Raw genomic sequence first — 56820 nt, forward strand, 5'->3', positions numbered from 1 at the left:
ATGCTGTACGCGTTTTTCAGCCTGTGTGCGTTGATCCTGGTATGGCGTATCCGGCCAAAAGCCGTGACCAACCTGCACCAGGTGGACGACGCACCCTTGCACCACGTGGCGATGCCCGACAGCATGTCCAGCTCGCCATTGGTGGCTGCCCTTGATCCGCGGGTGGATGAGCAAGTGGTGCAGGAGCAGATGCAGGTATCCGTACCTGAACCAGAGCCTGAAATCGAGCCCGAGTCTACCGCTGATGAGCCGGTGGTCGAGGCACCAGTCGATCCGCTCGACCCGGACGAGCATCCCCATGATTTGAGCAGGGCACGCCCCTGAAAACAAAAACGGGCAGATCCCATCAGGATCTGCCCGTTTTTTTATGACGCCAAGCTTTAAAAATCGTCATCTTTATCGAAGCGGCGTGCTTCGCGTTGCAACTGGTAGACGAAACGCTCGACCTGGCGCTGCACCAGGCCACTCATGTTGTGGAAGCGCACGCCGGCGAAGGTGGTGTTGATCTTCTCTTCGAAGTGCAGGTAACGCAGCTCGACCGAGGTGGTCATGCTGCCAAAGGGCAGGGCGGCGATGAAGCGGTCGTAGACCTGGCCCAGTTGCAGGCGCTCGGAAATATCGCCTTCAAAGCGCAGTTTGCAGCCGGTGGCGGAAATATCCAGCAATTTGCCACTGATCGGCGCCTTGAGTTTCTCGCCGCCCAGTTCGATGTTGACCAGTTGGGCCAGCTTCAAGGCGGCCCGGAAAGCATTGCGACGCTGATGGTAAACCACCTCGTCGGGCAAGCTGCCGGTGTAGATGCGGTGGCCGTCCTTTTCGCTGATGTTCATGGCGCCGTTGCTTTCCCACGCAACGCGCACGCCGTCGTGGAAGCCTTCGATGCGGAACGGCTCACCGTTTTCCAGGTGGCGTTCGCCGTCACGCGGGATCATTTCGTCCAGGGCCAGGGTGCCGCCCTCGCGGTCGACATCCACCAGGTAACTCTGGAAGCGTTGGCTGCGTTCGTGGAAGGTGATGATCAGCGGGTCATGGCTTTCTTGCAGCATCCGCAAGGTGCCGGCGATTTCCAGAGGCGTGGTGAGGACCTTGGGTGGCTGCGGGGCATCTTCCGCATTAAGGGCGTTGAACACGGTTCTTCCATCTCCAGACAAAATACGACTACACGCAAGAGCAGGCATTTTGCCAGTATGTGGCGCGACTTGGATAGGCCGCGCGGTAAACGGGCATCAGGCTTGGCTGCGGGTGCTTGGCTTGACCAGGCGCGAGGTGGATCCCTGGGCGTTGTAAAGCGCCGGAGGCTCACCGCCGTGAAGTATACGCAACTGGTTGGCGGTCGTAGCTTGCTGAAGCTGGATCGACTGACCGTTGAGCAGGTTGGCTTCCTGGCACTGGGCGAGCAATTGATTGAGTTCTTTGCTCTGGGCCAGCAATTGATCGCCGACCGAGGAGTGGCTGGCCAATTGTGCCAGGCCATCATGGTCTGCCGGCAGGCCAAGGCTGATGAGGATTTCGCTGCGTTTTTTGCCGTGCTGTTCCAGCAGGACAATCAGCGATTGTTTGCGCGCCAGAATTTCTTCCAGCAAGGGCATGTCCCGGCCGAAGAGTGCCAGGGATTCTTCTTTCAGCAGCTCGAGCAAGTGTTGCGTCGGCGCTAGATCATCAATGATCAGTTGAAGCAAATGTTCGTCGTGATGCATGGCTGGCCTTGGGGTTTAAGCGTCCAAAAGCCCGGCGCAGGCCTGTGCCTAGCGCTCGGCTTCGAAATTAAGCAGCTTGCTGGCTACACGGTTGCTGTCGACTTTATAGCTGCCATCGGCGATTGCCTGTTTCAATTCGGCCACACGGGCTTTATTGACTACCGGTTGATCGCGCAGCGAGTCAGTGACCTTCTGCAACTGTTGAGCCTCATTGCTCAGGTGTACGGATTCCCCGCTCTGGCTGGCGCTCGCCTGTTCTGCCTTCGCGGGCAGTGGCTGGGCCTTGGCTTCTACGCTGTCCTTGGTACCGCTGGTACGCGTAGGGCCTGACGTTGCCGGGGTGTTATTCAAACGACTGAAATCGATGACCATGATAAAAAACCTCTGGGTATTTGGACGCTTGCCATGTTTTCGGCCATACCCGGACAAACTTTAGGCGCAATTGACAATAAACTGCACAGGCCGGCACCCAACCCACAGTGTAGGAAAAGCCGGCGTCCGATACCAGCGGTCTATAAAGCCACCTCCACTTGGCCGGGTGCCGTCACCCGCGCCTTGATCACCCGGTTCGAGTTGAGGTTCTTCACCCGGATCTGCTCGCTCATGCCGCCATTGGACAGCGCCTCGCCTGGCATCTTTACCTGCAGCGCGCCGCTGCTGGCGGAAATCACCACCTGATCGCCCTTGCGGATCACCTCCGCCTGCTCCAGGTGCACCAGGGTAATGACCTGGTCGGTGACCACTGGTCGGGTCAATTTCTGTCCGACGGCCTGGTCGAGGGAGGTCAGGTAGCCTTGATTGATCATGCTGATGTCGCGTTCGCGCAGGACAACGTCCTCGAAACCGATGATGCCGGTGCGTTTCAGCGGGCGGGCCACCACCACCACATCGCGGAACAATTTGACCTGCGCCGGCACGAACACGGTCCAGGGCGAGGCGCCTTCGCAGCGAACTTTCACCGTCACGCGGCCGATGGGCTGGGCGGGACTTTCCAGGGTGGCTGTCAATTCCTTGTCGCACATTGGCATGCGCAGGCGCGGATCGAGCTGGCTGACCTGGATTTCATAACGCCCGGGTGTCTGGGTGGTCGCCAGATAATCTTCTACAGTGAACTCAAGAAAGCCCTGAGTGACGCCGATAAGTAGATCAGGCAAGGTGACGTTATCGGCGCGGGCCGTGGTTCCCAGGCTCAAGGCGAGCAATGCCATCGAGACGCAGAGCAATCTGCAGTACCGTGGGAAGCCGGGGCGTCGGGAAACTGTCGTTTTAATATCCATGATCTGTAAATTGCAAAGCCCGTGCCGTTTAGTGTTGGGTGCGCGTCTGCCCTTTAGGGAACAGGCCAAAGGTTTTAGCGTAGGAGTAAAGGCATGGCAGGAGTAATGGATTCAGTAAACCAGCGGACACAGCTGGTAGGGCAGAATCGCCTGGAGTTGTTGCTTTTTCGCCTGGATGGCAAACAGTTGTATGGCATCAACGTGTTCAAGGTGCGGGAAGTGTTGCAGTGCCCCAAACTGACGATCATGCCCAAGTCCAGTCCCGTGGTGTGCGGCGTCGCCAACATCCGCGGCGCGACCATCCCGATTCTCGACCTGGCGCTGGCCACCGGTTCGCCGGCCCTGCAGGATCGCGAGAATCCGTTCGTGATCATTACCGAGTACAACACCAAGACCCAGGGTTTCCTGGTGCGCTCGGTGGAGCGCATCGTCAATATGAACTGGGAAGAGATCCATCCGCCGCCCAAGGGCACCGGCCGCGATCACTACCTCACGGCGGTGACGCGGGTCGATAACCAGTTTGTGGAAATCATTGACGTGGAGAAGATCCTCGCCGAAGTGGCGCCGACCTCGGAATCGATTTCCGTGGGCGTGGTGGACGCCGAGACGGCACACAAGGCGATTTCCTTGCGTGTGCTGACGGTGGACGACTCCTCGGTGGCGCGCAAGCAGGTGACCCGTTGCCTGCAGACCGTCGGTGTGGAGGTGGTGGCGCTCAATGATGGTCGCCAGGCGCTGGATTACCTGCGCAAGCTGGTGGACGAAGGCAAGAAGCCGGAAGAAGAATTCTTGATGATGATCTCTGACATCGAGATGCCGGAAATGGACGGCTACACCCTCACGGCCGAGATACGCAATGACCCACGCATGCAAAAATTGCATATCATCCTGCATACTTCGTTGTCGGGTGTATTCAATCAGGCGATGGTCAAGAAGGTCGGTGCCGATGACTTCCTGGCCAAATTCCGCCCTGATGACCTGGCAGCCCGGGTAGTCGACCGGATCAAGGCAGCAGATCACGGCTAGGGGATGTCCCCTGGCGGTCACACGATTTAAGAGGCGGTATCATTGTCTACGGGTAATTTGGATTTCGAACAGTTCCGGGTCTTCCTGGAAAAAGCCTGTGGCATATTGCTCGGTGAGAACAAGCAGTACCTGGTATCCAGCCGTCTCAACAAACTGATGGAACAGCAGGGCATCAAGTCGCTGGGCGAGTTGGTCCAGCGCATCCAGGGCCAGCCGCGCAGCGGGCTCAAGGAAATGGTGGTCGATGCCATGACCACCAACGAAACCTTGTGGTTTCGCGACACCTATCCGTTTGAAGTGCTCAAGAGCAAGGTGCTGCCGGAAGCCATCAAGGCCAGCCCGGGCCAGCGCCTGCGCATCTGGTCGGCGGCCTGCTCCTCGGGGCAGGAACCGTACTCGATCTCGATGTCCATCGATGAGTTCGAGCGGACCAACATGGGCCAGCTCAAGGCCGGTGCGCAAATTGTCGCCACTGACCTGTCCGGCACCATGCTCACCAACTGCAAGACCGGCGAGTACGACAGCCTGGCCCTGGGCCGTGGTTTGTCCCAGGAGCGCCTGCAACGTTACTTCGACCCGAAAGGGGCCGGGCGTTGGGCGGTCAAGGCGCCGATCAAGAGCCGCGTGGAGTTTCGCTCGTTCAACCTGCTCGACAGCTACGCCAGCCTGGGCAAGTTCGACATGGTGTTCTGCCGCAACGTGCTGATCTACTTCTCGGCCGAAGTGAAGAAAGACATCCTGTTGCGCATCCACGGCACGCTCAAGCGCGGTGGCTATCTGTTCCTCGGCGCATCCGAAGCGCTGAACGGCCTGCCCGATCATTACCAGATGGTGCAGTGCAGTCCTGGGATCATCTACCAGGCCAAGTAAGATCAATGTGGGAGCCTGGCTTGTGTGGGAGCTGGCTTGCCTGCGATAGCAGCACCTCGTTGTGACTGAAAAAACCGAGGAGCCTGCATTGCGGGCAAGCCCTGCTCCCACACAAGCCCGCACCCACCATTGTTATGCGGCAAATCTCCTGAAAGCGGCAACCTCGATTGCCGCTTTACTGGCGCCACGCGGAAACCGCTTGCCGCTTTTCTGGCATTGCCGTCGGCAACCACCCTCCGAAACCCTTGATATACGGGCCTTGCCCGGATTGGCATGAGCCTTGCTATAACCCTGTTAACGAACAGCAGGTCAGCCTAAAGGTTTCCGCCATGAGCATCAGCTTCGATAAAGCGCTCGGTATCCACGAACAAGCCCTGGGCTTCCGCGCCCAGCGTGCCGAAGTCCTGGCCAACAACATTGCCAACGCCGACACCCCGAACTACAAGGCTCGGGACCTGGACTTCTCCGCCGTGCTCGCCGCACAGCAGGAGAAGACCAAGAACGGCACCTTCGCCTTGAACATGACCAACAGCCGTCATATCGAAGCGCAAGGCCTGGGCAATGGTGACGAGTCGCTGCTGTATCGCACGCCGATGCAGCCATCGATCGACCAGAACACCGTCGACGCCCAGCTGGAGCAATCGGCCTACGCCGAGAACTCGGTGAACTTCCAGGCCAGCTTCACCCTGCTCAACAGTAAATTCAAAGGGCTGATGTCAGCCCTGCGTGGAGAGTAAGCCATGTCCCTGTCCAGTGTTTTCAATATTGCCGGCAGTGGCATGAGCGCGCAGACCACGCGTTTGAACACCGTCGCCAGTAACATCGCCAACGCCGAGACCGTGTCGTCGAGCATTGACCAGACCTACCGCGCCCGTCACCCGGTGTTCGCCACCATGTTCCAGGGCGGCCAGAGCGGCGGCAGCGATTCGCTGTTCCAGGACCAGGGCGCTGCAGGTTCCGGCGTGCAGGTGCTCGGTGTGGTGGAAGACCAGAGCAACCTGGAGGCCCGCTACGAGCCGAATCACCCGGCGGCGAACGAAAAAGGCTACGTCTACTACCCGAACGTCAATGTGGTCGAGGAAATGGCAGACATGATCTCCGCCAGCCGCTCGTTCCAGACCAACGCGGAAATGATGAACACCGCCAAAACCATGATGCAGAAGGTCCTGACCCTGGGTCAGTGATAAGGGGCGCCACTAATGGCCATCGTTGATACGACAAACAACACGGCAGTCCAGGACCTTTTCAACTCCAAGGTCAAGACCGCCACAGATAACAGCAGCGTCGGTGACGCCTCCAAGGCGGCGACGGGCAACCAGTCGCTGGGCAAGGATGCATTCCTGCAACTGCTGGTGACCCAGCTGAAAAACCAGAACCCGCTGTCGCCCCAGGACAACGGCGCGTTCGTGGCCCAGTTGGCGCAGTTCAGCAGCCTGGAAGGCATCAACACCCTGAACGACTCGGTGAATGCGATCTCGAGCAACTTCAGCTCCTCGCAAGCGCTGCAGGCATCGTCGCTGGTCGGGCGCTCGATCATCACCCAGACCGACAAGGCCCTGGTGGACACAAGCAAGAGCATGACCGGTTCGGTCGCGGTGACCTCTGCGGTGGGTAACGTCTCCATCAAGATCACTGACAAAGATGGCAACGTGGTGCGCACCATCGACATGGGCGCCCAGAGCGCGGGTAACTCCGACTTCATCTGGGACGGCAAGAACGACAAAGGTGAAGTGGCCCCCGCAGGTACCTACACCTTCGCGGCCACCACCAAAAATGACAAGGGCGACTCGGTAGCCCTGGCGACCTCGCTGCCCGCGACGGTGACCAGCGTGACGTTGAGCAAGACCGGCGGCGAAATGCTGTTGAACCTTGCAGGTGGCATGGGCAGCGTCAAGCTGTCGCAAATTCAGACTATCGGTACATAGAGCCGGCTAAATACGGCAGAGGGAGAGAAACATGTCTTTTAATATCGGCCTTAGCGGCCTCTATGCGGCCAACAAACAACTGGACGTGACCGGCAACAACATCGCCAACGTCGCGACCACTGGCTTCAAGTCGTCCCGTGCGGAATTCGCGGACATCTACGCCGCCTCCAAACTGGGCACCGGCCAGAACAGCATCGGCAATGGTGTGAACCTGGCGGCTGTGTCGCAGCAGTTCACCCAGGGTGACGTCAACAACAGCGGCGGTATCCTGGACATGGCGATCCAGGGTGGCGGCTTCTTCGTGCAGAAGGGCAGCGACGGCTCGCTGGAATACACCCGCAGCGGTGCGTTCCGTGCCGACAAAGATGGCTACATCACTAACAACACCGGTACTTCGCGCCTGCAAGGCTACGCAGCGGACGCCGATGGCAAAATCGTCAAGGGTGGCCTGGTCGATCTGCAACTGAACCTGGCGAACCTGCCGCCGAAGGCGTCCACCAAAGTGGACTCCACCAGTAACCTGAATTCTTCGGACCTGCCGATCAATCAGACGGACCACCCGTTCGATCCGACCAAGACCGACAGCTTCAACACCCAGTACTCCACCACGCTCTACGATACCCAGGGCAACGCCCACTCGATGGTGCAGTACATGGTTAAAACCGATGGCAACGTCTGGCAGTCCTACACGCTGATTGACGGCCGTAACCCGGATGGCACGCCGATCAGCGGTACCGGTGCCGTTGCCCCAGTGCCGTCTACGCTGACCTTTGATACCTCTGGCAAGCTCGAAAAAATTGTCGGCGCCAACGTCAAGGACACTACCATGACCATTGACGACTGGAAGCCGGGCGGCCTGGTCGATGGCGTTTGGAAGGACAACGGTGCTGCTGCCAACACCGGCGGTATTGCCGTCAACATGGGTAACATCACCCAGTACAACTCCGCCAGCTACCGCAACCCGCCGGTCACCGATGGCTACGCCACCGGCCAGATCACCGGCCTGAAAATCGACGGCAGCGGTGTACTGTTCGCCACGTTCAGCAACCAGCAGAGCAAGGCTATCGGCCAGATCTCCCTGGCCAGCTTCAACAACGAACAGGGCCTGCAGCCCTCCGGCGGCACCACCTGGAGAGAGACCTTCGCCTCGGGCCAGCCGGGTTATGACAGCCCGCAAGCCGGGACCTTGGGTTCGATCGTGGCCAACTCGCTGGAGAACTCCAACGTCAACCTGACCAACGAGCTGGTGGACCTGATCAAGGCCCAGAGCAACTACCAGGCGAACGCCAAGACCATCTCCACCCAGAGCACCATCATGCAGACCATCATTCAGATGACCTGATGCAAAAGCGCTCGACAAGAAGCCCCTCGTAAGAGGGGCTTTTTTGTGGGCGTAGGAAAATAACCCATGACATTACAGGTTACGCGTTGAATTTCTGGGGAAGGAACACTCCATTTCTGTCTTGCCACTGATGGTCAAGAGCCTTGTCGGCTCACCAATCAGTGGGAGTGCCGAAGATGGGAAGTTCAGGAGTATCCGCCTCGGGGGCGCGGCGTACCGCCTCTGTGGCTGGGGTTGCGCGAGGTGATTCGCCGCCAGTTAAACCTGTGGACCACGCATCGACGGTCAAGTCGTTCCTCCAACAGTTGTTCGACGCCGAGAAAGACGGCAAAACCCAGTCGGTCCAGGACTTGCGCAACAAATTGAGTGAACTGCGTGAGAATTTGGGTGATGAAAAATTCAAGGAGATCCTCAAGAAGCTCATCCAAGAATCCGATAGCAAGTACCTTGAGCTTCTCAAGCGGCTGCTGAAGGAGTGGTTTCCCGATGCGGATGATGTCCCACCACCGAACACGCCACCGCCGGGAGGTGGCGGAGGGGGGGGTAGGGGCGGCGGTAGAGTGGACCCTGCGGGGTTTGGTCCTGCCGAGAAAATGGGCAATCGGCCTTACACAAAAGGGCAGAATTATTTCAACTACAAGCCTGATAACAGTAACCCCGGGCAAAAGCCGGGAACTGGAAAAGAACAGGGCAATATCTGGACGGGTTTCAAGCAAGGGCCTGACGGCAATTGTGTGACGGTTTCCGCAATCAAGGCCGCCATGATGCGGTATGGCAAGGAGCCTACAGATGTATTCAAGGAGGTAAAAGAGGCGGGCGATGGCTATGACGTGACGATGCGCGATGGATACAAGGTTCATCTTTCCAAGGAAGAATTCAAGCTGGCGGCAAAGGAGGCCCGATTCGAGGGCGATGATCCTTCGATGATAACGTCTGCCAACTTCATATTTGCCGCGAGCGCCAAGCGGGCCCAGATGGAAAACAACGACGGTAAGGGCGCGCGCAGTTTCGAGCAAGCCATCCAGACCCTCAACGATGGAGAGTATTCGCGAGAAGGTTTGGACCGCATAGGACTGAAGGGGCTTTACAGGCAGGCGACCGATGCCGACTTGAGAAACAGCAAGGTCGGGACGGTGGAGTACGGCGGCCATTCGATGGCAGTGATTAACGGCCGCATTGAGCTGTGGGGGCAGCGAGGCGGTGTGCCGGCAGTCGGTATCGCCACCGTATTGATCTAGTCTTGCACGAGGGTTTTACCGGGCAAAAGAAAGCCCCCGATACACGTTAAGTGTATCGGGGGCTTTTCAGCCTTGGGGGGTTAGCCCCAGGGCGGGCTCAGCTTATTGGCAAGCTTCGCAATCCGGCTCGTCAATCGCGCAGGCTTTTGGCACTGGCGCCGGGCCGGCCGGGGCGGCGAGCACCGAATCATCACCGTGGTTACCGCTGGACACAGCGTTCAGCTTGCCGGTGTTGATGGTCGACTTCTCGGTGCTGGTCGCGGCCAGGGCACGGAGGTAGTAAGTGGTTTTCAGGCCACGATACCAAGCCATGCGGTAGGTCACGTCGAGCTTCTTGCCCGATGCGCCGGCGATGTACAGGTTCAGCGACTGAGCCTGGTCGATCCACTTCTGGCGACGGCTGGCGGCATCCACGATCCACTTTGTGTCCACTTCGAAGGCGGTCGCGTAGAGCTCTTTGAGTTCTTGCGGGATGCGCTCGATCTGCTGCACCGAACCGTCGTAGTACTTCAGGTCGTTGATCATGACCGAGTCCCACAGGCCGCGGGCCTTGAGGTCGCGAACCAGGTACGGGTTGATCACGGTGAATTCGCCCGACAGGTTCGATTTCACATACAGGTTCTGGTAGGTCGGTTCGATCGACTGCGATACGCCGGTGATGTTGGCGATGGTCGCGGTCGGTGCGATGGCCATGATGTTGGAGTTACGAATGCCTTTCTGCACACGGGCACGTACCGGCGCCCAGTCCAGGGATTCGTTCAGGTCGACATCGATGTACTTCTGGCCACGGGCTTCGATCAGGATCTGTTGCGAGTCCAGCGGCAGGATGCCTTTGGACCACAGCGAACCCTGGAATGTCTCGTAGGCACCGCGCTCGTCGGCCAGGTCGCAGGAGGCCTGGATCGCGTAGTAGCTGACCGCTTCCATGGACTTGTCGGCGAACTCGACCGCAGCATCCGAACCGTAAGGAATGTGCTGCAGGTACAGCGCATCCTGGAAGCCCATGATGCCCAGGCCAACCGGACGGTGCTTGAAGTTGGAGTTCTGCGCCTGTGGCACCGAGTAGTAGTTGATGTCGATCACGTTATCGAGCATGCGTACAGCGGTGTTGACGGTGCGTTCCAGCTTGGCGGTGTCCAGCTTGCCGTTGACGATGTGGTTCGGCAGGTTGATCGAGCCCAGGTTGCAAACGGCGATCTCGTCCTTGTTGGTGTTCAAGGTGATCTCGGTGCACAGGTTCGAGCTGTGGACCACGCCGACGTGCTGCTGCGGGCTGCGCAGGTTGCACGGGTCTTTGAAGGTCAGCCATGGGTGGCCGGTTTCAAACAGCATGGAGAGCATTTTGCGCCACAGGTCTTTGGCCTGGATGGTCTTGAACAGCTTGACCTTGCCTGGGTACTCGGTGAGGGCTTCGTAGTACTCGTAGCGCTCTTCGAAGGCCTTGCCGGTCAGGTCGTGCAGGTCCGGGACTTCGGAGGGCGAGAACAGGGTCCACTTGCCGTCATCGAAGACGCGCTTCATGAACAGGTCAGGGATCCAGTTGGCGGTGTTCATGTCGTGGGTACGACGACGGTCATCACCGGTGTTCTTGCGCAGCTCGATGAACTCTTCAATGTCCATGTGCCAGGTTTCCAGGTAGGCACACACAGCGCCTTTGCGCTTGCCACCCTGGTTCACGGCGACGGCGGTGTCGTTCACCACTTTCAGGAACGGTACAACGCCCTGGGACTTGCCGTTGGTGCCCTTGATGTACGAACCCAGTGCGCGCACCGGGGTCCAGTCGTTGCCCAGGCCGCCGGCGAATTTGGACAACATGGCGTTGTCGTGGATCGCGTGGTAGATGCCCGACAGGTCATCCGGCACGGTGGTCAGGTAGCAGCTGGACAGCTGTGGACGCAGGGTGCCGGCGTTGAACAGGGTCGGGGTCGACGACATGTAGTCGAAGGATGACAGCAGGTTGTAGAACTCGATGGCGCGGTCTTCTTTCTGCTTCTCTTCAATCGCCAGGCCCATGGCCACGCGCATGAAGAACACTTGCGGCAGTTCGAAGCGGATACCGTCCTTGTGGATGAAGTAACGGTCGTACAGGGTTTGCAGGCCCAGGTAGGTGAACTGCTGGTCGCGCTCGTGGTTGATCGCCTTGCCGAGTTTTTCCAGGTCGAAGGTGGCCAGGACCGGGTTCAGCAATTCGAATTCAATACCCTTGGCGATGTAGGCCGGCAGGGCCTTGGCGTACAGGTCGGCCATCTCGTGGTGGGTGGCGCTGTCGGCGACTTTCAGGAAGCCCAGGCCTTCGGCACGCAGGGTGTCCATCAGCAGGCGCGCGGTCACGAACGAGTAGTTCGGCTCGCGTTCAACCAGGGTACGGGCGGTCATCACCAGGGCGGTGTTGACGTCGGTCAGGGCCACGCCGTCGTACAGGTTCTTCAGGGTTTCGCGCTGGATCAGGTCACCGTCGACTTCTTCCAGGCCTTCGCAGGCCTCGGTGATGATGGTGTTCAGGCGGCCCAGGTCGAGTGGGGCAAAGCTGCCGTCGGCCAGGGTGATGCGGATTGACGGGTGCGCTTGCACGGCAGCTTCTTCAGCCGGGGAACGTACGGCACGTTCCTTGGCGCGCGAGTCACGGTAGATCACGTAGTCGCGGGCGACTTTCTGCTCGCCGGCACGCATCAGGGCCAGTTCGACCTGGTCCTGGATTTCTTCGATGTGGATGGTGCCGCCCGATGGCATGCGACGCTTGAAGGTCGCGGTGACTTGTTCGGTCAGGCGGGCAACGGTGTCGTGGATGCGCGACGAAGCGGCAGCGGTGCCGCCTTCAACTGCAAGAAACGCTTTGGTGATGGCGACGGTGATTTTGTCATCGGTATAAGGAACGACAGTGCCGTTACGCTTGATCACACGCAATTGGCCGGGCGCGGTGGCGGACAGATCCAGGTTCGAATCAGCGGCCTGCGGCACGGAGCCTTGCGGGTTCTCGCGAGTTGTGTCGGTTTGCATGGGGGGTTGTCTCCACATTCTATATTTATTTGGGCACCATCTCGGTGCCCACCGTTCCGTCCTGAAGCACTTACAACAGGCCTTTGGCCTGGCATAACAACTTCGGGACAGGAGGAAGGGAGCTATTCGCGCCGCTTCCATGCCGAAGTCTTCGGTTCAAGGCGTAAAAGCCTCTGGCCGTATTCCTGTTGGGTGACAGTCGCCCGGTTCAAGCGCTGCAACACCCGTACCGTTTTGCGCTGTTGAAGCGTGAAACGGTTGCCATCCGCGTGCGCGGTGTGGGCTTTCAAAAAATGCTTTGGTTAGACCAAACAGGAGCAAGAAAGGGCTTGAGTTTCTTGTCTGATTTGTGTTGGGTCTTTTCGCTCAAAACCCTACATGTAGGGTTTTTTTAGCGCCGAGCTACAAGATAATGCGTTTTGGGGGGCTTAGCAACGCACTACCTGTGGATAACGCTGTGGGTAAAATGTGTATGAAACGTGGAACAGCCGTGTAGGCCGCAGTACTGCTGGATTCAGCCGTTTGTCACCGAATATTCCAAGATAAAAACAGCCGATTGGATTTTTGAGGGCGCGAACCCTATCACAAAAAAATGCGATCACCGAATGGATTTCCCGGCTTGTGCTTGAGGGTTGGGGCATGGCTACAATCGGGGTTTGTTATGCCCTCAAAACATTACAAATAAGGTATGCCGGGCGCAGATCAAACAGGCGGAGCGGGCAATCTCGCTCCCCCTTTGACCGCACTGGCTGACGAATCCCTTGATAAAAACGAGGATCACGCATGGAGCAGGAAGCCTGGCAGGTATTGATTGTCGAGGACGACGAGCGATTGGCCGAGTTGACCCGTGATTACCTGGAGAGCAATGGCCTGCGGGTTTCGGTCGAGAGTGACGGCGCCCTGGCTGCGGCACGCATCATCGCCGAACAACCCGACCTGGTGATTCTCGACCTGATGTTGCCTGGGGAAGATGGCCTGAGCATCTGCCGCAAGGTCCGCGAGCACTACGATGGCGTGATCCTGATGCTCACCGCGCGTACCGACGACATGGACCAGGTGCTCGGCCTGGACATGGGCGCCGACGACTATGTGTGCAAGCCGGTGCGGCCGCGCCTGTTGCTGGCCCGCATCCAGGCCCTGCTGCGGCGCAGCGAACCGGCGGAACCTGCCGCCGTGGAGAACCAGCGCCGCCTGCAGTTCGGCCCGCTGGTGGTCGACAACGCCCTGCGCGAAGCCTGGTTGCACGCGGGCGAAATCGAACTGACCAGCGCCGAATTCGACCTACTGTGGCTGTTGGTGGCGAATGCCGGGCGCATCCTGTCCCGCGAAGAAATCTTTATCGCCCTGCGCGGCGTCGGCTATGACGGCCAGGACCGCTCCATCGACGTGCGCATCTCGCGGATCCGCCCGAAAATCGGCGACGATCCGATCCACCCGCGCCTGATCAAGACCATTCGCAGCAAAGGCTACCTGTTCGTCCCCGAAGCCGCCGTTGATCTGCCGCTGTGAACTCGATCTTCCTGCGCATCTATGGCGGCATGTGTGCGGCGCTGATCCTGGTGGCGTTGCTCGGCGTGCTGGCCTTGCACCTGCTCAACGAGGTGCGCAGCGGCCAATACCGCGAGCGCCTGGCCCATGGCACCTTCGCGCTGATGGGCGACAACCTGCAGCCGATGAGCGCCATCGAGCGTCAGCGCGCCCTGGCGGTGTGGGAGCGCCTGCTCGGTATCCCGCTGCAATTGCGCACCCTCAGCGACGCCCAGTTGGACCTCAGCCAGCGCAATCGCCTGCAACGCGGTCAGGTCCTGGTAGAACAGACCGGCCCCCATGCGGCACGCGTGCTGCGCCTGGTCAGTGAGCGGGAGCAACTGGTGTTGACCGGCGAAGTGCAGCAGATCAGCGAGCAACTGGCCCGTGCGACGATTTACCTCTTGGCCGACGAACTGGTGCGCTTCCCGGTGGCCGAACAGCCGCAACGCCTGGCCGCTATAAAAGAAGCCAAGGGTTTTGGCTTCGAGATGCACCTGGTGGCCCTCGACCAGGCCGACATGGACGAAGACCAGCGTCGCCGCGTGTCGGAAGGCGATACGGTGATGGCCCTGGGCAAGGGCGGCGATTCGATCCGCGTCTTCGCCGGCATGGTCGGCACGCCCTGGGTGCTGGAAATCGGCCCACTGTTTCAAATGAACCCTTACCCGGCGCAATGGCTGATCCTGATCGCCTTGATCGGCCTGAGCCTGATTGGCCTGATCGTCTATCTATTGGTGCGTCAGCTGGAGCGGCGCCTCAAAGGCCTGGAAGCGGCCGCGACGCGTATCGCCAAGGGCAACCTGGAGGTGCGCGTACCAGCCCGGGGGGCTGACTCGGTAGGGCGCCTGGCCGCGGCGTTCAATGGCATGGCCGAGCACTTGCAGCAATTGCTCGCCATCCAGCGCGAACTGGTGCGCGCGGTGTCCCACGAGCTGCGCACCCCGGTAGCGCGCCTGCGCTTTGGCCTGGAGATGCTCGGCGACGCGACCACCGCTGACGCCCGGCGCAAATACCTGGAAGGCATGGACAGCGATATCCAGGACCTCGATGGCCTGGTGGATGAGATGCTCACGTATGCGCGCCTGGAGCAGGGCGCGCCGGAGCTGAATTTCCAACGGGTCGACCTCGATGCGCTGCTCGATCAGGTCATCGGCGAATTATCGCCACTGCGCCCTCAAGTCGTGGTGAGTCGGGGCATTTGCCTGTCTTCGGCGCATTGGGATGACGCCTGGGTCGACGCCGAACCGCGCTATCTGCACCGCGCCCTGCAAAACCTGGTGAGCAATGCCATGCGCCACGCCCAGGGCCAGGTCTTGATCAGTTACCAGGTGGGGCAGGTGCGCTGCCGTATCGATGTGGAAGATGATGGCCCCGGTGTGCCGGAGAGTGCCTGGGAGCGCATTTTCACGCCGTTCCTACGCCTGGATGACAGCCGCACCCGCGCCTCTGGCGGGCATGGGTTGGGGTTGTCGATTGTGCGGCGGATCATTTATTGGCACGGCGGGCGGGCGTTGATCAGCAAGAGCAACAACTTGGGTGGGGCTTGCTTTAGCCTGAGTTGGCCGCGAGACCAGGATAAGCCTTGATAGTGCTCTCGCCGGCAAGCCGGCTCGTGCATTTGCAGTGCATTCCCTTGCCGGCGCCAGCGCCCTATCAGGCGCCTACCGCCACCAGGCTCAACAGCTGTCCGTCATCCAGCGCAAACTGCCCCGTCAATTCCTTGCCATGGCACCACTCTTCGGACAAATCCGTCAGCAGTCGCAGCCGCAGGTGACCGGCCTCTGACCACTCCACCACCTCGGCATGCTCGAAATAGAAGCGCTTCTGCACGATCGGATAAAGCGCCTTGAACAGACTCTCCTTGGCCGAAAACGTCAGCGTCACCAGCAAGGCGACCTGTTCGCGAGGGAGGGCGGCCATGCGCTGCAGTTCATCGGCGGTCAGGATTTCCCCGGCCAGGCGTTCCGCGCGTTCCAGGCTCAGGAGGTTCTCCAGGTCCATGCCCAGCCCGCGCCATTGCGCCTTGTGCCCGACAATCGCGGCGGCATGCCCGGTGCTGTGGGTGATCGAGCCACTGATATGCGCCGGCCACACCGGTGCGCGGTCGTCGCCAATCGCCGGCACACAATCCAGGTGATCCAGCCTTTGCAGGGCGGCGCGTGCACACAGTCGACCGGCAAGAAACTCGGCCTGGCGCTTGGCCACCGAGCGCTGGATGCTCGGCGGTGGCGGCACGGCGCTGCGCTGGAAATCCCCGTCCGCCAGCAAGGCCGGGTCAAACCGGGTGCTGAGAAATACCGTGCCCGGCAACGGGGCGGGCAGCGGCCAGTGGGCATCGAGTGGGGTGCAGCAAGCGGGTAGGGGATTCATGGGCGGTATTTTGCCGAGTTGCTGCGCCGCCGGATAGCCCGCAACGGTTCAGGCGAGGTTCAGAGCCTGTTCAGGGGGAGTTCAGGGGCGTTTGCGTAGGCTGGTCTCAACACACCACAGCCCTGCGCGTATGAGGTAACACCATGACTGCGATCAAAAAGCTGATGTTGGCGTTGACCATGCTGAGTGCCACTGCCGGGGTCCAGGCCTCCGATGGCGCCTTTGCAGGATTCGGTCGTGAGAAAACCAAGAAAACCAGCACGCTGATCCAGCGTGTGAGTTTCGAAGAGGCGGGCAGCCAGCCCACGCCCTGGGGCCAGTCCCTGGGCCTTGCGACCCCGCAGCAGGGCTATCGCGCCGGTTATCAACACCTGACCGGCCAGTACAATGGCATTAAAATGCGCCAGCAAGACTTGCAGGGCCGCTATGATATCCCCCTGTCGGACAGTTGATTTGCTTTGGAGAGCCTTATGAAATTGCTGGTGGTGGAAGATGAGGCGCTGCTGCGTCATCACCTGTTTACCCGCCTGACCGACAGTGGGCATGTGGTCGAGGCCGTGGCCAACGCCGAAGAGGCCCTGTACCAGACCGGCCAATTCAATCATGACCTGGCGATCATTGACCTCGGCCTGCCCGGCATGGGCGGCCTGGACCTGATCCGCCAATTGCGCGCCCAGGCCAAGACCTTCCCGATCCTGATCCTCACCGCGCGTGGCAACTGGCAGGACAAGGTCGAAGGCCTGGCGGCGGGCGCCGACGACTACGTGGTCAAGCCGTTCCAGTTCGAAGAGCTGGAGGCGCGGATGAATGCCTTGTTGCGCCGCTCCAGCGGCTTTACCCAATCGACCATCGTCGCCGGGCCGTTGCTGCTGGACCTCAATCGCAAGCAGGCGTCCCTCGACGAACAGCCGCTGGCACTGACCGCCTACGAATACCGGATCCTCGAATACCTGATGCGCCATCACCAGCAAGTGGTGGCCAAGGACCGTTTGATGGAGCAGCTCTACCCCGATGACGACGAGCGCGATCCAAACGTGATCGAAGTGCTGGTCGGCCGCCTGCGCCGCAAACTCGAAGGCCCGGCGGGGTTCAAGCCGATCGACACCGTGCGCGGCCTGGGCTACCTGTTCAATGAGCGCTGCCGTTGATTCGCTCGCTACGCGTGCGCTTGATGCTGGCGGCCGCCACCCTGGCCGTGCTGTTCATGCTGGGTTTGTTGCCGGCCATGCAGGGGGCGTTCAGCCTGGCGTTGCAGGATTCCATCGAGCAGCGCCTGGCGTCGGATGTCACTACCCTGATTTCGGCGGCACGCGTCGAAAACAACCGGCTGCTGATGCCGGCGCAGTTGCCTGACGAACGTTTCAACCTGACTGACAGCCGCCTGTTGGGCTACATCTATGACCGTGAGGGCCACCTGGTGTGGCGCTCGCGGGCGACCAAAGAAGAAAACATCAACTACAAGCCGCGCTATGACGGACGCGGCAATGAATTTGCGCGAATTCGCGAAGCCAACGGCCAGGAATTCTTCGTCTATGACGTCGAGGTCAAGCTGCTCGGCGGCAAGAGCGCGGCGTTCAGTATCGTCGCCCTGCAGCCGGTGCGCGAATATCAGCTGACCCTCGAAGGCCTGCGCGAAAACCTGTACCTGGGCTTCGGCGCAGCCTTGCTGGTGCTGCTGACGTTGCTATGGCTGGGCCTGACCTGGGGCCTGCAAGCCTTGCGGCGCCTGAGCCAGGAACTCGACCAGATCGAAGGCGGCACCCGCGAAAGCCTCAGCGAAGAACATCCCCGCGAACTGCTGCGCCTGACCGGCTCGCTCAACCGTTTGCTGCACAGCGAGCGCGAGCAGCGGGCACGCTATCGCGACTCCCTCGACGACTTGGCCCACAGCCTGAAAACCCCGCTGGCAGTATTGCAGGGCGTAAGCGAGGACATGGCCCAGCGTCCGGAAGACCGCGACCAGGCCTGGGTCCTGCAATCGCAGATCGAGCGCATGAGCCAGCAGATCAGCTACCAGTTGCAGCGCGCGAGCCTGCGCAAAAGCGGCCTGGTGCGCCACCAGGTGCGCCTGGAGCCGGTGCTGCAAAGCCTGTGCGACACGCTGGACAAGGTCTACCGCGACAAACGCGTGACCGTGTCTTTTGATCTGCCGGAAGAGTGCGACGTACCGATCGAGAAGGGCGCCTTGCTCGAATTGCTCGGTAACCTGCTGGAAAACGCCTACCGGCTGTGCCTGAGTGAAGTGCGCATCAGCCTGGTGGAAAGCCTGGAAGGCACCGAGCTGTGCATTGAAGACGACGGGCCCGGGGTGCCACCGGATCAGCGTGCACGGATCCTGCAGCGGGGCGAGCGGCTGGACCGCCAGCATCCGGGGCAGGGCATTGGCCTGGCGGTGGTCAAGGACATCATTGAAAGCTACAGCGCGCGCCTGACCCTGGGTGATTCACCATTGGGTGGGGCGGCGTTCAAGATTCACTTTCCAGCGGTGTGAGCTTTATCGGCGGTGATGGCTTCATCGCCGGCAACACACCTCTAACTTTCCTGCGCCCGGTACGCCCCGGGCGTCAGCCCCGTCCACTTCTTGAACGCCCGATGAAACGCCGATGGTTCGGAAAATCCCAACTGCTCGGCGATCTCCTGCAATGACAGATCCGCCCGCCCCAGGTGATAGATGGCGATGTCCCGCCGCAGCTCATCCTTGAGTGCCTGGAAACTGGTGCCTTCCTCTCGCAGATGCCGGCGCAGGGTTTGCGGGCTGATGTGCAGGTGCTGGGCGACGGCTTCCAGGTCCGGCCAGGGCGTGCGGTCGCGGCTCAGCAGGCGCCGCAGTTGGCTGCTCAGGCTGTCGCCCTCATCGGGGCGCGACAGCAAATCCGCCGGCGAGCGTTCCAGGAAGTGCTTGAGCGTACGCTCGTCCTGCAGCAACGGCAGGCTCAGGTAGCGGCTGGGAAATACCAGGCTGCTGCTCGAGGCGCCGAACACCAGGGTGCACGGAAACAGCAGGTCGTATTCAGTGGCATGGGCCGGCATCGGGTAGCTGAACGTGGCCTGGTGCAGCCGAATCCGTTGGCCGATCAGCCAACTGCCCAGGCGATGCCAGATCACCAGCAGGCATTCGCTGAGGAAATGGTCCGGGTCCCACAGTTGCGAGTCGTCGAGGCTCAAGCGGGCCATGTCGCCTTCGCGGGTCAGCTGCCAGCGCGGACCTTGTGGGAATAGGCTATAAAATAATAAGCCGCGTTCCAGCGCTTTCTCCAGGGTGCGGCAGTGGATCAGCGCGTGGCACATCATGGCGAAAGTGCCGCGTTTGCTTGGGCCGTCGGCAAAGCCCAGGTATTCGTCGTCCAGCGCCAGCCAGAGCATTTGCAGCAGTCGGGTAAATTGCTCCGGTGCAATACGGGCGCGAGGTTCGCTCAGTAATTGCGGGGTAATACCGACCTGCAACAACAGGCCCGAATAATCATAGCCGGCTCGGCGTGCACCGCCGAGGGCCGCCCGGGCGTAATGACTGGCGATGGTACGTTCACGCATGCGAAGGCCTCGTCCATGGAGTGGCCGATGGTAGCCACCCCCTGGGAGAGGGACAAGGCGGATATCCGCCAAATTGTAGGACGGGATTGGGCGAGTGGGCGGAAATCCGCCACCTGTTTACCTGCGTTAGAAGGGGTCGAAAATCCCCCAGCCCTGATGTCTAAAGGCCTGTAGGATTTTTACCAAAGCTGGCACGCCGTTTGCGATACATACAACAGCGCAGGCCTGGTCCTACAAGCCTCGCAAACAACAAATCCCTCCAGTGCAGGAGGGTTCGCAATTCAAGTGTCGTGGGCAATGGCGGATATTTGCCACACGGGACGATTGAGGAACTTTGCAATGACGACTCGTCAGCCAATCTACAAATCCCTGTATTTCCAGGTGATCGTTGCAATCGTTATCGGTATTTTGCTCGGTCACTTCTACCCACAGACCGGCGTGGCCCTCAAGCCACTGGGTGACGGCTTTATCAAGCTGATCAAAATGGTCATCGCCCCGATCATCTTCTGCACCGTTGTCAGCGGCATCGCTGGCATGCAAAGCATGAAATCGGTCGGCAAAACCGGCGGCTACGCGCTGCTGTACTTCGAAATCGTTTCCACCATCGCCCTGCTGATCGGCCTGATCGTCGTCAACGTTGTGCAACCGGGCGCCGGCATGCACATCGACGTGGCGACCCTGGACGCCTCCAAAGTCGCGGCCTACGTGACTGCCGGTGCAGACCAGAGCGTGGTTGGCTTTATCCTCAATGTGATCCCGAACACTATCGTCGGTGCGTTCGCCAACGGCGACATCCTGCAAGTGCTGATGTTCTCGGTGATCTTCGGTTTCGCCCTGCATCGCCTGGGTGCCTACGGCAAGCCGGTCCTGGACTTCATCGATCGCTTCGCGCACGTGATGTTCAACATCATCAACATGATCATGAAGCTCGCCCCAATCGGTGCCCTCGGCGCCATGGCGTTCACCATCGGTGCCTACGGTGTCGGTTCGCTGGTGCAACTGGGCCAGCTGATGATCTGCTTCTACATCACCTGCATCCTGTTCGTGGTCGTGGTGCTGGGCGCCATCTGCCGCGCGCACGGTTTCAGCGTGCTGAAGCTGGTTCGCTATATCCGTGAAGAACTGCTGATCGTGCTGGGTACTTCCTCCTCCGAATCCGCACTGCCACGCATGCTGATCAAGATGGAGCGCCTGGGCGCGAAGAAGTCCGTAGTAGGCCTGGTGATCCCGACTGGCTACTCGTTCAACCTCGACGGTACTTCGATCTACCTGACCATGGCTGCCGTGTTCATCGCCCAGGCGACTGACACCCACATGGACATCACCCACCAGATCACCCTGCTGCTGGTGCTGCTGCTGTCCTCCAAAGGCGCTGCAGGCGTGACCGGTAGCGGCTTCATCGTACTGGCTGCAACCCTGTCGGCCGTGGGCCACCTGCCGGTTGCCGGCCTGGCGCTGATCCTGGGTATCGACCGCTTCATGTCCGAAGCCCGCGCGCTGACCAACCTGGTCGGTAACGCCGTTGCCACCATCGTCGTGGCCAAGTGGGTCAAGGAACTGGACACCGACAAGCTGCACAGCGAGTTGGCTTCCGGCGGTACTGGCATCTCCGACACCCGTGTGGAAGATGACCTGGGCGTCGCCGAAGGTCCTGCTCCTGCTTCGGTGAAGTAAGCGCTTCCCGGTGTGAATTGACACCGACGCTTCGCACAAACGCCCCGACTTGTTCGGGGCGTTTGCGTTTCGGGTGGATCACTTTTTCATTTTTTTGATTTACATTAAGTAAACACTTCATCAGATTGCGGTGAAGCCCGTCTTTATGGGGCTGCCGTTCACCCGGGTCGGTCTACGCTGATGAAACTCGCGCAGGGTTGCCCGTTCTAAAATCCATTGGCCAGCCGCTTGGCTGCGCTGCACGCTTGCAGGAGTGTTGATGGACAGTGTGGATCTGAATGTCTTGCGCAGCGTGCTCGAATGGCGTCGCGCCGGTCAGCCGGTGGTGTTGTACAGCGTGGTCCAGACCTGGGGCAGTGCACCACGGCCGCCGGGCGCCATGTTGGCGCTGCGTGGCGACGGCGTGGTGATCGGCTCGGTGTCCGGCGGTTGCATCGAGGATGACCTGATTGCGCGCTTGCAGGACGGCCGCCTGGCCGGTGACGGGCCGCCGGTGCAGTTGGTCACCTACGGCGTCACCCGCGATGAAGCGGCGCGCTTCGGCCTGCCTTGCGGCGGCACGCTGCGCCTGACCGAGGAGCGTGTGCAGGATTGGGACTGGGTCGCGCAATTGCTGGCGCGCTGCGAAGCGCATGAAATTGTCGCCCGCGAGTTGGACCTGGCCACTGGCGCCGTGACCCTGAGCAGCGCGAGCAAGACCGACATCGTCAGCTTTGATGGCGAGCGCTTGCGGGCCATCTACGGCCCGCGCTGGCGCCTGCTGTTGATCGGTGCCGGGCAGCTGTCACGCTACGTGGCGGAAATGGCGCGCTTGCTGGATTTCGAAGTCCTTATCTGCGACCCACGCGACGAATTTGTCTACGGCTGGGAAGAGCAGCATGGCCGCTTTGTGCCGGGCATGCCGGATGAGGCTGTGTTGAATATCCAGACCGATGAGCGCACCGCTATCGTCTGCCTGACCCACGACCCGCGGCTGGACGACATGGCCTTGCTGACGGCGTTGAATTCCAGCGCGTTCTACATCGGCGCGCTGGGGTCACGGGTCAACAGCCAGAAGCGCCGGGAAAACCTCGCGGCGCTGGGCTTGTCTGCCGAGGCAATCGCGCGTTTGCACGGGCCGATTGGTTTGCATATCGGCAGCCATACGCCGTCGGAGATCGCGTTGTCGCTGATGGCGGAAATTGTCGCGATCAAGAATGGCGTAGCGCCAATGCAGAAAAAGCCGCTGCCGGTGGTGGCGGAGTGACGATTACCGCGATTGTTTTGGCGGCCGGCCAGGGCCGTCGTTTTCGTGCCGAGGCCGGCGCCGATCAAGACAAGTTGCTCGCCGATTGCGTCGGCCTGGATGGCGTGACGCGGCCGGTGATCGAACAGGTGCTTTTGGCGCTGCCGCCGCGGGTGGTAAAACGCTGGGTGGTGACTTCGCCGGAGCGCCTTGAGGTGATTCGCTTGGCGCAAGCCTACGGCTGCGAAGTGTTGCTGCTGGATTCAGCGGGGATGGGCGACAGCATTGCGGCGGCCGTCGCGGCCAGTGGCACCGCTGAAGGTTGGCTGGTGGTGCTGGGGGATATGCCGTTTGTGCAGTCGTCGAGCATCGAGCGGGTGATCGCTGCGCTGGAGGAGGGCGGTATCAGTGTGCCGGTTCAGGATGCGCAGTATGGGCATCCCGTGGCGTTTGACCGGGCGCTGGGGCCGGGCCTGATGGCGCTGACCGGTGACCGAGGGGCCAGGCCGCTGTTTGCACAGGAGACCGTCAGCGAGGTGTCGGTAGATGATCCGGGCGTACTCTGGGACGTCGACCTGCCGCAGAGTTTGAATTTCTCCCCCATCCAGCTGTAGGAGCCGGCCAGCCAGCGCCTGCAGGCGAATGTATCCCAGGGATAAAGCTTGGTTTCTTGCGTCAATAAAAAGCCCCGCCTGATCACTCAGGCGGGGCTTTTTAGTGGCGGTTGGAATCAGACGAGAGGTTTAGGCTCGTGCTCTTCTTCCAGGGCCTTTGGGTGGTGCTCTGCCACTTCTTCGACGGCGCGCGGGGCTTCGTCGACGATCGGTGCAGTGTGTTCAACCACGGCTTCAGCGGCCGGGGCCGGTGCTTCGGCGGCAGCAGCTGCTGCAGCGGCGGCTGCCTCGGCTTCTTTGCGACGACGGCGCACTTCACGTGGATCGTTCGGCGCACGACCATTTTCGGTCAGGGCGCTGGCAGGTGCTGCTTCAACCACCGGAGCGGCGACTTCGGCAACCACTGGCGCTTCAACCACTGGCTGAGGCTCGACCACCGGCGCAGGCTCGGCAACCACGGCTTCGACCACCGGCGCTGGCGCTTGCTCTACCACAGGGGCAGGTGCTGGCGCTTCAACCGGGGCGGCTGGCTCAGGGGCCGTCCACTGGAAGGCGGTCTGTTCTTCGCGAACTTCACGCACTGCCGGGGCAGCTTCTTCGACAACCGGGGCTTCAGCTGGTGCTTCAACCACAGGCTGAGACTCAACCACCGGTGCTGGCTCGACAGCGGCCAATTCGGCTTCCGGCTGGGCTTCGCGAACTTCGCGAACCACTGGGGCCACTTCCACTTCCGGCACCACTGGGGCTTCGATCGGGGTGGTGGCTTCTACGACCGGTGCTTCAACAGCTGGCGCTTCTTCCACCGGGGTGTGCGCGACAGGTGCTTCAACCACAACGGTTTCTTCGACAGCCGCGGTAGCGCGCTCAGCTTGCTCGTGCGCCTGGGCTTCAGCGGGGGCGCTGATCACCGAGCTGGCCACGGCGGCGGTAACGGCCAGACCTGCAGCCAGTTCGGCGCCGGTCGGTTCGCTGGTCGCGGCTTCTGCGTTTTCGCCGGCTTCTTCCGAGCCTTCGATCACATTGCCGTTGGCATCACGCTGACGCTCACGACGGTTGCTGCGACGACGCTGGCCACGGGAGCGGCGGCGTGGACGATCGCCTTCGGCGTTGTCCTGACCGTCGTCCTGCAGTTGCTCTTCGCCGGTCAGCACTTCTTCTTCGCTGGCAGCAGCGGCTTGCTCGGCACGTGGCTGGCGCTCTTCACGCGGTGGGCGCGGCTGGCGCTCTTCGCGAGGGGCGCGCTCTTCGCGTGGCTGGCGAGCTGGACGCTCTTCAGCAGCGACAGCGCCGGCAGCAGCGGCAACGGCAGGTGCAGCATCCAGCGGCTCGCGCAGTTCACGCACGCGCTCTTCACGCTCGCCACGTGGCTTGCGATCTTCACGCGGTGCACGTGGAGTACGCGGTGCGCGCTCTTCACGCGGTGCACGTTCTTCACGGGCTACGGCTGGCGTGTCTTCACGGGCTTCGCGTGGCGCGCGCTCTTCGCGGGGTGCGCGTTCTTCACGTGGAGCACGTTCTTCGCGAGGCTTGCGCTCTTCGTCACGGCGACCGTTGCGGTTACGGCTTTGCTGGCGACCGTTGCGACGCTCTTCGTTACGGGCTGGACGCTCAGCGGCAGGTTTTTCAACCACCACCGGCGCGGCCGGCTCTTCCTTGGTGGCGAACAGGCTGACCAGCGACTTCACCAGGCCCTTGAACAGGCTTGGCTCAGGCAGGGCGGCCGGCGCGGCAACCGGGGCGGCAACTTCAGTCGGTACCGGTGCGTTGGCACGCGCCGGTGCCGTCTTCACGGCCGCTTCCTGGCGAACCAGGGTGCGGGTCGCAGCGGCTGGCTGGACTTCTTCCACTTCGGCAGCAGCAGCGGCGATTTCGTAGCTGGACTGGCCGCTGTGGGCTTCCGGGCTGTCGTCGCGCAGGCGCTGCACTTCGAAGTGCGGGGTCTCGAGGTGATCGTTCGGCAGGATCACGATACGGGCACGGGTGCGCAGTTCGATCTTGGTGATCGAGTTGCGTTTTTCGTTGAGCAGGAAAGCGGCAACCGGGATCGGCACTTGTGCGCGGACTTCGGCGGTGCGGTCTTTCAGGGCTTCTTCTTCGATCAGGCGCAGGATCGCCAGGGACAGCGATTCAACGTCACGGATGATGCCGGTGCCGTTGCAGCGTGGGCAGACGATGCCGCTGCTCTCGCCCAGGGATGGACGCAGGCGCTGACGGGACATTTCCAGCAGGCCGAAGCGCGAGATGCGGCCGACCTGTACGCGGGCACGGTCAGCTTCCAGGCATTCGCGGACTTTCTCTTCCACGGCGCGCTGGTTCTTGGCGGGGGTCATGTCGATGAAGTCGATCACGATCAGGCCGCCGATGTCACGCAGGCGCAGTTGGCGGGCGATTTCTTCAGCCGCTTCCAGGTTGGTCTGCAGGGCGGTTTCTTCGATGTCGCTACCCTTCGTGGCGCGCGCCGAGTTGATGTCGATGGACACCAGGGCTTCGGTCGGGTCGATCACGATGGAGCCACCGGAAGGCAGTTCGACGACACGCTGGAAAGCGGTCTCGATCTGGCTTTCGATCTGGAAACGGTTGAACAGCGGCACGCTGTCTTCGTACAGCTTGATCTTGCTGGCGTACTGCGGCATCACCTGGCGGATGAAGGTCAGGGCTTCGTCCTGGGCTTCAACGCTGTCGATCAGCACTTCGCCGATGTCCTGGCGCAGGTAATCGCGGATGGCGCGGATGATCACGTTGCTTTCCTGGTAGATCAGGAACGGCGCGGAACGATCCAGGGACGCTTCTTTGATGGCGGTCCACAGTTGCAGCAGGTAGTCGAGGTCCCACTGCATTTCTTCGCTGCTGCGGCCCAGGCCGGCAGTGCGCACGATCAGGCCCATGTCGGCCGGTGCGATCAAACCGTTCAGCGCTTCACGCAGTTCGTTGCGCTCTTCGCCTTCGATGCGACGGGAAATACCGCCGGCACGCGGGTTGTTCGGCATCAGTACCAGGTAACGACCGGCCAGGCTGATGAAGGTGGTCAGGGCGGCGCCCTTGTTGCCACGTTCTTCTTTTTCGACCTGGACGATGACTTCCTGGCCTTCGCTCAGGACGTCCTTGATGTTCACGCGGCCTTCAGGGGCTTTCTTGAAGTATTCGCGGGAGATTTCTTTGAGGGGCAGGAAGCCGTGGCGCTCGGAGCCGAAATCGACAAAGGCAGCCTCAAGGCTTGGTTCGATGCGAGTAATACGGCCTTTATAGATGTTGGCCTTCTTTTGCTCGCGTGCACCGGATTCGATGTCCAGGTCGTAGAGGCGTTGGCCATCTACCAGTGCAACACGCAACTCTTCGGGTTGAGTTGCGTTAATCAGCATTCTTTTCATGTTGTACCGTCGGTTTCCGGGCTGCCGGAAACGGCGTTCGGCACACACGACTTCTCACGGTCGGTGTCAGGTGCGTCAAGAGTGGTTGGCCACTCCAGTGTCCAGCAAAACCTGCCAATTGGGCCGGTATCGCGACGGACGCGTCCTGCTTGTTAGCGGTGGTGACAAAGGCACCACTTCAACAAAAGCTAAGGTCAGGAGGAGGAATCAACCGGCGACTGTGGACGAGATGAAGCGTCTAAATATAAGCCTAGTGCTACACGGTCCGACGGTTGTGCATCTCCACCCTACACGTATCCCTGATAATTCGGGTGCTGCCGCGCGCAGAATCCGCAGCGGGTTGGCATTTACCGTGTTCTCCAATGGGGAGTCCACGCTCATGGCTAAACAAGACTAGGTGTGGGCGACTGCGCTCTCACTCAGCTCTTAACAGGCGTTGTTTCCGAAACATTCGCCATGGTCTGGCCCAAGACTGACTGCACTTTGTGAACTGGCCGTAAATATCGGCGCAGAATGCGAGTATTCACTCTGCTTTCTGCACTCGCTTCAGGCCTCATGTCACCTGCGCTTGTTACAATCTCGAGCCTTCCAGGGTGGCGAAAGCCCCGTAGGACGGCCTCGCGTCCTGATGAATTGCGATGGTCAGGGCCGGCAGTTTGCCGCAAGTCCTCTGTCCAGGCCGCTTTTGGCGGCGTTCGCGACTATAGCAGCAATGATTAAGTGCTTCAATTCCATAAAAAATTGTTATCATCGCCGCCATGACGACTACCGCCCCCCAGACCCCCAGCGTCCAGCTGCTCGAGGTCTCGCCGGAATATGCCGGCCAACGCATCGACAATTTTCTCCTGGCCAGGCTCAAAGGCGTGCCCAAGACCTTGATTTACCGCATCTTGCGTAAAGGCGAAGTGCGCGTGAACAAGGGCCGCATCAAGCCCGAGTACAAGTTGCAGGCGGGCGATATCGTCCGTGTGCCGCCGGTGCGCGTGCCGGAACGCGACGAGCCTGTGCCGTTGGCCCAGGGCCTGTTGCAGCGTCTTGAAGCCTCGATTGTCTTCGAAGACAACAAGCTGATCGTGATCAACAAGCCCTGCGGCATTGCGGTTCACGGCGGCAGCGGCCTGAATTTCGGCGTGATCGAAGCCTTTCGTCAGTTGCGCCCGGATGCCAAGGAGCTGGAGCTGGTCCATCGCCTGGACCGTGACACCTCCGGCCTGCTGATGATTGCCAAAAAGCGCAGCATGTTGCGCCACCTGCACACCGCCCTGCGTGGCGATGGCGTGGACAAGCGCTACATGGCGCTGGTGCGCGGCAACTGGGCCAGTTCGATCAAGAGCGTTCGTGCGCCGTTGCAGAAGAGCAACCTGCGTTCCGGCGAGCGCATGGTTGAAGTGGACGAGGAGGGCAAAGAAGCCCTGACCCTGTTCAAGGTGCTGCGCCGTTTCGGCGATTTCGCCACCCTGGTCGAGGCCAAGCCGGTCACCGGGCGTACCCATCAGATTCGCGTCCACACGCTGCACGCAGGCCACTGCATTGCCGGTGACACCAAGTACGGCGATGAGGATTTCTCCAAGGAGATCCGCGACCTGGGCGGCAAGCGCCTGTTCCTGCACGCCTACATGCTCACTGTGCCGCTGCCCGACGGCGGCGAGCTGAAGCTGCAGGCGCCGGTCGATGAGATGTGGGCCAAGACCGTGGAGCGTTTGAGTGTCGCACCTTGATTACAAACTGCTGATTTTCGATTGGGACGGCACTCTGTGTAATTCCATTGGCCGGATTGTCGAGTCGATGCACGCCGCTTCGACCCGTTCCGGCTACGCACTGTGCAGCGACCTGGCGGTCAAGGGCATCATCGGCCTGGGCTTGCCGGAGGCGATTCGCACCCTGTACCCGCAGATCAGCGACGCTGAGCTAGTTGCGTTCCGCGACCATTACGCCGATCACTACATTGCGCTGGAGGCCACGCCTTCGCCGTTGTTCGAGGGCGTGATGCAGTCGTTGGAAGCGTTTCGCGCCGAGGGTTACCACCTCGCTGTTGCCACCGGCAAGGTCCGTCGCGGGCTGGATCGGGTGCTCAAGGCGCATGGTTTTGAAGACTTCTTCGATATCACCCGCGCCGCGGATGAAACTGCCAGCAAACCTCACCCTCTGATGCTTGAGCAGATCCTGGCGCATTGCGGTGTAGCGCCGCGCCAGGCACTGATGGTGGGCGATGCTTCTTTCGACCTGATGATGGCGCGCAATGCTGGCATGGACAGCGTGGCGGTCAGCTACGGTGCCCAGGCAGCTGAAGCCTTGCAGCAATACGAGCCCAGGCTGACGATTGATCATTTTTCTGAACTGCAGGCCTGGCTCAGCCAGGCCCGATAAGTCTTTGCTGGGGTTAATGGCATGAGTGACGAGTGGAAAGCGCCCGAAAAGGCCGATAGCAGTGATGACAAGAGCTGGAAGCTGCTGGAGAAAACCCTCCTGGCCAGTGTCCAGGAGCAGCGCCGGGCACGGCGTTGGGGGATTTTCTTCAAGTTGCTGACCTTTGTCTGGCTTATTGCCATGCTCGCGTTGTTCAGCCCGTTGATGGACATGGAAAAAAGCGCAACCCGCGGCGCCAACTACACCGCCCTGATTGAAGTGCGCGGGGTGATTGCCGACAAGGAGTCGGCCAGCGCCGACAATATTGTCAGCAGCCTGCGTGCCGCGTTCGAAGACCCCAAGGTCAAGGGTGTGATCCTGCGCATCAACAGTCCTGGCGGCAGCCCGGTGCAATCAGGTTATGTGTATGACGAGATTCGTCGTCTGCGCGGCCTGCACCCGGATATCAAGCTGTACGCGGTGATTTCCGACCTGGGTGCCTCGGGCGCCTATTACATCGCCAGCGCTGCTGATCAGATCTATGCCGACAAGGCCAGCCTGGTCGGTTCCATCGGTGTAACGGCGGCCGGTTACGGCTTTGTCGGCACCATGGAGAAGCTCGGCGTGGAGCGTCGCACCTACACCTCGGGCGAGCACAAGGCCTTCCTCGACCCGTTCCAGCCGCAAAAGGCCGATGAAACCCAGTTCTGGCAGGGCGTGCTCGACACCACCCACCGTCAATTCATCGCCAGCGTGAAGCAGGGGCGCGGTGATCGCCTCAAGGACAAAGACCATCCGGAGCTGTTCTCCGGGCTGGTGTGGTCGGGCGAGCAGGCGTTGCCGCTGGGCTTGATCGATGGCCTGGGCAGTGCCAGTTCGGTGGCGCGCGATGTGATTGGCGAGAAAGAGCTGGTGGATTTCACGGTTGAGGAATCGCCGTTTGATCGCTTCTCCAAGCGGCTGGGTGCCAGCGTGGCCGAGAAGCTGGCGTTCTACATGGGCTTCCAAGGCCCGAGCCTGCGCTGATCCAGCAGGCGCATCGATTCACGTGTGGGAGCGGGCTTGTCCGCGATAGCGGTTGGCCAGTCGACATTTATAGTGGCAGGACCAGCGCTATCGCAGGCAAGCCAGCTCCCACAGTAGTTCGGTGGTGGGCTTAAGGGATCTGCACGCCTTCAGCCAGCAGCATGTCGACCAGTCGTATCAGTGGTAGGCCCACTAAGCTGGTCGAGTCCGGCCCTTCGGTGCTCTGGAACAGGCTCACACCCAAGCCTTCAGCCTTGAAGCTCCCTGCGCAGTCATACGGCTGCTCGATCCGCAGATAGCGCTCAACACGCTCAACGTCCAGCTCACGCATGTGCACGGTAAACGGCACACAGTCGACCTGGCAGTGCCCTGTCTCGCTGTTCAGGAGCGCCAGGCCCGTCAGAAAGCTCACACGCTTGCCGCTGGCTGCCAGCAATTGTTCGCGGGCGTTCTCGAAGGTGTGGGGCTTGCCGATGATCCGGCCGTCGAGCGCGGCCACTTGGTCGGAGCCGATGATCAAATGGCCTGGATGACTCGCGGCGAGGGCGCGGGCTTTCCCTTCGGCCAGGCGCTTGACCAGGTCGACGGCGGATTCATTTGCACGGTGGCTTTCGTCGATATCCGGCGAGCTGCAGATGAACGGCACGTGCAGGCGGCTGAGCAATTCCCGGCGATAAACCGAGCTGGATGCGAGTAATAAAGGCAGCATGGGCGTCTCCTCAAGGCAGCCGGGGATTCTAGCGGGGCGACCGGCTGACGCACAGGGCTGAATTTCCTTTGACATGGCCGGGTGCATCCCTATAATGCTGCGCCTATGTTGAATGACCCGATTCCACCTCACGTTGACCCGCGCAAATTGGCTGATCGTGGCACCTCCCTTCAAGGTGAGTTGCTGCTGGCCGATTTGGAGAGACTCTGCGACCCGCTTTCCGACACTGTCGGTACGGTGCAGGCCAAATTCGTTTTTGAACGAGATGAACGTAAATCTGTGGTAATTCACAGCTTTATCGACACCGAAGTCAAAATGGTTTGCCAGCGTTGTCTTGAGCTGGTCACCCTGCCGATCCACAGCGAGTGCAGTTATGCTGTGGTGAAGGAGGGTGCGAATACCCAGTCGTTGCCGAAAGGTTATGACGTGCTGGAACTGGGCGAAGATCCTTTGGATCTGCATGCACTGATCGAGGAGGAGCTTTTGCTCGCCTTGCCCATTGTGCCTGCTCATCATCCGGAAGAATGCCAGCAGCCGGCGGGCCTCGATGACGAGCCCGAACCGAGCGAGGACGAGGTAACGCGGTCCAACCCGTTCAGTGTATTGGCGCAGTTAAAGCGTGACCCAAACGTTTAGGAGTTAATCAATTATGGCTGTTCAGCAGAACAAAAAATCCCGCTCCGCCCGTGACATGCGCCGTTCGCACGACGCTCTCGAGGCTAGCACCCTGTCCGTAGAAAAGACCACCGGTGAAGTTCACCTGCGTCACCACGTATCGCCAGAAGGCGTATACCGTGGCCGTAAAGTGATCGACAAGGGCGCTGACGAGTAATCACTTGTCTGCCCTAGTCATCGCGATTGACGCAATGGGCGGGGACTTCGGTCCCCGCAGCATTGTTCAGGCCTGCATTGCCAGCCTGTCTGCCACACCCTCGCTGCACCTGACCCTTGTCGGTCAACCCTCCCTTCTTGAAGAACTGATTGCCAGCCATCCGGCGGTGGATCGCGCGCGCCTGACGATTACGCCAGCCAGCGAAACCATCAGCATGGATGACAAGCCGGCGGCAGCCCTGCGCGGCAAGCCCGACTCTTCGATGCGGGTGGCCCTTGAGTTGCTGCGTGATGGCAAGGTGCAAGCCTGTGTCAGTGCCGGCAATACCGGGGCGTTGATGGCGCTGTCCCGACACGTGCTCAAGACCCTGCCGGGGATTGACCGCCCGGCGATGGTGGCCGCGATTCCGACGCAGAAAGGCTATTGCCAACTGCTGGACCTGGGTGCAAATGTCGATTGCAGTGCCGAGCACCTGTTCCAGTTCGCAGTGATGGGCTCGGTGGCTGCCGAAGCATTGGGCGTGGCGCGTCCGCGCGTGGCCTTGCTGAATATCGGTACCGAAGACATCAAGGGCAACCAGCAGGTCAAGCTGGCCGCCACCTTGCTGCAGGGTGCGCGGGGTTTGAACTACGTAGGCTTCGTCGAAGGTGATGGCCTGTACCGTGGCGAAGCGGATGTGGTGGTGTGCGACGGGTTTGTCGGCAATATCCTGCTCAAATCCAGCGAAGGCCTGGCGACCATGATTGCTGCGCGTATCGAGGCCTTGTTCAAGCAGAATCTGGCGTCGCGCCTGGTGGGTGCCCTGGCACTGCCATTGATGCGGCGCCTGCAGGCTGACCTGGCGCCGGCGCGGCATAACGGTGCGAGTTTTCTCGGCCTGCAGGGCATTGTGGTGAAGAGCCACGGTTCTGCCGGTGTGGAAGGCTTTCAGAGCGCGATTGCACGGGCCTTGATCGAGATCCAGGAAAACCTGCCGCAACGCTTGCACGGCCGTCTCGAGGACCTGTTGCCTTAGGCGAATCGGCCCGGGAATGCTTAAATGTGACCGGCCAGTTCAATTGACCATCCAATCTGTCAGTTTCGTGCGCTCCCACCGTAGGGGCGTCGATTTCCGACGACCAGATCATTAGGGGCTTGTTACATGTCTACATCCCTCGCATTCGTCTTTCCAGGGCAGGGTTCGCAGTCCCTCGGCATGCTGGCCGAGCTGGGCGCGCAATATCCGCAGGTCCTGGATACCTTCAAGGAAGCTTCCGATGCCCTGGGTTACGACCTGTGGGCACTGACCCAGCAGGGGCCGGAAGAACAACTCAATCAAACCGACAAGACCCAGCCGGCCATCCTGACCGCTTCGATCGCCCTGTGGCGTTTGTGGCTGGCACAAGGTGGCGCGCGTCCGGCATTCGTTGCCGGTCACAGCCTGGGTGAGTACAGCGCCCTGGTGGCGGCGGGCAGCCTGACCCTGGGTGAGGCGGTCAAGCTGGTTGAGCGTCGTGGCCAGTTGATGCAAGAGGCCGTTCCGGCCGGGCAGGGCGGCATGGCCGCTATCCTGGGTCTGGACGATGCCGTGGTGATCGAAGCCTGCGCCGAAGCGGCCCAGGGCGAAGTGGTCAACGCGGTGAACTTCAACTCCCCTGGCCAGGTGGTGATCGCCGGTGCCAAGGCGGCTGTCGAACGCGCCATTGAAGGCTGCAAGGCACGCGGTGCCAAACGCGCCCTGCCGTTGCCGGTCAGCGTGCCGTCGCACTGTGAGCTGATGCGCCCGGCGGCCGAGCGTTTTGCCGAGTCCATCGCTGCCATCAACTGGCAGGCGCCGCAGATTCCGCTGGTGCAGAACGTCAGCGCAGCCGTGGCTGCAGACCTCGACACCCTCAAGCGCGACCTGCTGGAGCAGCTCTACAAACCCGTGCGTTGGGTAGAATCGGTGCAGACCCTGGCTGCCAATGGCGCCACTGAACTGGTCGAGTGCGGCCCGGGCAAAGTCCTGGCCGGCCTGAACAAGCGCTGCGCCGACGGCGTGTCGACTGCCAACCTCAATACCCCGGATGCCTTCGCTGCCGCGCTTGCGGCACAGGCCTGAAACCTGATCCCCGAACTTAGGAGAAGCCTGCATGAGTCTGCAAGGTAAAGTTGCACTGGTTACCGGCGCAAGCCGTGGCATTGGCCAGGCGATCGCCCTGGAACTGGGCCGTCAGGGCGCCGTTGTGATCGGCACCGCCACTTCCGCCTCGGGTGCCGAGCGTATCGCCGCGACCTTGAAGGAAAACGGCGTACAGGGCACCGGCCTTGAGCTGAACGTGACCAGCGATGAATCCGTGGCTGCCGTACTGGCCGAGATCACCGCACAGTTCGGCGCGCCGGCGATTCTGGTGAACAATGCCGGGATTACCCGCGATAACCTGATGATGCGCATGAAAGACGACGAGTGGTACGACGTGGTCGATACCAACTTGAACAGTCTGTTTCGCCTGTCCAAGGGTGTTTTGCGCGGCATGACCAAGGCGCGTTGGGGCCGAATTATCAATATTGGCTCCGTAGTGGGTGCCATGGGCAACGCAGGCCAAGTAAACTACGCGTCCGCCAAGGCCGGTCTGGAAGGTTTCAGCCGTGCATTGGCACGTGAAGTCGGTTCGCGGTCGATTACGGTCAACTCGGTGGCCCCAGGGTTCATCGACACCGATATGACCCGCGAGCTGCCGGAAGCACAGCGTGAAGGCTTGCTGACGCAGATTCCGCTGGGCCGTCTGGGCCAGGCTCAAGAGATCGCGAATGTGGTCGCTTTCCTGGCATCCGACGGTGCGGCATACGTGACTGGGGCTACAATCCCGGTGAACGGCGGGATGTACATGAGTTAAATTGTGACGGATCGCTTCAAAAAAATGTCATACGAGCTGTCTAAAATCCGTTATAAAGCTGCAACTTAATTTATAGGCAGGTGGCCGACCGGGTACAGGGTGAAGCTTTCAGTTGAAAAGCTGAAAAGGCTTTCTATACACTTACCCACTGGCCAGCTGCCTGAATTTGTCCATTAGGAGTTAAACAAGGTATGAGCACCATCGAAGAGCGCGTCAAGAAAATCGTCGCCGAGCAACTGGGCGTTAAAGAAGAAGAAGTGGTCAACACTGCTTCCTTCGTAGAAGACCTGGGTGCCGATTCCCTTGACACCGTTGAGCTGGTGATGGCTCTGGAAGAGGAATTCGAGACCGAAATCCCGGACGAAGAAGCTGAAAAAATCACTACTGTTCAAGCTGCTATCGACTACGTTACTAGCCACCAGGCGTAATAGTTTGTAGTCGTCGCTTGCTGTTAGGGAAAAACCGCACTGCTGTAACGGCGTGCGGTTTTTTCTTTAGCCCTGATGAAAAGTGAGCGTCGAAGCAAAGTGTCGTCATCAAGAAAAAGGAGAGTGCTGTGTCGCGTAGACGCGTCGTAGTCACCGGTATGGGTATGTTGTCGCCACTGGGCACGGATGTGCCGAGCAGTTGGCAGGGCATTCTGGCTGGCCACAGTGGTATTGGTCTGATCGAACACACGGACCTTTCTGCCTATTCCACCCGTTTTGGCGGCTCGGTAAAGGGCTTCAATGTCGAGGACTATCTCTCGGTCAAGGAGTCCCGCAAACTCGACCTGTTCATTCAATACGGCCTGGCAGCCGGTTTTCAGGCAGTGCGTAACGCCGGCCTGGAAGTCACCGACGCCAACCGTGACCGCATCGGCGTGGCCATGGGTTCGGGTATTGGCGGTTTGACCAATATCGAAGAAACCAGCCGCACGCTGCATGATTCCGGCCCCCGTCGAATTTCACCGTTCTTCGTCCCGGGCTCGATCATCAATATGATTTCCGGTTTCCTGTCCATCCACCTGGGCGCACAGGGACCTAACTACGCGATCGCCACGGCGTGCACCACCGGTACGCATTGCATCGGCATGGCCGCGCGCAACATCGCCTACGACGAAGCTGACGTGATGATCGCCGGCGGCGCCGAAATGGCCGCCTGTGGCCTTGGTATGGGCGGCTTCGGTGCTTCCCGTGCGCTGTCGACCCGCAACGACGAGCCGACCCGCGCCAGCCGTCCCTGGGACAAGGGCCGCGACGGTTTCGTCCTGTCCGACGGTGCCGGTGCGCTGGTACTCGAAGAGTTGGAGCACGCCAAGGCGCGTGGTGCGACCATCTACGCCGAGCTGATCGGGTTTGGCATGAGTGGCGACGCCTACCACATGACCTCGCCACCGTCCGACGGTGCCGGCGCTGCGCGTTGCATCACCAATGCGCTGCGCGATGCCAAGGTCAATCCGCAGCAAGTGCAGTACATCAACGCCCACGGCACCTCGACACCGACGGGCGATTTGGCGGAAGCCGAAGCCATCAAGTCGGTGTTCGGCGAGCACGCCTACCAGTTGGCAGTCAGCTCCACCAAGTCCATGACCGGCCACTTGCTGGGCGCGGCGGGCGCGGTCGAGGCGATCTTCAGCGTGATGGCCATCAAGGATCAGGTCGCTCCGCCGACCATCAACTTGGATGAGCCCGACGAAGGCTGCGACCTGAACTTCGTGCCGCACGAAGCGCAGCCGATGCCGATCGACGTGGTGATCTCCAACTCCTTTGGCTTTGGCGGCACCAACGGTTCCCTGGTGTTCCGCCGGTTCGCCGAGTGATGCACAGCTGGGTCGACGGTCAGCCAGCGGACAGCGTGCCCCTGAAAGATCGCGGCCTGGCGTATGGCGATGGTCTGTTCGAGACCCTCGCCGTCAGGGCCGGGCAACCTGTGTTGCTCGACCGCCACTTGCAGCGCCTCGAAGAGGGCTGCAAGCGCCTCGCTTTAGCGGCGGATCACGCGTTGATCCGCAGCGAAGTGCTGGCTTATGCCGCCGCCCTCGGCGACGGTGTCCTCAAGTTGATCCTCACCCGCGGCGACAGCCTGCGCGGTTATGGTTTCAACCCTGGTGCACCGGTGCGCCGTCTCCTGCAGGGCAATGCGCCTGCTCATTATCCCCAAGCCCATGGAACTGATGGTATCCGCCTGTTTCCGTGCGCCACCCGCTTGTCCGAGCAGCCCTTGCTGGCCGGTCTCAAGCACCTCAACCGCCTGGAGCAAGTGATTGCCCGTGCCGAGTGGCAAGATGCCGAACATGCCGAAGGCTTGATGCTGGATATGTCCGGGCGGGTCATCGAAGGCGTTTTCAGCAACCTGTTCCTGGTGCGTAATGGCTTGTTACTAACCGCCGATCTGAATCGTTGCGGGGTTGCCGGGGTCATGCGCGCCGAGATCCTGGCCCAGGCACAAGCCCTGGGCGTCCCGGTAGCCGTGGCTGACGTGAGTCTTGAGCAGTTGCAACAGGCTGACGAAGTCTTTGTGTGCAACAGCGTGTATGGCATTTGGCCGGTGCGTGGCTGCGCTGCGATGAGCTGGCCGGTTGGGCCGCTCACCCGTAAACTGCAGGGCATTGTTCGCGCGCTATTGGATGCTTGAGTTGATACGAAAACTGGTTGTACTGCTGCTGATCGGTCTGTTCTCGGCGGCGTTGCTGTTGGGGTTTTCCGCCTGGAAACTCGATTCCACCCTGAAGCAGCCCTTGAACCTGACCCAGGAGCAATTGCTTGATGTGCCGGCCGGGGCGACGCCCACCGGTACGTTCAATCGCCTGGAAGCCGACGGCGTGCTCGACGGCGCCTTCTGGTTGCGCCTGTACTGGCGCTTTAACCTTGATGGTCAGCCCTTGCACAGTGGCGAATACCGCATGACCCCGGGCATGACCGCACAGGGCCTGATCGGCCTGTGGCAGCGTGGCGAAGTCGTGCAATACAGCCTGACCCTGGTCGAAGGCTGGAATTTCCGCCAGGTACGCCTCGCCCTGGCCAAGCATGAAAAGATCGTGCAGACCCTCGCGGGCCTGACTGACAGTGAGGTGATGGAGAAGCTCGGTCACCCTGGCGTGTTCCCTGAGGGGCGGTTCTTCCCGGACACCTACCGCTTCGTGCGCGGCATGACCGATGTCGAATTCCTGAAAAAAGCCTACAACCGCCTCGACGATGTACTCGCCCAGGAGTGGAGCAAACGCGCCGCCGATGCGCCGTACACTGACCCTTATCAAGCGCTGATCATGGCCTCCCTGGTGGAGAAAGAGACCGGCGTGCCCGAGGAGCGCGGCCAGATTGCCGGCGTGTTCGTGCGGCGCATGAAGATCGGCATGCTGCTGCAGACCGACCCCACCGTGATCTACGGCCTGGGCGAGCGCTACAACGGCAAGTTGACCCGTGCGCACCTCAAGGAAGCCAACCCCTACAACACCTACATGGTGGCTGGCCTGCCGCCGACACCGATCGCCATGGTCGGCCGCGAAGCGATCCATGCGGCGCTGAACCCGGTGCCGGGCAGCAGCCTGTATTTCGTCGCCCGGGGTGATGGCAGTCATGTTTTCTCCGACAACCTAGATGCGCATAATGCCGCCGTGCGCGAGTTCCAGCTCAAGCGCCGGGCCGATTACCGCTCCAGCCCGGCACCGGTCGTGAACCCTGCGCAAGACGCAGCACCATCGGCCGAAGCCCCGGCTGAAAAGCCAGCTGAGCCTGCGCCGGACACCTCCGCACCGCAAAGCCCGCAATGACTCTGACTAAGGACTGCCCGTGACTGGCTTGTTTATTACCCTGGAAGGCCCCGAAGGCGCCGGCAAAAGCACCAACCGCGATTACCTGGCCGAGCGTTTGCGCGCTGAGGGCATCGAGGTGGTGTTGACCCGCGAGCCCGGTGGCACGCCGCTGGCAGAGCGCATCCGTGAAGTGTTGCTGGCCCCGGGCGAGGAACAGATGAATGCGGATACCGAGTTGCTGCTGGTGTTTGCTGCGCGCGCGCAGCACCTGTCTGAAGTGATCCGCCCGGCCCTGGCGCGCGGTGCCGTGGTGATTTGCGACCGCTTCACCGACTCCACTTATGCCTACCAGGGCGGTGGTCGCGGCTTGTCCCTGGAGCGCATCGCCACCCTGGAAACCTTCGTTCAAGGCGACTTGCGCCCTGACCTGACGCTGGTCTTCGACCTGCCGGTGGAAGTCGGCCTGGCCCGCGCCAGTGCGCGCGGTCGCCTGGACCGCTTTGAGCTCGAAGGCCAAGCCTTCTTCGACGCCGTACGCACGGCGTTCCTCAAACGCGCCAAGGCTGAGCCTGCGCGTTACTACCTGCTGGATGCTGCGCAGCCGCTGGCCCAGGTGCAGCAAGCCATCGATGCCCTGTTGCCGAACCTGCTGGAGCGCGCCCGTGGCTGAAGCCTATCCGTGGCAGGACAGCCTCTGGCAACAACTGGCCGGCCGTGCCCAGCACGCCCACGCCTACCTGCTGCACGGGCCGGCGGGGATCGGTAAGCGTGATTTGGCCGAGCGACTCATGGCCAGCCTGCTGTGCCAGCGTCCGGTCAACCTGCAGGCTTGCGGTGAGTGCAAGTCCTGCCTGTTGCTCAAGGCCGGCAGCCACCCGGATAACTACCTGCTCGAACCCGAGGAAGCCGACAAGGCGATCAAGGTCGACCAGGTGCGTGACCTCGTCAGCTTCGTGGTGCAAACCGCGCAGATGGGCGGGCGCAAGGTGGTGCTGATCGAGCCGGTGGAGGCGATGAACATCAACGCCGCCAACGCCTTGCTCAAGAGCCTCGAAGAACCTTCCGGCGACACTGTGTTGCTGCTGGTCAGTCACCAGTCCAGCCGCTTGTTGCCGACTATCCGCAGCCGTTGCGTGCAGCAGGCGTGCCCGTTGCCGAGCGAGGCCATGAGCCTGCAGTGGCTGGCCAAGGCGCTGCCGGAGTGCTCCGAGGAGGAGCGGGTCGAATTGCTCACCCTGGCGGCCGGCTCACCGCTGGCGGCTGTGAAGCTGCAGGCCCAGGGCGTGCGTGAGCAACGCGCGCTGGTGGTCGACGGCGTGAAGAAGCTGCTCAAGCAAGAGCTGTCTGCCACGCAGCTGGCCGAAAGCGCCTGGAAGGATATCCCCCTGCTTTTGCTGTTCGACTGGTTCTGCGATTGGTCGAGCCTGATCCTGCGCTATCAGCTGACCCAGGATGAAAGCGGCCTGGGCCTGCCGGACATGCGCAAGGTGGTGCAGTACCTCGCGCAGAAAAGTGCGCAGGACAAGGTGCTGAACATCCAGGATTGGATCCTCGCCCAGCGCCAGAAAGTGCTCGGCAAGGCCAACCTCAACCGTGTCCTGCTGCTCGAAGCGCTGCTGGTGCAGTGGGTCGGCTTGCTGGGCCGGCGTTAATTTCGGTGGCCGACGGGTGTATCGTTGGCCAGACACTTTCCGTGACTCAAGTTGTAGATTCCTATGCTCGTAGACTCCCATTGCCACCTCGATCGCCTCGACCTTGCCCAGCACGGTGGCTCCCTTGATGCTGCCCTTGAAGCGGCTCGCCAGCGTGGGGTAGGGCACTTCCTGTGCATCGGCGTCAGCGCCGAAAATGCCGCCGACGTCAAAGCCCTGGCCGAGCGCTACGCCGATGTGGACTGCTCGGTGGGTATCCACCCGCTGGACTTAAAGCCCGGCGAAGCCCCGGCCCTCGACTGGCTGCTGGGCGAACTCAACCACCCGCGTGTGGTAGCGATTGGCGAAACCGGCCTGGACTACCACTACGAGCCCGAAGCCGCCGACCTGCAGCAGGCCTCCTTTCGCCTGCACCTGCAAGCTGCCCAGCAGACCGGCAAACCGGTAATCGTCCACACGCGTGGCGCGCGTGCCGACACCCTGGCGTTGCTGCGCGAGGCCGCGTTGCCCCAGGCCGGCGTGCTGCATTGCTTTACCGAAGATTGGGACATGGCCAAGGCGGCCCTGGACCTGGGCTTCTACATTTCCCTGTCGGGCATCGTCACCTTCCGCAATGCCGACGCCCTGCGCGACGTGGCACGCCAGGTGCCGGCCGACCGCCTGCTGGTGGAAACCGATTCGCCATACCTGGCGCCCATTCCTCATCGCGGCAAACCGAACCTGCCGGAATACGTACGGGATGTGGCGGATTACCTGGCCATGCTGCGGGGTGAGTCTTACGAGCGCTTTGCACAGCAGACCACCGACAACTTCAAGCGCCTGTTCCCGTTGGCCCACGTCGCCGGCTGACAGGCTCAAATCGCAGGCAAAAAAAACCCGGGTTCTGGGGGGTGAATCCGGGTTAAGACCATTAGGAGTAAAACAAGGGCACACAGTCCGTCGGTACCCAGGTCGGCGCGTCACTTGGGGGAGATGTCACGCCGACAGTTCAAGTATTGATCAGTATCCCATTCAGTCCAGTCGCATCTGATCGTTTTTTAAACAGATTTGGAATACGCGCGCTTCGCTTGAGTTCTCATTGGCTGGGTGCACATGGATAGTTGTTGCGTATTATTTCTGACTGAAATCAAGGGAAACGTTGGCGCGCCGAAACTAAAGTGTGCGGCGGGTTCACATAGACGTTGCCCAACGACCGTTCAGTCGGGATAATCCCTCGCACTGGGTAAATCGTATCGCCGCGTATCCGTGGCCCTACGCAACCCTCCCTATTCCGACCTCTGCAGACCTCTTCCTCATGCACAAAGAACCCCGTAAGGTCCGAGAGTTTCGCCGCCGTGAGCAGGAAATTCTCGACACCGCACTCAAGTTGTTCCTCGAACAGGGTGAAGACAGCGTCACCGTCGAGATGATCGCGGATGCCGTCGGTATCGGCAAAGGCACGATCTACAAGCACTTCAAGTCCAAGGCCGAGATCTACCTGCGCCTGATGCTCGACTACGAGCGTGATTTGAACGAGCTGCTGCATTCGGCCGATGTCGACAAGGACAAGGAGGCGCTGTCCCGTGCCTACTTCGAGTTCCGCATGCGTGACCCGCAGCGCTATCGCCTGTTCGATCGCCTGGAAGAGAAAGTGGTCAAGGGCCATCAGGTGCCGGAGATGGTCGAGGAACTGCACAAGATCCGTGCCTCGAACTTCGAACGCCTGACCCTGCTGATCAAGGGCCGCATCAGCGAAGGCAAGCTGGAAGACGTACCGCCGTATTTCCACTACTGCGCGGCCTGGGCCCTGGTGCACGGCGCCGTGGCGCTGTATCACTCGCCGTTCTGGAGTAATGTGCTGGAAGATCAGGAAGGCTTCTTCCAGTTCCTGATGGACATTGGCGTGCGCATGGGCAACAAACGCAAGCACAGCGCCGAGCTGCCACAGGCGCCTGCCGAAACGCCTGCCACCTGATAGTTGCTGTCGGGCGCAGTACCCCAGGAATATACTCAGGCAAGGACCTTGCTAAAAGCTGATTTATAGGTCAGCTTTTAGCACGCCCGATTCATCCTCTGCCGGAGTGATCCATGATCGTTGATCGTCAAGGCAGGCGTTTTCGCAATTTGCGGATCAGCCTGACCTCAGCCTGCAATTACGCGTGTACCTACTGCGTGCCAAACGGCAAGCGGCTGGTGGCTGCCCAGGACGAACTCTCGGCCGAGGCCATGGCCCGTGGCGTGGCCTATCTGATCGAGGCGGCAGGGATCGAACGCCTTCGCATCACCGGCGGCGAGCCGTTGGTCAGCCCCAAGCTGGAAGCCTTCATGGGCGCTGTCGGCGGGATGGGGCTCAGTGATATCAGCCTGACCACCAATGGCCAGTTGCTCGCGCGCAAACTGCCGCTGCTGGTGGATGCCGGAATTCGGCGTATCAACGTCTCCCTCGATACCCTGGATGCCGATGCTTTTCGCAGCATCGCGCGTGGCGGTGACCTGGCCACTGTGCTTGATGGCATGGACCAGGCCCGCGCCGCCGGGATCAAGATCAAGGTCAATATGGTGCCCCTGCGCGGCCAGAACCTCGATCAGGTGATGCCGTTGCTCGACTACTGCCTGGAGCGAGGCTACGAGTTGCGCTTTATCGAATTGATGCGCATGGGCCACCTGGCCAAGGACTCGAATGCATTCCTGCAGCAATTCGTCAGCCTGCAGCAATTGCTCAGCCTGATCGGCGAGCAGTATGAATACCTGCAAGCCAACGCGCCGGTCGATGCCACGGCAGTGCGCTACGAAGTGCCGGGCAAAGGCTTCTTTGGCGTCATCGCAAATGAAAGCGTGCCGTTCTGCCGCACGTGTTCGCGGCTGCGGCTGTCGTCCACTGGCTGGCTGCATGGTTGCCTGTCCTCGAGCAACCGTCACTACGTCGGCGACCTGTTGGATCAACCCCGCCACCAGGCGCTGCCGGCCTTGCAGGGCCTGTTGATGAAGGCGTTGGGTGACAAACAGGAAGTCGCGTTCTCTGGCGGTGCCACCATCATGAAGATCATCGGCGGCTAGCCCAGGCTGGCGCAGAACCCTGTGGGCGCGGGCTTGCTCGCGCATATGGTGTGCCGGTCAAAGGAAATACCGACTGATCCGCCGCATTTGCGAGCAAGCCGCTCCCCATTTGCTTTGCGCCGCTTGCGAGTGGCCTGGATTCTGCATCTCGTGCCCATTCGCCGGTTTTCCGTCACCGGCTTCTGGAGGATTAGGATGCGTAACCTGGTTTTGTTGCTGGCGTCGTTGACGCTGAGTGGTTGCATGACCGTCAGCGATATGGCCGAAGGCACCCGCTATCAGATGAGCGACGCCGGGTTGCTCGACCACAGCGATACCCGCCGGACCGCCTCGGTTCGCATACAGCCGGATTCCTTTGTGTTTATCGCCCAGGGTGCCTTCGTCCCACCGGGCAGCGCGTACCCGCGACCTAACGTGGTCGCCGAGGAAGCCTTCAACGGCTTCGTCGAATACTTCCCCATGGTGCGTCGTGCACGTCAGCCCGAAGGCCTCGAACAAGCCATGGCCGAAGCCCGTGCGGCCGGCGCGCACTACCTGTTGTACTGCCGGTTTGCCGCGGCGGATGACCGTATCGGCAATGCCGATGAGTGGACCGACCAGCAGGCCCTCGACCGCGTAGGCTTGGACAGCGGCGTAATCCAGATCATGTTGATCGAGACCAGCACCCAGTATTTGATTGATACTGCACGCATTCGCAGTCGTGGCGGTTTACTGACGTTCCACGACAACAAGCCAGAAGACCTGATTGCCCGCCCCCTGGCGCAGTACGCCCGCGGCCTGCTGGGAATGAGCGATCAGTAAGACACAGGAGATCCCCATGACCGATTCCGCCAAGGCCAATGATCTGTTGGCCCAACTGCCCAAGGGCAAGGGACCGGCGCCGGTGCATCTGTGGAACCCGGATTTCTGCGGCGACATCGATATGCGCATCGCCCGCGATGGCACCTGGTTCTACCAGGGCACACCTATCGGGCGTAAGCCAATGGTCAAGTTGTTCTCCAACATCATCCGCCGCGATGGCGATGATTATTTCCTGGTCACCCCGGTGGAAAAGGTCGGCATCCGTGTCGATGACGCGCCGTTTGTGGCGGTGACCCTGGACGTGCAGGGGCAGGGCGACAGCCAGGTGCTGCGCTTTACCACCAATGTCGATGAACTGATCGACGCCGGGCTTGAGCACCCTCTGCGGGTGGTCATCGACCCCGTCACCCAGGAACCTGCGCCGTATGTGCGGGTGCGCACCAACCTCGAAGCCCTGGTGCATCGCAACGTGTTCTACCAACTGGTGGAGCTGGCGGTGAGCCGTCCGATCAACGGTCAGAACTGGCTGGGCGTGTGGAGCGACGGGGTGTTTTTCCCGATTGGCCTGGAGCCCTGAGGGCGTTTTTCCCTTCCCCCTGAAATAATTCGCTTGCTGTGATCGGGCGGTTTCGGTTATCAATTTGTACATGATTAGACATGTTCGATTTGATAAGAAAAAACGCGTCGTCGACGAGCTCATCCGCCGTATCGAGGGTGGGGTGATGGCCGACGGTTTCCTGCTGCCGGGCGAGCATCAATTGGCCGAGGAGTTTGCGGTCAGCCGAGGCACCCTGCGCGAAGCCCTGGCCGAACTCAAGCGGCGCAATTACATCGCCACCCAGAGCGGCGTCGGCTCCATCGTCACCTTTGACGGCATGGTGCTCGACCAGCGCAGCGGTTGGGCCCAGGCGTTGGCTGACACCGGCGCGCTGGTGACCACCGACATTTTGCGCCTGGAAGCGGTCACCCGCCCGGACCTGCTCAGCCGTTTCGGCACTGACCAATTCATCGCCCTCGACCGCCGCCGGCGTACCACCGATGGCACAGCCGTGTCGCTGGAGCGCTCGCTGATGCCTGCTGCCGGTGGCCTCGACAGCCTGCCGCGTGTGGGGCTGATCGACAACTCCCTGACCATCACCCTGGCCGCCTACGGCTATGTGGGCGCCGAAGGTGACCAGTGGATCGGCGCCGAGCCCTTGAGCGATGAAGACGCCGAGTTGCTCGGCCGTCCAGCCGGCAGCGTGTTTCTCAAGGCCTCGCGTACCACTTATGACCGTCGCGAACGTTTCATGGAGTACGTCGAAAGTTTGCTCGACCCTGTGCACTTTCGCCTGCACCTGCAGTTCGGAGCGTCGAAATGACCCGGCAAAATCGCGCCCTCGGCGCTTTCTACGGCCTGGCGTTGGGCGATGCCCTGGGCATGCCCACTCAATCCTTGAGCCGCGAGCAGGTCCGTGCGCGTTTCGGTGCCATTACCGGCCTGGAAGACGCCGACGCCGATCAGCCCATCGCCCCCAACATGCCGGCCGGCTCCATCACCGATGACACCGAGCAGGCGATCCTGGTCGGCGATTTGCTGGTCGAAGGGCAGGGCAGCATCGAGCCGACCGTGCTCGCCCAACGCCTGATCGACTGGGAAGCGGTGATGCGTGCCAAGGGTTCGCAGGATCTGCTCGGGCCGTCCACCAAGCGCGCCATCGACATGATCCTCGCCGGCCACACCCCGGAAGAATCCGGGCGCTATGGCACCACCAACGGCGCAGCGATGCGCATCACGCCGGTGGGCATTGCCGCCGACGTCAGTGATCCGCTGCAGTTCATCCAGGCGGTGATCCAGGCTTGCCAGGTGACCCATAACACCACGCTGGGCATCTCCAGCGCGGCGGCAGTCGCGGCGGTAGTCTCGGCAGGCATCAATGGCGTGGACCTCGGTGAAGCGCTGAACATCGGCACGCAGATCGCCCAGCAGGCGGAAAGCCATGGTCACTGGGTGGCCGGCGGACGGATTTCTACGCGCATCAGTTGGGCGCGAACCCTGAGCGTCGGCAGCGGCGACAAGGCCCTGTTTGCCGAGCTGCTGTATGAATTGATCGGCACCTCCGTGGCTTCCCAGGAGTCCGTGGTGGTGTCGTTTGCCCTCGCCCAGCAAGTGGCGGTGGGTGAGTTGGATGCCTTCGAGGCGCTGTGCCTGGCCGCCAGCCTTGGCGGAGACACCGACACCATCGCCGCAATCCTCGGCGCCATGCTCGGCGCCTGCCTGGGCCTGCAGTGCTGGCCTGAAGCGATGATCGAACAGGTCAAGCAGGTCAATGGCCTGGATTTGCAGCCGTTGGTCGCGGGGCTGCTTACATTGCGCTGAACCCTGTAGGCGTGCCCCCCGGCTCCTACACAGGTCGCGTCGAGTCAGGATGACCGGTTAAAGCTTTGATTCTCTGCCACAACCACAACAATACAGGCACCAGGAGCACCCCTCATGAGCAGCACTTCTTCCGGCCAAAGTGCCGGGCAATTGGAAACACGCGGTATCGAACCGGTCCCTGAAGGCGAGTGCAACGGCCATCCGCTGCAACTGTTCTGGGTGTGGTTTGCGGCCAATATCAGCATCCTCGGCTTGCCGCTGGGCGCGACCCTGGTAGCGTTTCGCGGCCTGGCGATCTGGCAGGCGATCATCGTCGCGATCCTCGGCGCCGCCGGCTCTTTCGCGGTGGTGGGCATCATCTCGATTGCCGGCCGACGTGGCCGTGCGCCGAGCCTGACGCTGTCCCGCGCAATCTTCGGGGTACGCGGCAACATCGGGCCGACGCTGGTCTCGCTGATGTCGCGCCTGGGCTGGGAAACCGTCAACACCACCACCGCCGCCTTCGTGTTGCTGTCGTTGTGTTCGATCCTGTTCGGCTCGCCGGTCGAGGCCAAGAGCGCGCCGCTGCTGACGCTGATCTTCATCGCCATTTTCGTGCTGCTGACCCTGTCCGTTTCCGGCCTCGGCCACGCGACCTTGCTGGTGATCCAGAAATGGTCGACCTACGTGTTCGGCGCATTGAACATCCTGGTCGGCGGTTTCCTCTGCGCCACCATCGACTGGAGCGCGGTGTTCAACGCCACCCCGGCGCCGTTGAGCGCGATGATCATCGGTATCGGCACCATGGCGGCGGGTACCGGGATCGGTTGGGCCAACGCCGGTGCGGACATGTCGCGCTACCAGCACCGCAGCGTCAAGGCCGTGCGCCTGGTGGCGTCCGCCGCGTTCGGTGCGGGCATTCCGCTGGTGCTGCTGATCACCCTCGGCGGCCTGCTGTCGGTGGGCAACAACGACCTGGCGTCGGCGACTGACCCGATCATCGCGATCCGCGACATGCTGCCGACCTGGATGGCCGTGCCGTACCTGATCACCGCCTTCGGTGGGCTGCTGCTGTCGAACAACTTGTCGGTGTACTCGGCCGGCCTCACCACCTTGACCCTCGGCTTGAAGGTCAAACGTGTGCACGCGGTGATCGTCGATATCGTGGCAATCTTCGCCGGTTCCATCTACTTCATGCTGATCGCCGACAGTTTCTACGGCCCGTTCATCACCTTCATCTCGTTGCTCGCGGTACCGATCACCGCGTGGGTCGGGATCTTCGTGGTCGACCTGATCCACCGTCACTACTACAGCCCCAAGGACCTGCTCGACGTCAGCCCCAGCAGCGCCTATTGGTACCGTGGCGGGGTTGAGTGGCGCGCGTTTGGCGCCTGGGCCGTGGCGATCGTGCTCGGCTTCAGCTTCACCACCATCGGCACCACTGCCGAAAACATCTGGTTCGCCGGGCCGTTGTCCGACTCCTGGCTGGGCCACAACGGCCTGGGCTGGATTGTCACCTTCCTGGTGGCCGGCGGGATTTATGCGCTGCTGGGTGGCGCGGCTGACCGTCGTCCGGCTTTAGTCGAGAGTCACAATGTCTAGATTGCTGCACACCGGCCAGGTCATCGTTGACCTGGTCATGGCCCTCGACACCCTGCCCGCGACCGGCGGCGACGTGCTGGCGCAGTCGGCCAGCTTCGAAGCCGGCGGTGGTTTCAACGTGATGGCCGCCGCGCGCCGCAATGGGTTGCCGGTGGTGTACCTCGGGCGCCATGGCCGCGGGCGCTTCGGTGACCTGGCTCGTGCGGCCATGCAGGCCGAAGGCGTGGAAATCGCCCAGGCGGCCAGTGACGACAAGGACACCGGCCTGTGTGTGTCGCTGACCGAAGCCACCACCGAGCGCACCTTCATTTCCCACATCGGCGCAGAAGGCGACTTGACGGCCGAGGACTTGGCAGGCGTCGTGCCACGGGCAGACGACTATGTGTACGTCAGCGGCTACAGCCTGTTGCTCGAGGGCAAGGCGCAGGCGTTACTCGATTGGCTGCTGGCGCTGCCGCGCGCTATACCCGTGGTGTTCGACCCGGGCCCCTTGGTCAAGGCGCCGGACTCGGCGTTGATGGTTGCCTTGCTGCCGCGTATCGATATCTGGACCAGCAACGGCCCGGAGGCGCTCGCGTTTACCGGTGCCACGACGCTCGCCGATGCGCTGCTCGCACTCACTCGACATTTGCCTGCCGAGGCCTTGTTGGTGGTGCGCGACGGTCCGCAGGGTTGCTGGGTCAGTCGTCGGGGCAAGGCTGAGCATGTGCCGGGTTTCAAGGTCCAGGCGGTCGACAGCAACGGTGCGGGCGATGCCCATGCCGGGGTATTCCTGGCCGGTTTGGCCAGCGGCTTGCAACCGGCCCAGGCAGCCCGTCGCGCCAACGCCGCCGCTGCCCTGGCGGTCACGCGCTGGGGCCCGGCGACTTCGCCAGGGGCTGCCGAAGTGGACGCGTTGTTGGCAGAATAGGGGCACTCAGTACGGAGCCGTCCCATGACCCAGAACATCTACGACACGCCGGCCTTCTTCGAGGGCTACAGCAAAATGAGCCGCTCGGTGGAGGGCCTCGCCGGCGCGCCCGAGTGGCCCGCCTTGCAGGCCTTGCTGCCGCCGATGTCCGGTTTGAACGTGGTTGACCTGGGCTGCGGTTATGGCTGGTTCAGTCGCTGGGCCCAGGAGCAGGGCGCCGCACAGGTGCTCGGCCTGGATGTGTCGCACAAGATGCTGGCGCGGGCCCGGGCGATGACCTCGGCGCCGACCGTCACCTACGCCATCGCCGACCTGGAACAACTCGACCTGCCGGCGGGCACATTCGAGTTGGCCTACAGCTCCTTGGCGTTCCATTACATCGTCGACCTCAAGCGATTGTTCCAGACCCTCCATCAAGCGCTGGTGTCGGGTGGGCGGCTGGTGTTTTCCATCGAGCACCCGATCTTCATGGCGCCGCGCAACCCAGGCTGGCAGGTCGATGCTCAGGGTCGCAAAAGCTGGCCGGTGGACAGTTACCAATTAGAGGGGCCACGGGTGACGAATTGGTTGGCCGAGGGCGTGATCAAGCAGCACCGTACCTTGGGCACGTTGCTCAATATGCTGATCCAGACGGGGTTCACGCTGAGCCATGTGCAGGAGTGGGGGCCGAGCGAAGCCGACCTCAAGGCCCTGCCAGCGTTGGCAGAAGAGCAAGAGCGTCCGATGATGCTGCTGGTCTCGGCGCATCGCTGATTGGCGACATCGCGAAAAAAAATATGTGGGCGAGTGGTGGCGAGGGAGCTTGCTACGGTTCGACAGCGCAGCCGGAGCAAACTCCCTCACCACAGCCCGGAATGGGTTTTGAAATGTGGGGAAGACTGGCGTCAGCCAGCCTTTCGCAGCGCTTCAATCAGTTGATCCTTGCGCATGTTCGAGCGGCCCGGAATGGCCCTGGCCCGCGCTTCCTGCAGCAAGCTCTGCTTGGTTTGCGTCGCCAATGAGGCCCGGCTGTTGCGCGCATGGCCGTCACGGCTGGCCACGGCACGCTTGGCCGAGTCGCTGCGGGCCTGGGACTTTTCCTGCGGGGCTTTACGCTGACCCGAGCCACCGGCCTTTTCGCCACCGCCAGACTGCTTGTTGACGGTAGCCCAGGCGCGGGCCTCAGCTTCATCCTTGGGTACGCCCTGGTGCTCGTAACTCTGTTCGATACGGGCAGCCTTGCGCTTCTGTGCGGCGGTGTATTTGGCTTTGCTTCCTAGAGGCATTGCGATACTCCCACTGGCCCTGTCGCCAGGGCCAGACCAGACAAAATGGATTACTGAGGGCTTTCACTTTCAAGCTTGCGGGCCTCGTCGACACCGGAGGCGGTCAGCTTGATCGGCAGGTTCAACGAGTATTCACCGGCGTCGTCGGTGGTCACATGCCCATCCTTGATCAGCCCGCGGTCCTGGAGGAACGCCAAGACACTGGCCACCACCTTTTCGCCGCGGTAGTTATCCAGCACCTCCTTGCCCAGGCCGTTCGGGTGGGCGTGCAACAGGCGGGTGAGGACTTCTTTTTCAAGGTTTCTATCGACGTTCATGCGTACCTCTTCACTGGGAAATGATCGGGTGTTGGTGTTGCTATCGATCCATCAAGGCGCAGGCTGTTTCGGCGCGCCAGGCACGTTCGAGTCGTCGCCTTTGTTGATGTTGGGTTGATTGATCGCGGGGCCCATCTTGCCATTGCCGACGGCGGCCGGAGCCTGGCGTTGGGTGTCGTTGCCCTGGGTGCGCGGGTCTGCGCCTGGCTGGATGATCGCGCCGCCGTTGGTGTCCATGCCGGTGCCCATCGAGTCCTGGGACTCCTGGGTGGCAGGGTTTGGCGAGCTACCGGCCGGGTCAGTCTTGCCGGTGGACGAGGTGGCAGCGAAGGCGCCCAGCGATGTGGCAGACAACAGGCCGGTGAGGGCGAGGGCGGCAAACTTGGAATTCTTCATGAGGGTGTCTCCATATGATTAATGTCCTTACCCTCTATTGGTCCGCCCGGCTTCGGCGTTCGTGCCTTGATGGCGACGAACGGTATTAGCCCACCTGTAAGATTTTGTGTGTCGAGAGCCTGCGCGCGATCAGGCGGGCCACGGTGATCATCCAGTTCAGTGCGGCGATGGCCAGCACGCAGAGCATCAGGGTCGACAGGCCGTACTCGACGATGATCTTGCCCGCCAGCAGCGGAAAGCCAAACACGCCGACGAAGTACCCGAGGCTGAACAACAGCAGGGCCTGGGACGTGGTGCCGGGTGGTGCTTCATTGGCCACCAGCCCGTTGATCACCGAGTACGTCAGGCCGTAACCCACGCCCAACGTGGCAGCCGCGAGCAGGTAGCTGAGGTTGCCGTTCACCCCAAAAGCAAACAGGGCGATCGACCCGAGCATCAACCCGGACAACACGCAGGCGGCACGGTAGGCGTCGCGCTTGACCACGAAGCCGGCGATCAACAGCCGGCTGGTAATGGCGGCACTCAGGAACCCGCCGAAGAACAGCGAATAGTCCAGGCCATGCGCGGCTGCGTAGCTGGTCTGGAACGATGAAAGCCCACCAAATACGCACCCTCCCAAGCCGACCATCAGGATGGCGAACGCCGCCCTGGAAGACAGCACTCTGCGGCTGGCAGCCCAGGAAATACGGGCGGCCGGCACGTTCGTGTGATGCTTGAGCCGAGCGCCCATACGCCAGAACATCACCACACCGGCGAGGCTGGCCAGCCCGGCAATATAGAACGCGCTGGTCAGGGGCAGGTCCAGCGCGCTGGCGGCCCGCCCGAGCAGGGGGCCGGAGCCGATCCCACTCAGCATGCTGCCCGACAGCAGCGCAAAGTACTTGGCTCGCTGGCGTGGTTCTACCAGCAAGGTCACGATGATCGGCCCCAGTGTGTAGAACACGCCCCAACCCAATCCCAGGGCCAGCCCGCACACCATCAAGCCTTGGCCAAACCCGGGCACCAGGGCAAAACCCAGGCACGCCACCACCAGCAACACGCCCATCCCGGCAATCGCCCGGGCCGCGCCCAGCGCATCGGCCAAATGCCCGGAGAGCACCACGGCCACGAAGGTGCTGAGCATCGCCATGGAAATCACGCTGCCGGCATCATGGTCGTTGCCGCCACGCGCGTGAATCAGCAGCGACAGCAAAAACGTTGAACCGTAGGACAGGGACAGCAGGAAGCTGGCAAGGCAGAACAGCGCGAAAGTCTTCGCGCCCACCGGCGGAGTGGCGTGCATGGGCAAGTCTCGAATCGTTGGCGTTATGCCGACTGTTTACCATGGGCGGCCACGGCGATTGTTCTGTGGTTGGTGGTGCTCGGATCACTGCGCGACGGAGTAAAGCACCCGCACCCTCTCGAAATTGCACTGCAACTCGTCATGAAAGCGTCTTAGTATGTGTGCTTTGAAATTGCCCAAGGCTCGCCCATGACCATCGAGATTCGCCCCGCCGTGCCCAGCGATGCTGCGCAGATCCTGACTTTCATCACCGAGCTTGCCGAGTACGAGAAGGCCCGGCATGAAGTGATCGCCAGTGTCGCGGACATCGAGCGCAGCCTGTTCAGCGAGGGCGCGACCGCCCATGGCCTGATCTGCTTGCGGGACGGCTTGCCGATCGGTTTTGCCGTGTTCTTTTTCAGTTACTCCACGTGGCTGGGCAGCAACTGCCTGTACCTCGAAGACCTGTACATCAACCCCGAGCAACGCGGCGGTGGCGCCGGCAAGAAGCTCTTGCGGCATTTGGCCAAGATCGCTTGTGACAACGGCTGCGGCCGTTTCGAGTGGAGCGTGCTGGACTGGAATGAGCCGGCGATTGCCTTCTACAAATCCATCGGCGCCCAGCCGCAGGAAGAGTGGGTTCGCTACCGCATGGAAGGCGATGCGCTGCGCGACTTTGCCCTCGGCTAGTCCCCCAGCCTGTAGACACTGAAGATCAACAGGTGGGAGCGGGCTTGCTCGCGAATGCGCTGGATCAGTCAACTCATGTGTGACTGGCCACGGCATTCGCAAGCAAGCCTGCTCCCACATTTTTTTGATTTTTGCTCACTATATGGGATGCAAATTTATATATTGAGATATTTCAAAAGATGGGTTTATAGTCGCCTGCATCAGCACTCACTACCAAAAATAAAACAGGTGAAGCGATGCAGCCCCAACCGTTGTCGTTACCCGCTGTGCCCGAGCCCACCTATGGTGAACGGCTGAAGAACAAAGTGGTGATCATCACGGGCGCCGCCCAGGGCATTGGCGAGGCGATCGTCGCCTGTTTCCAGGCCCAGCAGGCACGCCTGGTGATTGCCGATATCCAGGGCGACAAGGTCGAGAAAGTCGCCGCCCATTGGCGCGAACGTGGCGCCGAGATCGTCGCGCAACCCGTCGATATCACCTCCAAGACGCAGTGGCAGGCGTTGGTCAATGTCGCCATCGAACGCTTCGGTCGCGTCGATGTGCTGGTCAACTGCGCCGGGGTCAACGTGTTCCGCGACCCGCTGGAGATGACCGACGAGGACTGGCGCCGCTGCTTCGCCATCGACCTCGACGGCGCCTGGTACGGCTGCCGTACGGTGCTGCCGCACATGATCGAGCAGGGCATCGGCAACATCATCAACATCGCCTCCACCCATTCCAGCCACATCATTCCCGGTTGCTTCCCATACCCGGTGGCCAAGCATGGCCTGCTCGGCCTCACTCGCGCGCTCGGCATCGAATACGCGCCCAAGGGCATCCGCGTGAATGCCATCGCGCCGGGCTACATCGAAACCCAGCTCAACGTCGACTACTGGAACGGTTTCCCCGACCCCCACGCCGAACGCCAGCGTGCGTTCGACCTGCACCCGCCCAAGCGCATCGGCCAGCCGATCGAAGTGGCGATGACTGCATTGTTCCTGGCGACTGACGAGGCGCCCTTCATCAATGCGACCTGCCTGATGATCGATGGCGGGCGCTCCGTGATGTACCACGACTAGAACTTGTAACGCTCAATAACAACAAGAGGTGGCTCATGTTCAAGAAGACACTAGGCACTCTGGCGCTCGCGATGGCGTTCAGCAGCGTGGCACTCGCCGAAGAAGTGAAGATCGGCTTCCTGGTCAAGCAGGCCGAAGAACCCTGGTTCCAGACCGAATGGGCCTTCGCCGAAAAGGCCGGCAAGGACCAGGGTTTCACCGTGATCAAGATCGCGGTGCCCGACGGTGAGAAGACCCTGTCGGCCATCGACACCCTCGCGGCCAACGGCGCCAAGGGCTTTGTGATCTGCCCGCCGGACGTGTCCCTTGGCCCGGCGATCATGGCCAAGGCCAAGCTCAATAACCTCAAGGTGCTGGCGGTCGACGACCGTTTCGTCGACGCCAAGGGCAAGCCTATGGAAGACGTGCCCTACGTCGGCCTGGACGCTTACAAGATCGGCCAGAAACAAGGCGAAGCCATGGCCACCGAAGCGAAAAAGCGTGGCTGGGACTGGAAAGAAACCTACGCCGTGATCAACACCTTCGACGAGCTGGAAACCGGCAAGAAACGCACCGACGGCTCGGTGGAAGGCCTCAAGGCGGCGGGCCTGCCGGCTGACCATATCCTCTTCAGCGCGCAGAAAACCCTCGACGTCCCCGGCAGCATGGACGCCACCAACTCGGCGCTGGTGAAGCTGCCCAGTGGTGCGAAAAACCTGCTGATCGGCGGCATGAACGACAGCACCGTGCTGGGCGGCGTACGCGCCACGGAAAGCGCCGGCTTCAAGGCGGCCAACGTGATCGGCGTCGGCATCAACGGTACCGATGCAATCGAGGAATTGAAGAAATCCAATACCGGTTTCTACGGCTCGATGCTGCTGAGCCCGGATGCCTCGGGTTACAAAACCGCCAGCGCGATGTTCGAGTGGGTCACCAAAGGCACCGAGCCTGCCAAGTTCACCGCCCTGGACAATGTCACCCTGATCACCCGCGACAATTTCAAGCAAGAGTTGAGCAAAATCGGGCTGTGGAAATGAGCGGCGCGGCCCTGCGTTTCAATGGCATCGGCAAGGAGTTTCCCGGTGTGAAAGCCCTGGCGCAGATCAGCTTTGAAGCGCGGCCGCATTCGGTACATGCGCTGATGGGCGAGAACGGCGCCGGCAAGTCGACCCTGCTGAAGATTCTCGGCGGCGCCTACCTGCCGAGCAGCGGCACGCTGCAGATCGGCGAGCAGACCATGGACTTCAAATCCGCCGCCGACAGCATCGCCAACGGCGTCGCGGTGATCCACCAGGAGTTGCACCTGGTGCCGGAAATGACGGTGGCGGAGAACCTGTTCCTCGGGCATTTGCCGACGCGTTTTGGCGTGGTCAATCGCGGGCTGTTGCGCCAGCAGGCGCTGGCCTGCCTCAAGGGCCTGGCCGATGAGATCGACCCCGACGAAAAGCTCGGGCGGCTGTCCCTCGGGCAGCGCCAACTGGTGGAAATCGCCAAGGCGCTGTCGCGGGGTGCGCATGTGATTGCTTTCGACGAGCCGACCAGCAGCCTGTCCGCCCGCGAGATCGACCGCTTGATGGCGATCATCACGCGGCTGCGCGACGAGGGCAAAGTGGTGCTCTACGTGTCCCATCGCATGGAAGAAGTGTTCCGCATCTGCAACGCCGTCACGGTGTTCAAGGATGGCCGCTACGTGCGCACCTTCGAGGACATGAGCACGCTGACCCACGATCAACTGGTGACCTGCATGGTCGGCCGCGACATCCAGGACATCTATGACTATCGCCCGCGCGAGCAGGGCGAGGTGGCGCTGAAGGTCGAGGGGCTGCTTGGCCCGGGCCTGCGTGAGGCGGTCAGCCTGCAAGTGCACAAGGGCGAGATCCTCGGGCTGTTTGGCCTGGTCGGTGCCGGGCGGACCGAGCTGTTCCGGTTGCTCAGCGGGTTGGAGCGCGCGACCGCCGGCCACCTGGAATTGAACGGGCAGGCGCTGCTCTTGCGCTCGCCCCGCGATGCCATCGCCGCTGGCGTGTTGCTGTGTCCGGAGGACCGCAAGAAGGAGGGCATCATTCCGCTGTCCAGCGTCGCCGAGAACATCAACATCAGTGCGCGGGGTGCGCATGCCACGTTTGGCTGGCTGCTGCGCGACGGCTGGGAGAAGGGCAACGCCGATAAGCAGATCAAGGCGATGAAGGTCAAGACGCCGAACGCCGAGCAGAAAATCATGTACCTGTCGGGGGGCAACCAGCAGAAGGCCATTCTCGGCCGCTGGCTGTCGATGCCGATGAAAGTACTGCTGCTGGACGAGCCGACGCGTGGCATCGATATCGGCGCCAAGTCGGAGATCTACCAGATCATCCACAACCTCGCCGCCAGCGGCATCGCGGTGATCGTGGTGTCCAGCGACCTGATGGAGGTGATGGGCATCTCCGACCGCATCCTGGTGATGAGCGAAGGCGCCCTGACCGGCGAATTGACCCGCGATCAAGCGGATGAAGCACGGCTGCTGCAACTGGCGCTCCCGCGTTCGCGGGCTTGAAGAATAAGAGGGTTTGGCTATGTCTGAGGTAAAAACTGCAAAGGGCTTCTGGCCGGGTTTCAACCAGCGCAAGTTTCTCGATGACTGGGTGATGCTGCTGGCGGCACTCAGCATCTTTGTGCTCAGCGCGTTGTTTATCGACAACTTCCTCTCGCCGCTGAACATGCGCGGCCTGGGCCTGGCGATTTCCACCGTGGGCATCGCGGCGTGCACCATGTTGTTCTGCCTGGCGTCGGGGCACTTCGACTTGTCGGTGGGCTCGGTGATCGCCTGCGCCGGCGTGGTGGCGGGGATCGTGATCCGCGACACCGACAGCGTGGTGCTCGGTGTGTCCGCCGCCTTGGCCATGGGCCTGGTGGTGGGGCTGATCAACGGTATCGTCATCGCCAAGCTGCGCATCAACGCGTTGATCGCGACCCTGGCGACCATGCAGATTGTGCGCGGCCTGGCCTACATCTTCTCCAACGGCAAGGCCGTCGGGGTGATGGACGAAGGCTTCTTCGTGTTCGGCAACGGCCAACTGATGGGCGTGCCGGTGCCGATCATCATCACCGTGCTGTGCTTTGTGTTCTTCGGCTGGCTGCTCAACTACACCACCTACGGGCGCAACACCATGGCGATTGGTGGCAACCAGGAAGCGGCGCTGCTGGCCGGGGTAAACGTCGACCGCACCAAGATCATCATCTTTGCCGTGCACGGTTTGATCGGCGCGCTGGCCGGTGTGATCCTGGCCTCGCGCATGACCTCGGGCCAACCGATGATCGGCCAGGGTTTCGAGCTGACGGTGATCTCTGCCT

Annotated in this window: 58 protein-coding genes (2 of these 58 cut by a window edge); 45 read left to right on the forward strand and 13 right to left on the reverse strand. The window is 61.4% G+C overall.

The window, feature by feature from the left end; all coding sequences use genetic code 11:
* A protein-coding gene (locus tag BBG20_RS27875; protein ID WP_065909232.1) for an MFS transporter crosses the window boundary here: on the forward strand, positions 1–324 show its 3' portion. The gene continues 1062 nt to the left of window position 1, outside the view; only the last 324 of its 1386 coding nucleotides appear in the window; the start codon falls outside the window, past its left edge; the stop codon is at positions 322–324.
* Positions 325–380: 56 nt separating this feature from the next.
* On the opposite strand, the gene BBG20_RS27880 is transcribed toward BBG20_RS27875, so the two are convergent.
* The 4 genes from BBG20_RS27880 to flgA all read right to left on the reverse strand — a co-directional run bounded on the left by BBG20_RS27880 (position 381) and on the right by flgA (position 2974).
* The gene (locus BBG20_RS27880; protein ID WP_065909234.1) at positions 381–1130 is read right to left on the reverse strand and encodes a flagellar brake protein; all 750 of its coding nucleotides are present in this window, start codon (positions 1128–1130) and stop codon (positions 381–383) included.
* Between the two features lie 96 nt (positions 1131–1226).
* Entirely contained in the window at positions 1227–1697 is a 471-nt protein-coding gene (locus tag BBG20_RS27885; RefSeq protein ID WP_065909236.1) for a flagella synthesis protein FlgN, read from the reverse strand.
* A 48-nt stretch (positions 1698–1745) separates the two neighbouring features.
* The gene (gene flgM, locus BBG20_RS27890) at positions 1746–2069 is read right to left on the reverse strand and encodes a flagellar biosynthesis anti-sigma factor FlgM (RefSeq protein ID WP_065909237.1); all 324 of its coding nucleotides are present in this window, start codon (positions 2067–2069) and stop codon (positions 1746–1748) included.
* A 140-nt stretch (positions 2070–2209) separates the two neighbouring features.
* Entirely contained in the window at positions 2210–2974 is a 765-nt protein-coding gene (gene flgA / locus BBG20_RS27895) for a flagellar basal body P-ring formation chaperone FlgA (RefSeq protein ID WP_065909238.1), read from the reverse strand.
* 93 nt (positions 2975–3067) lie between these two features.
* Between flgA and BBG20_RS27900 the strand changes: the two genes are divergently transcribed.
* The 7 genes from BBG20_RS27900 to BBG20_RS27930 all read left to right on the forward strand — a co-directional run bounded on the left by BBG20_RS27900 (position 3068) and on the right by BBG20_RS27930 (position 9375).
* Positions 3068–4000 (forward strand): chemotaxis protein CheV, encoded by a 933-nt coding sequence (locus tag BBG20_RS27900; RefSeq protein WP_065909239.1) that lies wholly within the window; start codon positions 3068–3070, stop codon positions 3998–4000.
* 42 nt (positions 4001–4042) lie between these two features.
* Positions 4043–4870, forward strand: a complete 828-nt coding sequence (gene cheR, locus BBG20_RS27905) for a protein-glutamate O-methyltransferase CheR (RefSeq protein WP_016979774.1) — start codon at positions 4043–4045, stop codon at positions 4868–4870.
* A 329-nt stretch (positions 4871–5199) separates the two neighbouring features.
* Positions 5200–5607, forward strand: a complete 408-nt coding sequence (gene flgB, locus BBG20_RS27910) for a flagellar basal body rod protein FlgB (RefSeq protein WP_065909242.1) — start codon at positions 5200–5202, stop codon at positions 5605–5607.
* Positions 5608–5610: 3 nt separating this feature from the next.
* Positions 5611–6054, forward strand: a complete 444-nt coding sequence (gene flgC / locus BBG20_RS27915) for a flagellar basal body rod protein FlgC (RefSeq protein ID WP_015885456.1) — start codon at positions 5611–5613, stop codon at positions 6052–6054.
* 15 nt (positions 6055–6069) lie between these two features.
* Entirely contained in the window at positions 6070–6795 is a 726-nt protein-coding gene (gene flgD, locus BBG20_RS27920) for a flagellar hook assembly protein FlgD (protein WP_065909244.1), read from the forward strand.
* A 31-nt stretch (positions 6796–6826) separates the two neighbouring features.
* Positions 6827–8137 (forward strand): flagellar hook protein FlgE, encoded by a 1311-nt coding sequence (gene flgE, locus BBG20_RS27925; RefSeq protein WP_065909246.1) that lies wholly within the window; start codon positions 6827–6829, stop codon positions 8135–8137.
* Positions 8138–8403: 266 nt separating this feature from the next.
* Complete coding sequence (locus BBG20_RS27930) at positions 8404–9375, forward strand: hypothetical protein (protein ID WP_065909248.1); 972 nt, start codon at positions 8404–8406, stop codon at positions 9373–9375.
* 102 nt (positions 9376–9477) lie between these two features.
* Here BBG20_RS27930 and BBG20_RS27935 read toward each other — a convergent pair whose 3' ends face one another.
* Positions 9478–12372, reverse strand: coding sequence for a ribonucleoside-diphosphate reductase subunit alpha (locus tag BBG20_RS27935; RefSeq protein ID WP_065909250.1), 2895 nt, complete (start codon positions 12370–12372; stop codon positions 9478–9480).
* A 783-nt stretch (positions 12373–13155) separates the two neighbouring features.
* Here BBG20_RS27935 and BBG20_RS27940 point away from each other — a divergent pair.
* Positions 13156–13881, forward strand: coding sequence for a response regulator (locus BBG20_RS27940; RefSeq protein ID WP_065909252.1), 726 nt, complete (start codon positions 13156–13158; stop codon positions 13879–13881).
* The gene (locus BBG20_RS27945; protein WP_065909254.1) at positions 13878–15488 is read left to right on the forward strand and encodes an ATP-binding protein; all 1611 of its coding nucleotides are present in this window, start codon (positions 13878–13880) and stop codon (positions 15486–15488) included. The genes BBG20_RS27940 and BBG20_RS27945 overlap by 4 nt, the downstream gene beginning before the upstream one ends.
* 67 nt (positions 15489–15555) lie before the next feature.
* On the opposite strand, the gene BBG20_RS27950 is transcribed toward BBG20_RS27945, so the two are convergent.
* Positions 15556–16272, reverse strand: a complete 717-nt coding sequence (locus tag BBG20_RS27950) for a 4'-phosphopantetheinyl transferase family protein (protein ID WP_065909256.1) — start codon at positions 16270–16272, stop codon at positions 15556–15558.
* Positions 16273–16415: 143 nt separating this feature from the next.
* Here BBG20_RS27950 and BBG20_RS27955 point away from each other — a divergent pair, with 143 nt between their 5' ends.
* From BBG20_RS27955 to BBG20_RS27965, 3 genes are read left to right on the forward strand one after another with little or no spacing between them, the layout of a single operon-like run.
* Complete coding sequence (locus tag BBG20_RS27955; RefSeq protein WP_065909258.1) at positions 16416–16724, forward strand: hypothetical protein; 309 nt, start codon at positions 16416–16418, stop codon at positions 16722–16724.
* 18 nt (positions 16725–16742) lie between these two features.
* Positions 16743–17420: a response regulator gene (locus tag BBG20_RS27960; RefSeq protein WP_065909260.1), complete on the forward strand. Its 678-nt coding sequence runs from the start codon at positions 16743–16745 to the stop codon at positions 17418–17420.
* Entirely contained in the window at positions 17417–18763 is a 1347-nt protein-coding gene (locus tag BBG20_RS27965; RefSeq protein ID WP_065909262.1) for an ATP-binding protein, read from the forward strand. Before BBG20_RS27960 ends, BBG20_RS27965 begins: the two co-directional genes overlap by 4 nt.
* 41 nt (positions 18764–18804) lie before the next feature.
* On the opposite strand, the gene BBG20_RS27970 is transcribed toward BBG20_RS27965, so the two are convergent.
* Positions 18805–19803: an AraC family transcriptional regulator gene (locus BBG20_RS27970; protein WP_065909264.1), complete on the reverse strand. Its 999-nt coding sequence runs from the start codon at positions 19801–19803 to the stop codon at positions 18805–18807.
* 339 nt (positions 19804–20142) lie between these two features.
* Here BBG20_RS27970 and BBG20_RS27975 point away from each other — a divergent pair, with 339 nt between their 5' ends.
* The 3 genes from BBG20_RS27975 to BBG20_RS27985 all read left to right on the forward strand — a co-directional run bounded on the left by BBG20_RS27975 (position 20143) and on the right by BBG20_RS27985 (position 23316).
* The gene (locus BBG20_RS27975) at positions 20143–21477 is read left to right on the forward strand and encodes a dicarboxylate/amino acid:cation symporter (RefSeq protein WP_065909268.1); all 1335 of its coding nucleotides are present in this window, start codon (positions 20143–20145) and stop codon (positions 21475–21477) included.
* 259 nt (positions 21478–21736) lie between these two features.
* Positions 21737–22723, forward strand: a complete 987-nt coding sequence (locus BBG20_RS27980; RefSeq protein WP_065909273.1) for an XdhC family protein — start codon at positions 21737–21739, stop codon at positions 22721–22723.
* Positions 22720–23316: a nucleotidyltransferase family protein gene (locus BBG20_RS27985; protein ID WP_065909274.1), complete on the forward strand. Its 597-nt coding sequence runs from the start codon at positions 22720–22722 to the stop codon at positions 23314–23316. Before BBG20_RS27980 ends, BBG20_RS27985 begins: the two co-directional genes overlap by 4 nt.
* Before the next feature lie 116 nt (positions 23317–23432).
* On the opposite strand, the gene rne is transcribed toward BBG20_RS27985, so the two are convergent.
* Positions 23433–26684 (reverse strand): ribonuclease E, encoded by a 3252-nt coding sequence (rne, locus tag BBG20_RS27990; protein ID WP_450091347.1) that lies wholly within the window; start codon positions 26682–26684, stop codon positions 23433–23435.
* A 758-nt stretch (positions 26685–27442) separates the two neighbouring features.
* Between rne and rluC the strand changes: the two genes are divergently transcribed.
* Genes rluC through BBG20_RS28005 form a run of 3 tightly spaced genes read left to right on the forward strand, consistent with a single transcriptional unit; the run spans position 27443 to position 30056 of the window.
* Complete coding sequence (gene rluC, locus BBG20_RS27995) at positions 27443–28402, forward strand: 23S rRNA pseudouridine(955/2504/2580) synthase RluC (protein WP_028617584.1); 960 nt, start codon at positions 27443–27445, stop codon at positions 28400–28402.
* Positions 28389–29051, forward strand: a complete 663-nt coding sequence (locus BBG20_RS28000; RefSeq protein WP_065909276.1) for an HAD-IA family hydrolase — start codon at positions 28389–28391, stop codon at positions 29049–29051. The genes rluC and BBG20_RS28000 overlap by 14 nt, the downstream gene beginning before the upstream one ends.
* A 21-nt stretch (positions 29052–29072) precedes the next feature.
* The gene (locus tag BBG20_RS28005) at positions 29073–30056 is read left to right on the forward strand and encodes a S49 family peptidase (protein WP_065909277.1); all 984 of its coding nucleotides are present in this window, start codon (positions 29073–29075) and stop codon (positions 30054–30056) included.
* A gap of 130 nt (positions 30057–30186) precedes the next feature.
* Here BBG20_RS28005 and BBG20_RS28010 read toward each other — a convergent pair whose 3' ends face one another.
* Positions 30187–30765, reverse strand: coding sequence for a Maf family protein (locus tag BBG20_RS28010; RefSeq protein ID WP_065909279.1), 579 nt, complete (start codon positions 30763–30765; stop codon positions 30187–30189).
* A gap of 105 nt (positions 30766–30870) precedes the next feature.
* Between BBG20_RS28010 and BBG20_RS28015 the strand changes: the two genes are divergently transcribed.
* From BBG20_RS28015 to BBG20_RS28115, 21 genes are all read left to right on the forward strand, one after another.
* A complete protein-coding gene (locus BBG20_RS28015) occupies positions 30871–31401 on the forward strand; it encodes a YceD family protein (RefSeq protein WP_010566563.1) in 531 nt (176 codons plus the stop codon).
* A gap of 13 nt (positions 31402–31414) precedes the next feature.
* Positions 31415–31597 (forward strand): 50S ribosomal protein L32, encoded by a 183-nt coding sequence (gene rpmF / locus BBG20_RS28020; RefSeq protein WP_003179396.1) that lies wholly within the window; start codon positions 31415–31417, stop codon positions 31595–31597.
* Positions 31598–31601: 4 nt separating this feature from the next.
* Positions 31602–32612, forward strand: a complete 1011-nt coding sequence (plsX, locus tag BBG20_RS28025) for a phosphate acyltransferase PlsX (RefSeq protein WP_083221498.1) — start codon at positions 31602–31604, stop codon at positions 32610–32612.
* A gap of 126 nt (positions 32613–32738) precedes the next feature.
* Entirely contained in the window at positions 32739–33677 is a 939-nt protein-coding gene (fabD, locus tag BBG20_RS28030) for an ACP S-malonyltransferase (RefSeq protein ID WP_065909283.1), read from the forward strand.
* A 31-nt stretch (positions 33678–33708) separates the two neighbouring features.
* Complete coding sequence (gene fabG / locus BBG20_RS28035) at positions 33709–34452, forward strand: 3-oxoacyl-ACP reductase FabG (protein ID WP_065909285.1); 744 nt, start codon at positions 33709–33711, stop codon at positions 34450–34452.
* Positions 34453–34643: 191 nt separating this feature from the next.
* The gene (gene acpP, locus BBG20_RS28040; RefSeq protein WP_003175607.1) at positions 34644–34880 is read left to right on the forward strand and encodes an acyl carrier protein; all 237 of its coding nucleotides are present in this window, start codon (positions 34644–34646) and stop codon (positions 34878–34880) included.
* Between the two features lie 128 nt (positions 34881–35008).
* On the forward strand, positions 35009–36253 hold the full coding sequence (fabF, locus tag BBG20_RS28045) for a beta-ketoacyl-ACP synthase II (RefSeq protein ID WP_065909287.1): 1245 nt from the start codon (positions 35009–35011) through the stop codon (positions 36251–36253).
* Complete coding sequence (gene pabC, locus BBG20_RS28050) at positions 36253–37068, forward strand: aminodeoxychorismate lyase (RefSeq protein WP_065909289.1); 816 nt, start codon at positions 36253–36255, stop codon at positions 37066–37068. The genes fabF and pabC overlap by 1 nt, the downstream gene beginning before the upstream one ends.
* A gap of 1 nt (position 37069) precedes the next feature.
* Positions 37070–38203: an endolytic transglycosylase MltG gene (gene mltG / locus BBG20_RS28055; RefSeq protein ID WP_065909291.1), complete on the forward strand. Its 1134-nt coding sequence runs from the start codon at positions 37070–37072 to the stop codon at positions 38201–38203.
* 19 nt (positions 38204–38222) lie between these two features.
* The gene (gene tmk, locus BBG20_RS28060) at positions 38223–38855 is read left to right on the forward strand and encodes a dTMP kinase (protein WP_065909293.1); all 633 of its coding nucleotides are present in this window, start codon (positions 38223–38225) and stop codon (positions 38853–38855) included.
* The gene (locus BBG20_RS28065) at positions 38848–39837 is read left to right on the forward strand and encodes a DNA polymerase III subunit delta' (RefSeq protein ID WP_065909296.1); all 990 of its coding nucleotides are present in this window, start codon (positions 38848–38850) and stop codon (positions 39835–39837) included. Before tmk ends, BBG20_RS28065 begins: the two co-directional genes overlap by 8 nt.
* A gap of 63 nt (positions 39838–39900) precedes the next feature.
* Positions 39901–40686: a TatD family hydrolase gene (locus tag BBG20_RS28070; RefSeq protein WP_065909298.1), complete on the forward strand. Its 786-nt coding sequence runs from the start codon at positions 39901–39903 to the stop codon at positions 40684–40686.
* 445 nt (positions 40687–41131) lie between these two features.
* On the forward strand, positions 41132–41791 hold the full coding sequence (locus BBG20_RS28075) for a TetR/AcrR family transcriptional regulator (RefSeq protein ID WP_065909300.1): 660 nt from the start codon (positions 41132–41134) through the stop codon (positions 41789–41791).
* A gap of 113 nt (positions 41792–41904) precedes the next feature.
* Positions 41905–42873 carry a GTP 3',8-cyclase MoaA gene (locus tag BBG20_RS28080; protein WP_065909301.1) on the forward strand — a complete coding sequence of 323 codons (969 nt, stop codon included), beginning with the start codon at positions 41905–41907 and terminating at the stop codon, positions 42871–42873.
* 195 nt (positions 42874–43068) lie between these two features.
* Positions 43069–43674 (forward strand): DUF4823 domain-containing protein, encoded by a 606-nt coding sequence (locus tag BBG20_RS28085; protein WP_065909302.1) that lies wholly within the window; start codon positions 43069–43071, stop codon positions 43672–43674.
* Positions 43675–43690: 16 nt separating this feature from the next.
* Entirely contained in the window at positions 43691–44251 is a 561-nt protein-coding gene (locus BBG20_RS28090; RefSeq protein ID WP_065909304.1) for a DUF1285 domain-containing protein, read from the forward strand.
* Between the two features lie 70 nt (positions 44252–44321).
* Positions 44322–45035: a GntR family transcriptional regulator gene (locus tag BBG20_RS28095; protein WP_065909306.1), complete on the forward strand. Its 714-nt coding sequence runs from the start codon at positions 44322–44324 to the stop codon at positions 45033–45035.
* The gene (locus BBG20_RS28100; RefSeq protein ID WP_065909311.1) at positions 45032–46033 is read left to right on the forward strand and encodes an ADP-ribosylglycohydrolase family protein; all 1002 of its coding nucleotides are present in this window, start codon (positions 45032–45034) and stop codon (positions 46031–46033) included. The genes BBG20_RS28095 and BBG20_RS28100 overlap by 4 nt, the downstream gene beginning before the upstream one ends.
* Before the next feature lie 114 nt (positions 46034–46147).
* Positions 46148–47614 (forward strand): purine-cytosine permease family protein, encoded by a 1467-nt coding sequence (locus tag BBG20_RS28105; protein WP_065909313.1) that lies wholly within the window; start codon positions 46148–46150, stop codon positions 47612–47614.
* A complete protein-coding gene (locus BBG20_RS28110) occupies positions 47607–48524 on the forward strand; it encodes a PfkB family carbohydrate kinase (protein WP_065909315.1) in 918 nt (305 codons plus the stop codon). Before BBG20_RS28105 ends, BBG20_RS28110 begins: the two co-directional genes overlap by 8 nt.
* Positions 48525–48548: 24 nt before the next feature.
* Complete coding sequence (locus BBG20_RS28115; protein WP_065909318.1) at positions 48549–49277, forward strand: class I SAM-dependent methyltransferase; 729 nt, start codon at positions 48549–48551, stop codon at positions 49275–49277.
* A 131-nt stretch (positions 49278–49408) separates the two neighbouring features.
* Here BBG20_RS28115 and BBG20_RS28120 read toward each other — a convergent pair whose 3' ends face one another.
* The 4 genes from BBG20_RS28120 to BBG20_RS28135 all read right to left on the reverse strand — a co-directional run bounded on the left by BBG20_RS28120 (position 49409) and on the right by BBG20_RS28135 (position 51784).
* Positions 49409–49789, reverse strand: a complete 381-nt coding sequence (locus BBG20_RS28120; RefSeq protein WP_065909320.1) for a termination factor Rho — start codon at positions 49787–49789, stop codon at positions 49409–49411.
* 50 nt (positions 49790–49839) lie between these two features.
* Positions 49840–50106: a hypothetical protein gene (locus BBG20_RS28125; RefSeq protein WP_065909322.1), complete on the reverse strand. Its 267-nt coding sequence runs from the start codon at positions 50104–50106 to the stop codon at positions 49840–49842.
* Between the two features lie 51 nt (positions 50107–50157).
* Complete coding sequence (locus BBG20_RS28130) at positions 50158–50502, reverse strand: hypothetical protein (protein WP_065909324.1); 345 nt, start codon at positions 50500–50502, stop codon at positions 50158–50160.
* Between the two features lie 85 nt (positions 50503–50587).
* On the reverse strand, positions 50588–51784 hold the full coding sequence (locus tag BBG20_RS28135; protein ID WP_065909328.1) for an MFS transporter: 1197 nt from the start codon (positions 51782–51784) through the stop codon (positions 50588–50590).
* Between the two features lie 189 nt (positions 51785–51973).
* On the opposite strand from BBG20_RS28135, the gene BBG20_RS28140 reads away from it, so the two are divergent.
* The 5 genes from BBG20_RS28140 to araH form a co-directional block, all read left to right on the forward strand.
* On the forward strand, positions 51974–52453 hold the full coding sequence (locus BBG20_RS28140) for a GNAT family N-acetyltransferase (RefSeq protein ID WP_065909330.1): 480 nt from the start codon (positions 51974–51976) through the stop codon (positions 52451–52453).
* 236 nt (positions 52454–52689) lie between these two features.
* Positions 52690–53511 (forward strand): SDR family oxidoreductase, encoded by an 822-nt coding sequence (locus BBG20_RS28145; RefSeq protein ID WP_065909332.1) that lies wholly within the window; start codon positions 52690–52692, stop codon positions 53509–53511.
* 35 nt (positions 53512–53546) lie between these two features.
* Complete coding sequence (locus BBG20_RS28150) at positions 53547–54527, forward strand: substrate-binding domain-containing protein (RefSeq protein WP_065909335.1); 981 nt, start codon at positions 53547–53549, stop codon at positions 54525–54527.
* Complete coding sequence (gene araG, locus BBG20_RS28155) at positions 54524–56023, forward strand: L-arabinose ABC transporter ATP-binding protein AraG (RefSeq protein WP_065909337.1); 1500 nt, start codon at positions 54524–54526, stop codon at positions 56021–56023. Before BBG20_RS28150 ends, araG begins: the two co-directional genes overlap by 4 nt.
* 19 nt (positions 56024–56042) lie before the next feature.
* Positions 56043–56820, forward strand: partial view of an L-arabinose ABC transporter permease AraH gene (gene araH / locus BBG20_RS28160; protein WP_028617559.1) — the 5' portion only. It continues 188 nt past the right edge of the window; the window shows 778 of its 966 coding nt (coding positions 1–778); the start codon lies at positions 56043–56045; the stop codon falls past the right edge of the window.

This window comes from Pseudomonas aylmerensis (assembly GCF_001702265.1).
Lineage (GTDB): Bacteria > Pseudomonadota > Gammaproteobacteria > Pseudomonadales > Pseudomonadaceae > Aquipseudomonas > Aquipseudomonas aylmerensis.

Coding starts and splice junctions, on each gene's coding strand:
- BBG20_RS28145 (WP_065909332.1), top strand. CDS start 52,690: ATGCAGCCCCAACCGTTGTCGTTACCCGCTGTGCCCGAGCCCACCTAT.
- rluC (WP_028617584.1), top strand. CDS start 27,443: ATGACGACTACCGCCCCCCAGACCCCCAGCGTCCAGCTGCTCGAGGTC.
- BBG20_RS28100 (WP_065909311.1), top strand. CDS start 45,032: ATGACCCGGCAAAATCGCGCCCTCGGCGCTTTCTACGGCCTGGCGTTG.
- BBG20_RS27885 (WP_065909236.1), bottom strand. CDS start 1,697: ATGCATCACGACGAACATTTGCTTCAACTGATCATTGATGATCTAGCG.
- BBG20_RS28130 (WP_065909324.1), bottom strand. CDS start 50,502: ATGAAGAATTCCAAGTTTGCCGCCCTCGCCCTCACCGGCCTGTTGTCT.
- BBG20_RS28095 (WP_065909306.1), top strand. CDS start 44,322: ATGATTAGACATGTTCGATTTGATAAGAAAAAACGCGTCGTCGACGAG.
- BBG20_RS27955 (WP_065909258.1), top strand. CDS start 16,416: ATGACTGCGATCAAAAAGCTGATGTTGGCGTTGACCATGCTGAGTGCC.
- fabD (WP_065909283.1), top strand. CDS start 32,739: ATGTCTACATCCCTCGCATTCGTCTTTCCAGGGCAGGGTTCGCAGTCC.
- araG (WP_065909337.1), top strand. CDS start 54,524: ATGAGCGGCGCGGCCCTGCGTTTCAATGGCATCGGCAAGGAGTTTCCC.
- BBG20_RS28085 (WP_065909302.1), top strand. CDS start 43,069: ATGCGTAACCTGGTTTTGTTGCTGGCGTCGTTGACGCTGAGTGGTTGC.
- rpmF (WP_003179396.1), top strand. CDS start 31,415: ATGGCTGTTCAGCAGAACAAAAAATCCCGCTCCGCCCGTGACATGCGC.
- BBG20_RS28115 (WP_065909318.1), top strand. CDS start 48,549: ATGACCCAGAACATCTACGACACGCCGGCCTTCTTCGAGGGCTACAGC.
- BBG20_RS28110 (WP_065909315.1), top strand. CDS start 47,607: ATGTCTAGATTGCTGCACACCGGCCAGGTCATCGTTGACCTGGTCATG.
- flgA (WP_065909238.1), bottom strand. CDS start 2,974: ATGGATATTAAAACGACAGTTTCCCGACGCCCCGGCTTCCCACGGTAC.
- flgC (WP_015885456.1), top strand. CDS start 5,611: ATGTCCCTGTCCAGTGTTTTCAATATTGCCGGCAGTGGCATGAGCGCG.
- BBG20_RS28005 (WP_065909277.1), top strand. CDS start 29,073: ATGAGTGACGAGTGGAAAGCGCCCGAAAAGGCCGATAGCAGTGATGAC.
- BBG20_RS28080 (WP_065909301.1), top strand. CDS start 41,905: ATGATCGTTGATCGTCAAGGCAGGCGTTTTCGCAATTTGCGGATCAGC.
- flgB (WP_065909242.1), top strand. CDS start 5,200: ATGAGCATCAGCTTCGATAAAGCGCTCGGTATCCACGAACAAGCCCTG.
- BBG20_RS28120 (WP_065909320.1), bottom strand. CDS start 49,789: ATGCCTCTAGGAAGCAAAGCCAAATACACCGCCGCACAGAAGCGCAAG.
- BBG20_RS28125 (WP_065909322.1), bottom strand. CDS start 50,106: ATGAACGTCGATAGAAACCTTGAAAAAGAAGTCCTCACCCGCCTGTTG.
- acpP (WP_003175607.1), top strand. CDS start 34,644: ATGAGCACCATCGAAGAGCGCGTCAAGAAAATCGTCGCCGAGCAACTG.
- flgD (WP_065909244.1), top strand. CDS start 6,070: ATGGCCATCGTTGATACGACAAACAACACGGCAGTCCAGGACCTTTTC.
- BBG20_RS28010 (WP_065909279.1), bottom strand. CDS start 30,765: ATGCTGCCTTTATTACTCGCATCCAGCTCGGTTTATCGCCGGGAATTG.
- BBG20_RS27980 (WP_065909273.1), top strand. CDS start 21,737: ATGGACAGTGTGGATCTGAATGTCTTGCGCAGCGTGCTCGAATGGCGT.
- BBG20_RS28150 (WP_065909335.1), top strand. CDS start 53,547: ATGTTCAAGAAGACACTAGGCACTCTGGCGCTCGCGATGGCGTTCAGC.
- BBG20_RS27975 (WP_065909268.1), top strand. CDS start 20,143: ATGACGACTCGTCAGCCAATCTACAAATCCCTGTATTTCCAGGTGATC.
- BBG20_RS27940 (WP_065909252.1), top strand. CDS start 13,156: ATGGAGCAGGAAGCCTGGCAGGTATTGATTGTCGAGGACGACGAGCGA.
- BBG20_RS28075 (WP_065909300.1), top strand. CDS start 41,132: ATGCACAAAGAACCCCGTAAGGTCCGAGAGTTTCGCCGCCGTGAGCAG.
- BBG20_RS28015 (WP_010566563.1), top strand. CDS start 30,871: ATGTTGAATGACCCGATTCCACCTCACGTTGACCCGCGCAAATTGGCT.
- BBG20_RS28105 (WP_065909313.1), top strand. CDS start 46,148: ATGAGCAGCACTTCTTCCGGCCAAAGTGCCGGGCAATTGGAAACACGC.
- fabG (WP_065909285.1), top strand. CDS start 33,709: ATGAGTCTGCAAGGTAAAGTTGCACTGGTTACCGGCGCAAGCCGTGGC.
- BBG20_RS27900 (WP_065909239.1), top strand. CDS start 3,068: ATGGCAGGAGTAATGGATTCAGTAAACCAGCGGACACAGCTGGTAGGG.
- flgM (WP_065909237.1), bottom strand. CDS start 2,069: ATGGTCATCGATTTCAGTCGTTTGAATAACACCCCGGCAACGTCAGGC.
- BBG20_RS27950 (WP_065909256.1), bottom strand. CDS start 16,272: ATGAATCCCCTACCCGCTTGCTGCACCCCACTCGATGCCCACTGGCCG.
- BBG20_RS28135 (WP_065909328.1), bottom strand. CDS start 51,784: ATGCACGCCACTCCGCCGGTGGGCGCGAAGACTTTCGCGCTGTTCTGC.
- rne (WP_450091347.1), bottom strand. CDS start 26,684: ATGAAAAGAATGCTGATTAACGCAACTCAACCCGAAGAGTTGCGTGTT.
- BBG20_RS28090 (WP_065909304.1), top strand. CDS start 43,691: ATGACCGATTCCGCCAAGGCCAATGATCTGTTGGCCCAACTGCCCAAG.
- BBG20_RS27970 (WP_065909264.1), bottom strand. CDS start 19,803: ATGCGTGAACGTACCATCGCCAGTCATTACGCCCGGGCGGCCCTCGGC.
- flgE (WP_065909246.1), top strand. CDS start 6,827: ATGTCTTTTAATATCGGCCTTAGCGGCCTCTATGCGGCCAACAAACAA.
- BBG20_RS27935 (WP_065909250.1), bottom strand. CDS start 12,372: ATGCAAACCGACACAACTCGCGAGAACCCGCAAGGCTCCGTGCCGCAG.
- BBG20_RS27960 (WP_065909260.1), top strand. CDS start 16,743: ATGAAATTGCTGGTGGTGGAAGATGAGGCGCTGCTGCGTCATCACCTG.
- pabC (WP_065909289.1), top strand. CDS start 36,253: ATGCACAGCTGGGTCGACGGTCAGCCAGCGGACAGCGTGCCCCTGAAA.
- BBG20_RS28140 (WP_065909330.1), top strand. CDS start 51,974: ATGACCATCGAGATTCGCCCCGCCGTGCCCAGCGATGCTGCGCAGATC.
- BBG20_RS28070 (WP_065909298.1), top strand. CDS start 39,901: ATGCTCGTAGACTCCCATTGCCACCTCGATCGCCTCGACCTTGCCCAG.